Here is a 57,671-nt window from a genome sequence, read left to right as displayed (position 1 = left end):
TATAGATGACGAAAGAAGCATCAGAAGCACTCTCAAAGAAATTCTGGAGTTTGAAAAATACCAAGTAGACGAAGCAAAAGACGGAGAAGAAGGGATGGCTTTAATTGAGAAAAACAATTATGACTTGGTACTTTGTGATATCAAAATGCCTAAAATGGATGGTATGGAAGTGCTTGAAAAAGCTCTTGAACTTGGAAAAGATACCCAATTCATTATGGTGTCTGCACATGGGAGTATTGAAACAGCTGTAGAGGCTACCAAAAAAGGCGCGTTTGATTTTATTCAGAAACCACCGGATCTAAACCGACTGCTTGTATCGGTAAGAAATGCTCTTGACAAATCAAGTCTGGTTTCTGAAACAAAAGTTCTTAAAAAGAAAATCAATAAAACCTTTGACATACTTGGAAAATCACCTGCTATTGAAGATGTGAGAAAAACCATAGAAAAAGTTGCACCAACAGATGCTAGGGTTTTTGTAACCGGCCCCAATGGTTCGGGAAAAGAGCTGGTAGCCAAGTGGCTTCATGCCAAAAGCAACCGAGCTGCGGGACCAATGGTTGAAGTCAATTGTGCTGCAATACCTGGAGAGTTGATAGAAAGTGAGCTTTTCGGACACGAAAAAGGATCTTTTACTTCTGCCATCAAGCAAAGAATCGGAAAATTTGAACAGGCTAGCGGAGGCACCCTCTTTCTGGATGAGATAGGAGATATGAGTCTTTCTGCTCAAGCTAAAGTATTGAGAGCTTTGCAGGAAAATAAGATTACCAGAGTTGGTGGAGAAAAGGAAATTAAAGTAGATGTCCGGATCGTTGCAGCAACAAACAAGAATATTCTGAAAGAAATAGAAGAAAACCGATTCAGAGAAGATTTATACCATCGCCTTGGGGTTATTCTTATCCAAGTCCCTCCTTTGAATGAGCGTAGAGAAGATATCCCACTTCTAATTGAAAAGTTTATAGGGGAAACGGCTGACGAATATAAAACCACTCCTAAAAAAATCGACCCAAAGGCTGTAGCTTATCTTCAAACTTTGGAATGGCCAGGAAATATACGAGAATTGAAAAATGTGGTGGAAAGATTGATAATAATGAGTGATTCCTTGATTTCCCTTGAAGATGCTCAAAAATACGCTAATAAATAATGAATATTCGGATAAAAAAGAAAGCTTCCTTAAAATTAAGGAAGCTTTCTTTTTTATCAACAAAACCGAATATTTCTAAATCTAAACTCGATGATTCCCTTTAAATAAAGTCAGAATCGTTTTAAAAAAATCCAGATTAAATTTTCGCTACAGAAGCTGATTTTTTAACTTCTTTAGTGTAGGTCGGGCAAGTTCTGTGTGTTGCGCAAGCAGAAGCTAGCAAAAGCACGAAAGAAAATACAACTAGTGAATACTTTTTCATAAAGTGTTTAATTTTAAATTAGTACCTGATTCTTAACAAAATTAATTATTCATTTTCAATAATTAAAATAAACAGCAAATAAAATTAAATCATTTCGATTTAATTTTGAACTTTTCAAAGACTAGGTCAAGTAGAGCAAATTGCATCCTCTAATATCGGAATTATCAAACCTGCCAAGAACCTCAAAGTTTTTATCATCTGAAATTTTCCCAAGATCCTGAGTTTCAATAAATGCACAAGAATCTACATTGGCTAAATCAATAATATTAATTCCACCAGACGATCTTCCCGATCCTATAGTCAATGGATCATTGATATCCCGCAATAGGATTTTGAACCAATCAGGACCTAAAAAAAAACCATTTCCTGCCGAGTAAGCTTGAGATAAAAGTTCTGTCATCCCATACTCTGAATGAACATTTTTTATATTCAAACCACTTTTCAGAATCTGATGTAATTCATCCCGGACCAGCTCCTCCCTTCTGCCCTTCATGCCGCCTGTCTCCATAACGATAAAATCTGACAAATCGGGATGTTCATTTTCAGCCAAATCCCAGAGAGCATAAGAAACCCCTATCAATAATTTTCTTGCAGGGCTTTCTTTATATTTCTGAAGGTTATCCAAAAGCGTATTTTCGGTAACGAAGCCTGAAAGTAAATTACCAGACTGTTTGATAAAATGATTTACCATATAAATCAGGGAAGATCCCGGATTCTGCTGATAAGAAGGTAATAAAGCCAATACGATAAAATCAGAAAGATTGCCGTAAAATTTTCTAAAAATCTCCTCGCAATTTTTCAAATAAAATTCAGGATCAGCTACATAATGACGACTGGTTTGCAAACCGGTAGTGCCACTGCTATAGAAAATCTGCTTTTCAGAAAAAATATCTGTTTTTATTTCCTGAGTCTTAAAAAACAAAATCGGCAAAAACGGGATTTCTTCAATTAAAGAGACTTTGTCGGGGTCTTTTCCAAGAAGATCAAGATATTGTTTATAAATCGGGTTATGTTTTGCCTGATATTTGAATAAAAGGATGGCCTTATCGTTAAAGTTTTGATTGGATATATTGAATAAATCTTTTTTAAAACTTTCTTTGAAGTCCATTATTATTAATAAATTGAATCTAAAATAGTAAAAAAGTGAAATTGCTTTTCAAATATACCACACTTGTTCTGTTCATTACGGGCCTGTTATTTGCCTGCGACAGAGCTCCAAATTACTCAGAGGTACCTGCCATTAGCTTCAATAAGATCCAGAAAATTAATATTTATAACCCTGTCAGTAGTTCCTATATTGATTCTCTCTCAATTTCTATAAATTTTCAGGATGGCGATGGAAATCTGGGGAATATTGAGCAAAATGCAACCCATAATTTTATTGCTGAAATCTACATATTGAATACAACAACTAATAGCTTCGAGCTGAATCCAGAATATAGTTTTCTCAATTCCAGTTTCCCTCCATTAAATAATACTGGAAAAAAAGGGCCCATAGATGGTGTATTGAACCAGGGAACTAACATCACCAATGTCTTTAACCTAATTCCGGATTTGCCTTCAGGAACATACAAGTTTAGGATTAAAATCCGGGATGAAGATGGAAATTACAGCAACTGGACCGAAACCTCCCCTATTCAACTAAGTCGCAAATGATTCATTAATATAATGAAGGATATTTAACCGGATCTGCTTCATTCATCATCTCATATACAAGATCCACCAGTTCTTCCGCATTAGGTTTGGAGAAATAGTCTCCATCACTTGAATAAGCCGGACGATGTTCTTTGGCAGGCAGGGTTCTTGGAGCTGAATCAAGCCATTGATAAGCCTTTTGCGTTTCAAGTACCTCCTTCATCATAAAAGCAGTTCCTCCTCCCGGTACATCTTCATCTGTAAATATCACCCGATTTGTTTTTTTAACAGACTTAGCAATAAAGTGATGAATATCAAATGGCATCAGGCTTTGTACGTCTATCACCTCTGCGGATATACCCATTTCTTCCAGTTGTGCCGCTGCATCCAGAGAAATCTTACACATTGCTCCATAGGTTACAATAGTAACATCACTTCCTTCTTTCAACACTTCCGGAACACCCAATGGAACTGTGAATTCAGCAAGATTTGAAGGCATTTTTTCCTTCAATCGGTAACCATTCAACGTTTCTATAATTAAAGCCGGATCATCTGACTTTAACATTGTATTGTAAAAACCTGCTGCTTGCGTCATATTTCTGGGGACAAGCAGATAAACACCTCTTAAACTTCCCAGAATCATGCTAATGGGAGACCCGGAATGCCATACACCTTCAAGCCTGTGTCCTCTGGTTCTGATAATCATTGGGGCTTTTTGTCCTCCTACTGTTCTATAATGGAGAGTAGCCAGATCATCAGAAAGTGTTTGTATAGCAAATAGCAAATAATCCAGGTACTGAATTTCAGCAATTGGCCTCAATCCTCTCATGGCCGCGCCTAATCCCTGACCAATAATTGAGGTTTCTCGGATACCTGTATCCATAATTCTCAAAGTTCCAAACTTCTCCTGTAAACCTGCAAAACCCTGATTTACGTCACCAATCATACCTACATCTTCACCAAAGGCAAAAATGCGGGGATCTTTTAGAAGTAGGGCTTCAAAATTCGCCTGAAGAACTTCTCTTCCATCCACAAACGGGCTGTCTTCTTTATATTCAGGTTTAATTTCTTTTACTTTAAGCGCTGCCTGGTCCGAATGACTAAAAATGTGAGAACTATATCTTTGAAAATTTTCCTCTGATGTCCTTTCAACCCATGCAATCAATTTGGTTCTAGCAGGAATTTCTTCAAACCTAAGTACTTTTAAAGCTTTTTTTACTGCTTTAACCGCATCACTTCTGATTGGATTCAGTGTTTTTTCAAGCGAATTTTTTATTGAAAGAAGGGCATCTTTTTGAGTGCTTTGAGAAGATGCCTCATAAATTAAAGCAAGGGCTTCATCCAAATCCCCTTTCATGGAATCAACAAAACTGTTCCAGGCACTTTGGCGAGCTCTTTTTACCTTTTCAAAAGCGATATCTTCTATATCTTTTAATTCCTGAAGGGTAGCAACTGAATTTTCAAGAATCCACTCCTTAAATTTCTTATTGCAATCAAATTCCTCTTCCCAGGCCAGTCTTTCTTTTGATTTATATCTTTCGTGAGAACCAGATGTAGAATGGCCTAGAGGCTGAGCCAATTCTTCCACGTGAACCAATGAAGGCACATGATGCTCCCTCGCAAGCTGAGCAGCATCTCTATAAGTACGGCATAACTCTTCATAATTCCAGCCTTTTACCTTAAATATCTCAATACCTCTTTCTGATTCAGTCCTTTTGAAACCTTCAAACATTTTAGAGATATCGACTTTAGTGGTCTGATATTCCTGAGGTACAGAAATACCATAGCCATCATCCCAGATGGAAACTACCATTGGTATTTGCAGCACTCCGGCGGCATTGATAGCTTCGAAGAAAATACCTTCAGCTGTGGCTGCATTTCCTATGGTTCCGAATGCTACTTCGTTCCCATTGTTTGAAAATCCTTTTATATCTTTAAGTTCCGGATTTAGCCTGTACAATTTTGAAGCATAGGCAAGCCCCACAAGCCTCGGCATTTGGGCTCCTGTAGGTGAAATATCCGGACTTGAATTTTTTATTTTGGTGAGATCATTCCAGTGGCCATTGTTATCAAGACTTCTGGTGGCATAATGCCCAATCATAAGTCGACCTCCCGATGCAGGATCTGCAACAATGTCTGTATGAGCATAAAGTTGAGCGTAATATTGCTCAAGACTCAGTTCATCTATAGCCATCATAAAAGTCTGATCTCTATAATATCCTGAGCGGAAATCTCCAAACCTGAAATATTTAGCCATGGCAATTTGTGCCAATTCTTTTCCGGTTCCGAAAATTCCAAATTTAGCCTTACCAGCAAAAACTTCTTTTCTACCCAGAATACTTGCCTGACGACTTTCACAGAGTATTCTGTAATCATTAAGAATTTCCTCCTTGGTTAAAGTAAGGTCATTTATGGTTTCCTGGGTGCTCACTATAAAAACAGTATATTTCTAATTAAATTAATATAATAACTTACGTTAAAGTTCAAAAATAGATAAAAAGGACTAACCTATCAAATTAAGAAATCGACGGACACCTTTTTTAATTTATACCATACTGTTATTCTTATAGTTAAACTGCGATTAAATATATTATTTTCTAATAAAATACAAATTCAGAAAAAACTCCGTGTCAAATAAAATATTCCTACATAAAAAATCGGTATTAAAATTGTCACATAATACTTATATTTGGACGGTCTAAATATATTTTTTCAGATTAATCTAAAATTGAATAAACCAATGATAAAAAGAATTGCCTCTGTAGCTTTCCTTTCTTTCCTGACACTAGGAGCTTTTGCACAAGGTGCTTTTAAATTTACCAGTGAAGACAAACACGATTTTGGTATCGTGGAAGAAGGCGTTCAGGCTGAATATGAATTTCAGTTTGATAACTCAGGAGATGCACCGATTGTATTAACAGACGTGAGAGCATCTTGCGGATGTACTACTCCTTCCTGGACAAAAGACCCAATTCCTCCTGGGGGTAAAGGTTCAATTAAAGCTTCCTACAATAGCACCGGTAGGATAGGTGTTTTCAACAAAAGCATTACTATTACCTCTAATGCTTCGGAAGGTTCCAAAGTCGTTTACATCAAAGGTATAGTTGTAAAAAAAGAGGAGCCAAAACCAGCATTAACTCCAAAAGAACTAAAAGCTGCTCCAAAATTTTCCATAGACAAAAACACTCACAGCTTTGGAAAAATCGAGCGTGGACAAAAAGTAGCTCAAAAATTCACTGTTAAAAATACAGGAAAATCTCCACTGGCATTATCATCTTTTCAGTCAGCATGCAGCTGCATAAGCCATACGCTTGCTTCTGATACCATTGCACCTGGAAAGTCTGCCGTTCTTGAACTAACTTACAACCCAACTTTTGACGGAAAAAACTCTGATATTGTATCAATTTTCACAAACGATCCAAGTAATCCTTATGTTTCTGTAACCCTTTCAGGTGAAGTGGTTGAAAGTCTTTCAGCTCCTACTCCATTGAAAGAAGAGAAAAATACTGTTCCTTTTGGAAAATAAAAACCTGTAAGGGTCTATACCGTAAGGAAAAAACAAAAGCCAGCGATATTTCGTTGGCTTTTGTTTTATATACTCTTAATTATATTTGCAAAAACGAATTTACCATGGTCATAGGAGTTCCAAAAGAAATAAAAACACTTGAAAATCGTGTAGGCCTAACTCCTGCACATTGTGCGGACCTCGTAAAAACAGGTCATAAACTGATTGTAGAGACAAAAGCCGGTGAGGGTTCAGGATTTTCGGATGATGAATACAAAAATGCAGGAGTACATATTTGTGAGGCTTCCGATGTCTATCGCGAAGCTGACCTGGTGGTTAAAGTAAAAGAACCCCTTGAAAAAGAATATGCACTGATCAGAAAAGGCCAAACTATATTTACCTATTTTCATTTTGCATCATCGCGACAGCTTACAGAAGCAATGGTCAAATCAGGAGCTGTTTGTATTTCCTATGAAACAGTAGAAAAATCAGATCGATCACTGCCACTTTTAGTTCCCATGTCAGAAGTTGCCGGGAGAATGGCTGTTCAGAAGGGGGCAAATTATCTTGAAAAACATAACAAAGGAAGAGGAATACTACTGGGAGGTGTACCTGGTGTTCCTCCTGCAAACGTTGTAATACTTGGAGCTGGTATCGTTGGAGCAAATGCAGCCAAGATGGCTGCCGGTCTCGGTGCCCGTGTAACGATAATGGATATCAATCTCACCAGACTAAGGCAGTTGGATGATATTATGCCAGCCAATGTAACTACTTTATTCAGCAGCCAAAGCAATGTTAATGAAGCAGTAAAGACAGCAGATCTGATAATCGGAGCTATCTTGGTACCAGGCGCCAAAGCGCCCATACTTATTTCCAGAGAAATGCTAAAAACTATGAAGCCAGGAACAGTCCTGGTAGATGTAGCTGTAGATCAAGGAGGATGTATTGAAACCTGTAAACCTACAACACATGAAAATCCAACGTATGTCGTAGATGGTATTGTTCACTATTGTGTTGCAAATATGCCAGGAGCGGTTCCATTCACCTCTACCCTTGCTTTGACTAATGTAACCTTTCCATATGTATGTCAAATTGCATCAAAAGGATGGCAAAAAGCTTGCAGAGAAAATCAAGAATTGAAACTGGGCCTAAATGTGGTTAACGGACAAATAGTTTATAAAAAAATTTCAGAAGCATTTGATTTGCCCTATTCTGAAGTCGAGCAATATTTAGATTAAAAGAATCAGGGCCATCAGACAAATCATAAAATATCAAAAAGCATTTTTCCAGGAAGAATTCAATCTGAAATTTTTCCTGGTGCTTGTTCTATTTTTGGGAGCCAGTCTGACTTTTAACTACACCCTTGATTTTGAAAACTCAATTCTGGAAAAATATGCGGGGCAGAAAATATATAATGTATATCTGTTTCTTTTTTATTCAGTACCATTATTATTTCTTTCTCTGGCCTATGCTTATTTTTATGATAGAAAACTACATTTATATTCTCAATCCTATTGGTTTACAATACTATTTGTCATACTAATTTTAATATTTAGTGAAACATCTTTTTATTTATACCGTGACTGGCTCAGAACTGAAATTCCAATTGAAATCAGTCAGTTCATCTCTTCCTTTATTTCGGAACTTATAAGTTCTTCCATTATCATCATCCCTATCCTTTGTTATTGGTATTGGGTAGATCGGAAAAATATTCCTCTATACGGATTTCAGAAAAACTCCCTGAACTTGAAGCCTTATTTATGGCTTCTCCTATTCATGTCTCCTTTTATTCTCTGGGCATCATTTCAGCAGGATTTTCTGAATTATTATCCAGAATACAAGCCCGGCTTAGCGGAAAATTATCTTGGATGGCCTTATTGGGCAACCTTTGGGATCCATGAAATATTCTATGGGATGGGATTTTTATCTATAGAATTTTTGTTCAGAGGATTCCTGGTGTTGGCAATGATCAAATACCTGGACAAAGGGGCCGTATTCATTATGGTTGCTTTGTATTGCTACCTTCATTTCGGAAAGCCCTTGGGAGAAGCTGTTGGATCTATTTTCGGAGGTACAATTTTAGGAATTATTACTTACTATAGCAGATCTATCTGGGGAGGATTACTGATTCACCTGGGCATTGCTTATCTGATGGATCTGTTCGCAATAATACAACACCTGTTAAAAAATCATTTCTAGAAAAATGAATTTAACTCAATATAAAATACTTCTAAAAAGACTGGGACTCTTAACCCTCATTTATACACTTTGCAGAGTTTGTTTCTTTGTTTATAACTACTCATATTTCAGAGAAGCATCTGTTACTTCAGTATTTGAGGCCTTCCTTTCAGGTATCAGGTTTGACCTTTCTGTCATATTTATGGTTAACCTGCCATTCACCTTGCTGTCACTGATTCCTGTAACATTCATTACAAAGGCGGAATATCAGAAATTTCTTAAGATTCTATTTCTGGTTGTTAATACACCTCTCCTTTTCGTTAACCTTGTAGACATTGAGTTCTTCAGGTTTACGGGAAAAAGGTCTACATTCGAGCACCTTGCGGGTTTACAAAAAGACATCTTAGATCAGGGGCCACAACTGGCGTTGAATTACTGGCCAGTACTGCTTGTAGGAATAATTCTCATTGCAGTTATTGCCTGGTTGTATCCAAAACCAAAGAGTTCAATGAACATCCGGCTGAAACTATATTTTGCAGCCCCTTTATTGATCGGTTTTCTGGCATCCAATATATTAATCATTCGTGGAGGTTTGCAGCTAAAACCTTTGAGACCAAATCATGCCTTTACATTAAATCCTAATATTTTAGGAAACCTTGTATTAAATACTCCTTTTTCCCTGATAGCAACATCAAATATTCAGCCTGTTCAGAGAGTTAACTTCTTTTCAAGTCAATCTGAATTAATAAATCTTATTAAAAAGTTCAATGTAAAGAAAGCCGTTTCAACCAAAGAAAAAGAAAACGTAGTAATTCTGATTTGTGAAAGCTTCGGATCTGAATATACAGGACTTGGAAATAATTATAAAGGCTTTACTCCATTTCTTGACTCCCTTGCTCACCAGGGTGTATGGATGAAAAATGCTTATGCCAATGGTCGAACTTCCATTGAAGCACTACCAAGTATAATGGCGTCTATACCTTCTTTAATGAGTGAGCCATACATAACTTCGGCATATCAGACAAATGAAGTTGTGGGGCTCGGAAATATCCTTCAAAAAGAAGGGTATCATACCAGTTTTTTCCACGGAGGTAAAAACGGGACCATGGGATTTGATGTATTTGCTCACAATGCAGGATTTGAGGAATACTATGGCAAAAACGAATATCCCGATCCGGATAAAGATTTTGACGGAAACTGGGGAATATTTGATGAACCATTCCTTCAGTTTTTTGCGAATAAACTCAGTACCTTTAAGCAACCTTTTGCCACAGGCCTCTTTACGCTAAGCTCACATCCGCCTTATACTATTCCGGAGCAGTATAAAGGTAAGTTTCCCAAAGGAGATCTTCCGATTCATGAATGTGTTGCTTATTCAGACAATTCATTAAGAAAGTTTTTTGAAACTGCTAAAAAACAACCTTGGTATTCCAATACCTTGTTTATTATTACAGCCGATCATACTCAGATGTCATCAAAGCCTGAATATTCGAACGACCTTGGGGCATTTGATGTACCTATGATTTTATTCCATCCTTCGAAAAAAATTACAGTGCCAGATGATGAGAGAATCTGTCAGCATGCAGACATCCTCCCTACAGTGCTTGACTTTCTGAATATTGATAATCCTAAAAGCAATTATTTTGGGACTTCTATATTCTCAAAAAAAGAAGAAGGCTATGCCCTGACCTTTTCGAACGGCTCCTATAATCTGATAAAAAAAGATATGTATCTATCTTTAAATCAGGAAAACAAATGTCAGTGTTTTAAAATAGATCCTCCTCGTACCATCACTCATATCCCGGAAGTACCTGAACAGAAAAAACTGGAGTCGGTGTTAAAAGCCTATGTGCAGTACTTTAATAACGGACTGATAGATAATAATTGGTATAGTAGTCAAAACCAATAAGGTATATTTCAGTTTTCAGGAAATGCAGGTAAGCCATTAACATAGCCTACCTCTTTTGTTTCATGGTTAACGCTGCAGCAAAAAGTATTGATTCCATTTGTAACGACAAAGTAAGGAGCTTTCAGAACGAAGTTATAGGTTGCTGCCTGCTTAAAAACAGCATCAGTGATTTTGACGTCCGGGGCTTTGCATTCAATCAGAAGAAAAGGTATAGCATCTCTGTTATAAACAACAATGTCTGACCTTTTCCGTAGCTTGTTATAACTAAGTCCCGACTCACATTTAATTAGAGATTTAGGATAATTGAATTGAGTAATCAGAAGATTTATAAAATGTTGCCTTACCCATTCTTCAGGAGTTAAAACAACATACTTTTTTCTTAGTATATCAAATATCCATGTTTTATTTTCGTAGTCTTTAATTTTAATATCGAATGCGGGGAGTTTGAGGGGAATCATAAAAACAAATTTATCAAATTTTTTAATGCCATGAAAACAAAGGATGAAATCGTAAAGGACTGGTTACCAAGATATACAGGTACACCCATTTCCGAATTTGGAGAATATATTCTTCTTACAAACTTTATCAACTATGTTGAACTGTTCGCGGAAAAATTTAAGGTAGAGGTTCAGGGAAGAAACAGGGCTATGCAAACAGCTACTGCCAATAATATTACGATTATTAATTTTGGAATGGGAAGTGCCATGGCTGCAACTGTAATGGACTTGCTTTCGGCAATTCCTCCCAAGGCTGTTTTATTTCTCGGAAAATGTGGCGGTCTGAAAAAAACAAAATTAGGAGATCTGATACTTCCAATTGCGGCAATCCGTGGAGAAGGTACTTCTGACGATTACGCACCTCCTGAAGTTCCTGCCCTTCCTTCCTTTCGCTTACAAAGAGCTGTATCCAGTATGATAAAAAAACATGAACTGGATTATTGGACAGGGACAGTTTACACAACTAACAGAAGGGTGTGGGAACATGATGAGAAATTCAAACAATACCTCAGAGACATTCGCACAATGGGTATTGACATGGAAACTGCAACTATATTTGTTGTGGGTTTTATGAATGGAATTCCACACGGAGCATTGTTATTAGTTTCTGATAATCCTATGGATCCTGAAGGGGTAAAAACAGAAAAAAGTGACAAAACAGTAACTGAAAAATATGTAAAAAGACATCTCGAAATAGGTCTGGACTCTCTCACAGAGCTTGCCGGATCAGGAGAATCTGTCAAACATCTAATTTTTGAATAAAAAAGAGGGACTTAAAATTTGAGTCCCTCTTTTTATTTCTTCTGCAGGTAAGCTGAAAACATCCAGACCTGTTTTTCTTTCTGCTTGATATAATCACTCATCAAAGAATTTGTACCCTCGTCTTCCGCATCAGAAGCCAGTTTTAAGATTTTTCTTTCCTCTACTAAAAGTATCTTAAATGCCTGAAGAATGAGAGAGACAGCTTCGGTACCTTCAAATATATTCTTAGCTTCTTTTATCTCTGATTTCTTTTGGTAATCAGAAAAGGTATGCTCAGGCACAAAACCCAAAGTAAGAATCCTTTCAGCAATCTCATCAATTTTTATTTGCACATCATTGTAGAGTTCTTCAAACTTAGCGTGCAATTCGAAAAACTTTTCACCTTTTATATTCCAGTGAAATCCTCTAAGATTCATATACAATAGCTGATAGTTGGCTAACAGAATATTAAGTTCATCTGACAGGATCTGAGACTTTTTTAAATCCAGACCGATTAAGCTTGCATTTTCCATTTCGTTCAGTGTTTATTATAATTCAAAAATAGAAAGCCGGATTGAATAGAAAAAATCAATAATATCAATAAAGATATAGATAAAACTTATTTCTTAGACGAATTTATGTTGTACTCTTCCCAGAAAAAAAGAGGGTTAATTTGAAACAAAGTCTCCAATACTTAATTTTACCTATAGGCTTAATAGACTTATTCTAGGGGGCAAGTGCAATTACTTAGAGAATTAATCCTTCTACTATGGACTTTAAAAAACCTAATATCAATCCAGAAAATAAGATGGCAGCATTTATTTTTATGTATGTCCTCTTTATATTTTTTGCACAGGCCCTACTGAAATTAAAGCCTGAAAATACTACTTCAATACAATACATCAACGAACAAAAGTCCTGTATCATAAGGACTATCAGCGAATAAACATTCTCTTCTGCTTAATAAAACCTAATACTTATTATGAATGAATTATTACTGAGCATATCTATACCAGTATTTTTATTGGCTATTACCGTAGAGTATTTTTTTTCAAAAAAAAAGAATGTTGAAGCATTTACATTTAACAGTACCATCTCAAATTTGAGTATAGGTGTAGCTGAGCGACTTTCAAATCTTGCCTTGACAGGCATCTTCTATTCGATATTCACATATATTTATAATCACTTTGCCATCTTTACCATTAAAGAAACACTCCCCTCATGGATATTGATTTTATTTTTAACTGATTTTATTTGGTATTGGTATCACCGGTTTAGTCATGAGGTAAATATTCTTTGGGCAGCTCACATAGTTCATCATCAAAGTGAAGAATTTAATCTAACAGTATCTGCAAGGATTACGGTATTCCAGGCTCTGATCAGAAATGTCTTCTGGTGTATACTGCCCTTAATAGGATTTCCTGTACATATGGTAATTATGATTCTTATTATACATGCAGCTTATAGTTTCTTCACCCATACAAGAATGGTGGGTAAACTTGGTTTTCTAGAATACATTTTTGTGACGCCATCCCACCATCGAGTACATCATGCCTCCAATGCTCATTATCTTGATAAAAACTATGCGGATATATTTATAATCTGGGACAAACTCTTTGGAACCTTTGCAGAAGAAAAAGAAGAGCCTCAATATGGACTCACACACCCATTAAACAGCAGAAGTTTTCTTTGGCAACATTTCCATCAATTGCTTGAGCTGATTGGTTCTATAAAGAATGCTCCGGGATTAAAACAAAAAATAAAAATTATACTTGGTAAACCTGAAACTTTATCTCCAGAGATTCGACCACAATTAGAAAAGAAATTTCTTTCAGAAAAAAATGTCGCTAATAATCTAAAGAGAGAGATTCAAAAAAAATATATATTGGCACAAATAAGTGCTGTCATTATACTGCTTGCATTGCTCGCCCCTCAATACCAAAACATATCACTCGGAATGATATTGCTATTAAATGCCTTAATTCTAATTACACTCATCAATTGTGGCGCTATATTGGAACAAAAAGCCTGGATCTTCCATCTTGAATGCCTGAGATTTATTATCATTTCGGCCATCCTGTCCTTCTATTTCCCCGACCCCGCTCTTATTTCAGTGCTGCTAAATGCAATCATCCTGCTTTGCTTTTTCTACTCTGACTTTAAGAGAATGTTCCTGGTATTTATCTATGGTAAATTTTTTTATGGCAGAGCAGTTAATTTAAGTAGTAAGCTTTTTAAGTAGTAAGTGATAAGTTTTAATTAATAAGCGGAAAGGGACAAGGCTGCAAGCTGAAAGTGACATTTTAGAAAGCTATACAATTTTTCTCTGTGTACCTCAATGTAATAATCGAAAGCAAGATCCAGCTCTGATTTGGAAAGCTAAAAACGGAAAATAGAAAGTAAAAAACGGCTCTTGCATTTTTTCTCTGTGTAATAATCTACATTAAAGTTATAAGTGAAAGCTTAGGTTATTACAATAAGCTTTATGATTTCCCTAAGGTCAATAATAAGTAGTTAAGCATCTAGTTCTAAATATTAATTAAGTAAGAAGAATCCAGTTATTTTTTCTATATGAAACCTCTTGCTCCTATTAGGATTTCTTTTTTGAATAATGAATAGGAAGCTTGAAGTTCTCTTTACAAAAATGATTAAGCTTATAAAAAAGCAAAAGCCTGCTTCGTTTGAAGGCAGGCTCTCACAAAAGAGAAAAACAAATTTATTATTGATTGTTTAAGGTCAGAATTTCTTTCTGCTTGCTTAACGTTTCAGTATCAAAATTCAGGAAGCCATAATCATGGTTGTATTTTTGTCCCTGATCTAATACCCATGACAAGAAGAGACGGATATTTTTATTATCGTTTGCTGTGTCATAAACTACATTGACATTTTCAACAGGAATTGAAGATATTTCTTCTTTTTCAAGTTTTTCAATCACCTTATCAAGATTGTCAAATATTTTTTCATCAGCATCCAGCTTTCCATTGTCATTGATATCGAGTGGAAGTACAGCAATCCCATCAACAGTTCTTCTTGTTGAAAGATCATAAATGAATCCAAGATTATTATAAGTTACTCCCGCTGTATCTTTCTTTACAGCTTGAATAAGATATTTATCATCACCACTTATTCCTTTTCCTTTTATAGCAGACTGCTCAAATCCGAAATGATCTGCAAAGGCAATAGGTGCGCAGGATCTGCTTTCACGGGTATATAAATTCACCTCATACTTCTGCTTTTTCTTTTTCTCTTCAAACTGCTCATTCTCATCTTCAAAAAACAATTCCTTATACTCCTTTTCCTTTAACCCCTTTTCTGAAATATTTTTTAAAGCCGGATTATTAATATTGGCAACTGGAAGTATAGCATATTTTCCCAGGACAACAGATTTCTCACTTTGAGGAATTTCCTCCTTTTTTCTTTCGTAAGAGACAATTTTCAAATCAGCAGTTTCATTCGCCTGTAACTTAGAAACCACTTTTACATCTACCTCCGGATGAAGTGCTTCATACTCTTTAGCCCATTTCTCAAGAAGTGGATAAGTAAACTTAGTTCCTGTAATGACTAATTTTTCCTGGCTGATATTCTGAGCATTCAAAGATGCTGATGCCAGTAACAGAAGAGCGGCATTTAGTAGTCTTTTATTCATTTCTTTCTATGTTTTAAGATGAATTATTAAGGGAAAAAACAAATTCTAAATAAACTCTATAGAATTAATAGACAAATATAAAAATTGTTTCACAAGACGAATAAAAAATAAAACTGAAGTTGAGAAGAATACCTAAAAACCTTTAACCAGCTCTGAAGAAAATTGGAAGAACTTGACTTTTGGAGTTTACTAATAGCAACAAAAAATGTACTACCAAAGCAAAGTATACTGAAAAAAACAATATTGTACTTTTCTAATAAACTTTAGTATCTGATTTTGATTTTCATAAATTACAGATTGGTTAAGTATAAAAATTGGTTACGAAAATGGATAGAAGCGTATGAATTGTCAGATACTACGAACAACAATACTTCTGAGTTTCAAAAAATTTAACAACACAGTTTCCCGAATATGAGAATACCCTTACTCATTTTATTAATCATCTTTTTTGATTTGACTTTATCGAAAGGACAGGCAGTTGTTGTCAATCCAAATCCGGTAACTGTACATATCAATTCAAACAATCCCAGAATTCCATTTCCCCAATTTCTGGATTATAAAGGTGGAAAAACTCTTGGCCGCGATAATGCTGATGGGATCACCGACATTGAAATGGAAAAAAATACAAGGGAGGCTTACCAGATTATGATGAATCGTGCGACTTACGAAGGTACCACGGTGCAAGGGACAAAATACATTATTTTCAACCCTCCTGGAATGGGATCAACAGGACCAGAACCTGATTGTTCTGAAGGAGATGGATATGCTTTGCTTGCTGCTGCCTATATGGCTGATAAACCCACATTTGATGGTTTATACATGTACATCCATGACCATAAAGGTAGTGTGGTAGAATTGTTTTCTAAATGCGGTACTATCAGGAATCCTACATATCCTTATGGTAAAGGAACTCAGGCATGGAGGGTTGGTAATGCAGATACTGATAAGAACTCTGCATCCGATGGTGACTTTGACATCGCAATGGCACTCCTAGTTGCATATAGACAATGGCCAGCGCTCGGCATAAAAGATGATTGCGGCTCTGTAAGAACTTATAAAAAGTTGCTGATTAATTATCTGAAAACAATCAGTGATACAGTTTTCTTTTCCAATAATGATGGAAATCCTAACCCAAGACAAGATCCAAATGGCGGCAATGGGTATTACTGTGGAGATATCGGATTTGACGGATATGTTAAAAGTGGAAATACCTGGGGCGAAATGACAGACTGGGTTCAGACTAAAACACCCAAAGGCTATTTTTTCAATGGAAGAACTATTTATCAAAGGATGACATATCCCACATCAAAGTGGCTTGATTATATCGCCCCTTCCTATTTCAGAGCATTTGCCGAATTCCTTGAAGAGGAAGATCCCGTTGCACACAACTGGAATATTAATCAGTTCCGCAGAGCTGAAGCCTCTTCAGATTGGATAATGGGGCAAATTTATAAACAAGGAAAGCTCCCTACTGGTGGATTAATTAACCCAATACCACCAGGATCTAATCCGACTTTAAGTTTCAGTGATGCCAATTTTGCTGAAGATGCCAGAAATCCATGGAGAACTATAGTTAATTATGTATGGAATGGCCATCCAACCACAACATGGGATCCTGGATTACATGAACCACAGCCCGGTGGAAATACATTTGAATATGATAATGCAATACGTCTTGGGAATTTTAGTAAACTAAGAAACAAAGGTTGTCATAAACTAGGGAATGACCCAACGGATTTGAAATTCGTAGGTCCGGCTATTATGACCAGTGATATAAGCATGGATCCTACTGCTGCAATAACGGCATATCCGGGAAATCACATTAATTACAACCTAGGATCATTTTCACCAGCCATTGTTGCCTATCACAAAGATCAAAACACTGCTGAAAGCAAAGATCTTATCGCTGACTGGTATAGGCAGCTGACTTTAATGTGGGATGCAGACATGGTAACCTCTCCGGTTCCTGATAACAGGTACATTAAAAGTGTGCCTAAGTATTTCCACGAATGGTTCAGAGTATTGGGTTTGCTTACCGTAACAGGCAATTACTATGCTCCTGCATTAATGGCTAAGCCAGATGCTGAAGCTAATCTTAAAGTTTATCTGTCGAACAACAAAACTGTGGCATCAGGGCCTAGAGTTGTGAACGGGGTAACAGTCACTCCTGGTGATGAAATTACATATACAATCAGCTATAGAAACTTTTCTATCCTGCAGGCTGAGAATGTAGTCATCACCTACCCTCTTCCTCCTGAAGTAGAATTCGTTTCAGCCGTTGGAGGAACAAATAGTGCAGGAGTAATAACCTGGAATATTGGCACCATTCCCGGATATACTTCAACCGGAGAATCTGGGGACGATTGGAAAACCTTTAATCCAAAGACTTATCCAACATATGGTGAAGTAAAGTTTAAGGTAAGAGTTAAAGCCGGTTACGAGAACAAAATCATCTGCAATCAAGCAACTATTGCAGCAAGCAACAGTGACTCTCATACAAGTAATGAATTCCCTAACAATGAAACTGCTACCTTTGAAAAAAACTGCGTAAATATCATCTCAAGGTCATTGTCAATTGCCAAAGTAGCAGACAGAAATATAGCTGCAAACGGTGATATTATTAACTATACACTTCGTTTTAGCAACTCATCCCAGAACGGGTGGTTAAATGGTGGACGTCCGGATGTAAGAGTAACATACTCATATGGACTCTCAGGACCAAACGCAGGCAACCATTACTTCAGAGTACTTCATGGAGCTCAGGAACCATATATCAACCCTGGTAATTACAGAATATCCTATTTCTTAAATGATGCAGCAAGAATAGGTATTTATGATCCTGTAAAAAACATCAATGGCTGGGACTTAAAGGTTACAATCCTTGAAGGTGGAGATCCTGACAAGGTTAAGTTTACATCTGAGCAATATACATTCGGGGAAGATGCTAACGGTAAATGGAATCAACGTCTAATAATGCGTTTTCCGGACACCTTAATGGCTACTACTCAGCATACAAATATGTTCTTCGCTAAAACCGGAGAACCTAATGCAGTATTATTTGTCCATAAAGGAATTGCAGCCCCATTCAGAATGGCTATTCAGTTTCAGGCAAAAGGAGGAAGCTCTGCATGCGGTACAGTTCCTGTTGGTCCTTTAATGGCTGATGACTGGTCATTTGATAATACTTTGGATGTTGGTACAAATGATAAACACCTGTACTTCCCGATATCACCTTCATGGTTCAATTATCAGAGTTCTTATAATCCTGCTTTATCTATCCCAGTTAATGATGTTCACGTAGATGCCTGTGAACCCAATTACAACAAAAACTTTGATCGTTTATTGGTTGAAGAGTGGGATGGTTATGTATGGAGAAGAATATTAGGAAGAGGACCTGTTCCAGGCATGGAAATGCAAAATGTATGTGTAACCGACACATTGCCTGCAGATCTTGAGTGGCAAGGCTTCACAGAATCTGAAGCTCTTGGCATTAAAGCTACCTACAACCCTTCGACCAGAGTTGTCACCTGGTGTACTCCTTCAATGTTACCGGGAGCTTCAGGAATGATCAAATATGCTGCTAAAGCAAAAAGTGATTGCAGTGCGGACATCCTGGTTGATAATAAAGCATGGATACAGTCTACTTCACAGGCACCAATTGACTCTTCATTTAAAGTATTGGTGACATGTAAGCCAATTCCTCCATTAAACCCAATTGCAAGTACAATAAAGAAAACTTCACCGGCTACTGGTTATGATATAAATGATATCATTCCTTATACTGTTTCTTTTAAGCAAACACAAGGAACTATCGCAAACCCAACATTACCTTCATCTACAGACTGGACAACACATTGCGGGGAAGGAAAAATGGATTTTACAAATACCAAAAATCCTGGAGGAACACCAAAGCTTGCAACCTATGACTACTCCCATGGTAAAAACGGAACACTTATTACAAAAATAAAGCCTGAACTAGCTCAACCATTTTCGCTTGTCTTCAGACATAATGGAGGAACACCAGTTTGTTCTGGAAATCCATTGAAAGGATTGTTGCTTACTTTTGTTAACAACTCCTGTTCTCAACTTGCCATCAAGTTATTTCAAAATGGTACACTTATTGGTTCCAAAGTAGATATTTCCTATCCTTCGCCTAATGATACACTAACAATCAAGGCTGAACTTATTGATAATAAACTATCAATATGGATCAATAATTTTAATGCATTGCCATATGAATTTGACAACATTACTTATATGACTGCCGGATATGTTGGTTTCTACAATTCAAATGAAGCTACCACTGGAGCAGGAAATCCATCTCACAAGCTCTTGTATTGGTACACACATTTCGACTCTGCATTTGAAGTGTCTTTAACAGATCCACTGGCTTCTAATGTAACATACTCAGCTTCTTCTATAACTAAGCTTTTCACTTCTGCAGGATTGACACCAGATCAGGCCATTCCTGTTTATAACAGTGTTAAAAACACTGTAGAATGGATTCTAAAAACAGGCAAATCACCAATGTTATTCGGAGATTCGGTAGCATTCAGTTTTTCTGTCAAATTAAACACATGTCCTAATGGCTTTGTGAATAACATAGTATTCGCTAACCTGATGGGAGTGCCGACTAATTATTTTGGAGCGCAGGAAGTTGATAAATGCGGATCTACATTACCTGTAGATTTCCTTTCCTTCACTGCTTCTAAAGTTGATGGGGGAGCATTGCTAAAATGGGCTGTTATTAATCAGATTGACAATAAAGGTTTTTATATTGAAAAATCTGTTGATGGCATTAATTTCGGTTCGATTAGCTTTGTTCCGGCAGCTAATGGATCTGCCTCAACTTATACATTCATAGATAAGGAGTTTTCAAATATTGCTTATTACAGATTACAACAAGTTGACTATAACGGACAATATGAATACAGCCAGATCAGATGGTTAAGTGAAGAATCGCCGCTGATAAAAATTTACCCTAACCCCTCTCTGGATGCATTTAATCTGCAGATTAACGGATTAGAAAACTTCCGTTTAGCAGTTTATTCCTCAACCGGACAAGAATTGGGTCAAATGGATAATCTACCTAAAGGAACTACATTAATAGGCAGTAACTGGGCTAAAGGAGTATATACTTTAAAACTGATTTCGGAAAATGCAGTGTACGTTTACAAACTGGTAAAAGAATAATTATTTTACTATTCAATATTCAAGGGCCTTTAAACAACCGTTTAAGGGCCTTTTTATTTATAAATATTTTAACTAAGGTTTAATACTATTTCTTTATATTTATAACGCATTAATAATCAACCTTACACTATCATTCTAAGGTAATCTGATATGGTAAAATACTTTTTACAACTTATTATTCTCCTTGTATTCATTAGCTCATGCAGCACTGAAAAGAAGCAACCTGAACATACTAATCAATTTGTGAAAGTAAGCAACACAGGCTTTTACGTGAATGGCAAACCCTACTATTTTTTGGGAGCCAACTTCTGGTACGGGATAAATCTTGGTTCGGAAAAGGGAGGCCAGAGAGCTCGTCTTATCAGGGAATTAGATCGACTTCAAGATTTAGGAATTACCAATCTTCGGATTGTAGGTTTGAGTGAAGGTCCAAATGACAAACCCTACAGAATGCTTCCGGCAGTTCAAACTGCACCGGGGGAGTTTGACGAGGATCTGTTAAATGGTCTTGACTTTTTGCTTTCAGAAATGGCTAAGAGAAAAATGTATGCTGTAGTATGTTTAGGAAATTTCTGGCCATGGTCAGGCGGATGGGGCCAATATATGTTGTGGAGTAAGTCTGTAGACAGCATCCCCTACCCTCCCCCACATCCAGGTGGAGACTGGGATAGATACCAGAAATTCTCTGCAAAATTTTATTCAGACTCTGCAGCTGTTCAAATGTATTACAATGCCGTCAAAAAAATTGTGACGAGAAAAAATTCAATCACAAAGGTTAACTACAAAGATGATCCAACCATTATGTCCTGGCAATTGTGCAATGAGCCAAGAGGGATGAACAATCAAAAAAAATATAATAAATGGATAGACTCCTCTGCTGCCCTCATAAAACAATGGGATCCGAATCATTTAGTCAGTGCGGGAACAGAAGGATATACGTCAGGACCAGAATATGCAGGGGTAGATGTCAAAGAGAATAATAACGGACCAGACATTGATTATGTAACCTGTCACGTCTGGGTTGAAAACTGGGGATGGTATGATCCGAAAAGAAATGATAAAACTTATGATTCGGCGGTCCATAAAATGGAGCACTATTTAAAGCTTCATGTTGATGCGGCGAGGAAATTAGCTAAGCCATTGGTAATAGAAGAGTTTGGACTCGCAAGAAATGATGGAAATTTTTCTCCATCAGCACTTACTACAGTAAAAGATAATTACTATGCAAAAGTATTCCAGGAAGCATACAACTATGCATCTTTAAGTTCACCGATAGCTGGTGTAAATTTCTGGGCATGGTCAGGAGAAGGCAGGCCAAAAGTTCCTGGTACTATCTGGAAAAAAGGTGATCCATTCACAGGAGATCCTCCGCACGAGCTTCAAGGTTGGTATTCAGTTTATGATACAGATACTTCAACCCAATTGGTGATTAAAAGATATGCTAATATGATGAATTCACTGGATTAAAAATTTACTTTTATTATAAAAAAGCAAAGGATGAAAAATCAAATCAATCCTTTGCTTTTTTTATTTTTGCCCAAATACATTTTCACTCAATAGATGAATACAAGACAGGAAATTGATCTGAGCACCTATAAACGAAGAGGGATGTTTGAAATCTTTTCTAAAAAACTTATTCCTTTCGTAAGCACTTCAAGTAATGTAGATATCACTAAGTTCAGAAAGAAGGTTAAAGAAAACAATTTCCGCTTTTTTGCTAGCATCTGCTTTGCGTTAAGCAAGGTGGTCAATGAAATACCTCAGTTCAGACACAGAATCATAGATAACAAGCTTTATGAGTATTCCAGCATAGATCCTGGTTACACGGTTCTTCTGCCTGATAATGAATTTTCATTTTGTTCTACAAGACATTCAGAAGATTTTATTATCTTCTATGAGAATATACTAAAGGATATTGAGAATGTATTATCAAATAAGGATGAATCCAATGGTGATAACAATCATCAGTTTTACATCACGAGTGTTCCGTGGTTTTCTTTTACGTCATTGACACATCCTTATGATCCTGTTAATGGAACAATACCAATCATTGCTCTTGGTAAATACTTTGAGGAAAACGGAGTTTATAAAATGCCTGTCGGACTTCAAATACACCATGGAATCATGGATGGGTATCATATGGGATTGTTTTATGAAAAATTGCAGACAATGCTTGATGCTCCAGAATGGTTATCCCACTGCTCGCTAGCATGAGATTTTGATGATTTGAAGCAGGAATATTATAGGGTGTATTAAAACTTTTATACGATTTTCTCATAAATTTCATTATAAAAATAATGTCAGGAAAAGTCCTGACATTATTGAAATATTCATGGAATAGAGTTACTCTTATATTCAGTTTAGTGTTTTACATTTATTTACCTCTTTCTACTTTATTTTTATATTAAAATTTTTCCTTCTCTTTTACTCCATCCTCTTACATAAAATATCAGCATCATTTATACCGTTAATTTCTTCTACTTAATCTGTGCTTCGGTTTGATTTATGAAGCGTTGTGATTGCCTATATTATATGGGAGTCAACAAGTCAGATTTCGATCCAATTCATTGACAAAGGTAAAACCAATAAAGTCCATTCATCAGTATAACTCTTTCATATAAATGGAAGAATCAGCGTTTCACAATTTTATGCAACGTGATTCCATTCTTGGTTTCGATGGTTAATATATATATACCTGTTCCCAAAGCTGCACCTATATTTCCGTAATCTGTTGCACCACCTGATTCTACCTGAATTCCAAGAATATTATCCACTTTATATCTGAAAATCCCTTTAAGTTTAATATTAATTCCATCATTATTGAATGGATTTGGATAAATACGAGCAGTCTCTTTCTCTTCAGTCTCTATACCTGTCACTATTGCTGGCGTAAACTCAATATAATTTAGATTCATATAATCGGCGTTGAATAAAATTCTCATCTTATGTACCCCCTGGGTCAGATCAAGATCCCTTACAGAAACTGTTTCCCAGTTTTGCCACCCACCTGTATTGGTAATAGTGACAGGCCCTGCGATATTTTCTCCATCCATTTCAACCTGAAGAGTTTTACCATCATCTGGTGCAGCCACTCTAAGGTCAAGATTATACTTACCTGTTTTTGATACATCCACGGTATATAACAACCATTCCCCATTCAGAATGTATCCGATATTAAATTTCCCCTCATCATCCATCGTGCTTTCTATATCCACCTCATCATTTCTGAAAGTAGCACCACCTTCGTTACCGTTTCCATTGGCTTCTCTGTAAGCAAATCCATCTCCGCCATTATCATATTCTTCTGCTTCAATGCGTCCTGGGATAACATGAGGTATTCCATTATAAGGAGTTGTTTTGTCCCTCGCACCCATTAAATTCAATGATCCATCGAAAGCATAAGTTTCACCTTTCCTGGTAATGTATGTTCTTGCAATATTGCCATACCTCAGCCGCAATGTGTCTCCCTGCAGTGATGTTACTGTTGCTTGTGAAAGCTTTCCGCTTTTCCAGCTGATCGAATCAATAAGGAATCCATTTCTTGCCCTCAAACCTTTTATATATCCATTTGACCAGATATTTGGAAGTGCTGGCAGAAACTGCACCTCATCATTCTGGCTCTGCATCAGCATTTCATTAACTCCCGAAACCGCACCAAAATTACCGTCAATCTGGAAAGGAGGATGAGCATCGAATAAGTTGTTGTAGGTCCTGTCTGGCGTCAACAAAAGTTTAATAAGGTTATAAGCGTGATTGCCATCCTCCATTCTCGCCCAGAAATTGATCTTCCATACTAATGACCATCCTGTAGCATTATCACCTCTCTGATTAAGAGTAACTTTTGCAGCATTGGCCAGAGTGGGCGTACCTCTTACTGAAATCTGATTACTCGGAAACAATCCATACAAATGAGAGATATGCCGATTCTTGTCGTTGGGATTATCCCAATCGTTGAACCATTCCTGCAATTGGCCAAATTTACCAACTTTATGTGGGGGAATCTTGGCAACGGCGGCCTTCACTTGCTGCCTAAAGGTGGCATCGGTATTTAAAATTTCAGATGCTTTGATGCTTGCATTAAATAAATCTCGGATAATCTGATTATCCATAGTGGGAGCAAAGCATGTCCAATACCCCTGGTGTTGAATTTCAGGGGAGGTACTTGGACAGGTCACCAGATAATTGTTTCAGCTCACTGTTTCTGTCACCAGGCTGTTCAGAAAAAACTGTGCACTACCTTTAAGTATAGGATAAATATCACTCAGATATATTTTATCTTTAGAAAACTGATAGTGCTCCCAGAGATTGTAGCACATCCACGCTCCTCCTGTTGGCCAATGCCCCCACGCCCCATCTATCGGACCAGTACGATTCCACAAATCGGTGTTGTGGTGGAGCACCCAACCACTGTTAACACCCCAATGGACCTGGGCAGATTGCTGACCAGGGGCTACCAGAGCTTTTGTTTTTTCAATCATAGGAATAGCACATTCCGGCAGATTTCCGGATTCTGTCATCCAGTAATTCATCTGGAAATTAATGTTGGTTGTATACTTGCTTCCCCAAGAGGGATACATGTCTTTGTTCCACACACCTTGTAAGTTTGCCGGCTGACTTCCTGGCCGCGAACAAGCAATCATAAGGTAACGGCCAAATTGATAATGCAACCGTACGAGCTGAGGATCATCAGAAGTGCTGAAGTTTGCCACTCTTTGATCAGTAGACAACTGTGATGAAGAATGACCAGGTCCAAGGTTGATATCTACCCTGTTGAACAGAGCCTGGTAGTCCGCAAGATGAGCGTTCAGAAGCTGTGTATAAGTTTTAGCATTGACATCATCAATATACTTGGTAGCCCTGGCAGCCTGGTCTCCACTGACATTATTATAGGCATTAAAATTAGATCCGATTGCCAGAATCACTGTCGCACTGTTTGCTCCAGTAACCGAAATACTATTGCTATTAGCTGTTACCGAACCTCCCTCAGTCTTCACCTTTACCCTGTTCTGAAATTTTACGGCATCTGCCTGCCCATTGAGAAGGAGCAAATCATTTCCGACATTAGAAGTGGTAACCGGAGTTTGTGGAGAATCCATACTGGTAGAAAAAGTAATTTTACCGGGCTGACTGGCAGTCAGACGTATGACTATTACCTGATCAGGATAACTCGCAAAGTATTCACGTATGTAATTTACACCTGCATATGAATAGGTCGTTCTGACAATGGCTGTACGAAGGTTTAGCTCACGATAATAGTTGGTGGCAATATGCCCTGAAAAGTTCAAGTAAAGATTTCCTACTGGTAAAAATCGTTCCTGTCCGGAACCTATCATATTACTTACAGTGGCATCTGCTGCAGTATAATTGCCTGCGAATATCTGACTCCTCGCTGTTGCCAGCGAACTGGCTGCTCCTGCTTTGTTATTGTTCCCCGGATTTCCACTCCAAACAGTACACTCATTCAATCCAATCACATCTCTGGACACTATTCCATATACCATCCCTCCTAAACGACCGTTGCCAATAGGCAAGCGTCAGTAAAAACAGTTCCTGCATCTTTGGTATACCATAAGGTAAGATCTCCCGGATTCTGACCTTTTATATGTCCTATTACCAGAAAAACCAGACACAATATGGCCGTCAGTTTATTTTTATTAATATTCATGAAAGTTTATTTTTAAAAATCCCTAAATACAACGAACTTCTTATCACCTTTCACTCACTTTCCTGTGCCTACCTTATCAATTAGCTCTCCTTCCACAGCCTTATACATTTCTATGAAGGATAGCGATTGACCTCAGCACTGACTGATGCAATTATTAAAATCATATTCAAATAGTGCCTATAAAGTCATACACAATTTCATTATTTATACCTGATTTTGATTTTTATAAACATAGCCCTACAATCATTCAAAAGATTTAGTAAACAAAAAATCACAAAATCGGAAGCCTTCCTGGGCCTAAATAAAAGGCTACTCCTACTGTTGTGAATCATGACCATTCTTTGGTTCTCCACAATATGTGTTGTAAGAAAGAAAAGATCCCTGCATCCGTCGGTTAATCTTATAACTCGAAGTACTTTAGTTTAATTTAAAGAAAATACAAACCTGTAATAAGGAACCGGCAGCATTCTTTTCCCTAACAATGAATAGAGCTTCAGGTTGTCTTCAAGGGCTCAGACGACCTGAAGCAATTACTTTCTGCAAGATTTAAAGTCCCTAATTATTTTTTCTGAATCTTAATAACTTTTGATTTTCCATTGTTTGTCAATCGCAAAAGATACATTCCAGAATGAAGGTTTTCACCAATACTCTTTTCACCTTGTCCAATTCCTGCAAGCAATATTCTTCCAGTCAGGTCACAAATTTCGTAATTGAACTCCTGTGGGCATTTTAATGTAATATCATCTTCAAATGGATTCGGATATATTGCGTGAGCTAGGTCCATTTCTTCATTCACTCCAGTAACTACCTCCTGAACCAACACTGTAATCGGATCAGATGATGTAACTGATCCTTTATCATCCGTTGCTTTGGCTGTGATCAAATAAGTTCCTGCCGGCATACCTGACCAGTTATAACTAAAAGGTGAGGTGTTGTCTGTACCAAGAAACGTTGTTCCACTGTAGAAATCAACTTTGGCTATGCTTCCATCTTTATCCGAAGCTGCAGCAGTTAGTATCACTGTCGAAAACGTGTTGAACGTACTATTATCTGATGGCTCTGTTATAGTTACTTCAGGAGGAATGTTGGCAAGGTCAAACGTTACAAAATTGATGTTGATATAGTCGACATCCCCTATTGTTAAACGCATGATCTTCTGTCCTGCGCTGAGCTGAATGTTGCTCACTCTGACAGTCTGCCAGGTTTGCCAGCCTGCAGTATTGGGAATAGGTATGTTACTGGTTATATTTGTACCATCCATGCTTAAAGACAGAGTCCGCCCATCTCCATTAGCAGCTATGCGGAGATCCATATTATAAACGCCTGAATTCTTAACATTGACTGTATATTCAAGCCATTCTCCGGAAGTTGCCCACCCGACATTATAGCCAGCCCCGATATCTGTGCAATTTTCAATATCTACATCTTCATTGTTTCTAAAGTAAACACCTGTTTCACTTCCGGGGGTCTGATCAAAATATGCAAAGCCATTCCCCCCCACGTCGAAGGCTTCAGCCTGGATCGTACCTGGAATTATATGAATCGCATTATTATATGATGCCTGAGCAACATTTACTTTCAAAGTGACCGCTGCCGATGTTGCTTTTGTACCAACATTATCGGTAGCTACGGCTGTAATAGTATAAGTTCCAGCAGGAACGTCAGTCCATGAACAGGTATAAGGAGCGATCGCATCATCTCCTAACTTTGTTTCTCCATTAAAAAACTCAACTTTGGAGATGCTTCCGTTCGGATCAGAAGCTGCAGCTGTTATGTTAATTGTAGCTGGCGCGGTGAACGAAGTATTGGTAGCAGGAGCAGTAATGGTCACAGCCGGAGTTCCATACTTAAAGAGAAAAGGCAGAAAATCCTGTAGGTCTTGTCTCCAGCATATAAAGCTATGAGCTCCCGTATGTTCCCAATAATTTACCGTGATTCCATTAGAGCGTAATAGTTTCATGGTTTCTGCCCCGTTACTGTAAGCAATATCACCAGTTCCACCTTGCCCGTAATAGAAATAGCGCATACTCTGTTCAATTTTTGCACCATTGGAAGCAAGGTAAGTTCTCATTACATTATAAATATTGTCGCCAATAAACCATCCAGAACTGAACACACCCAGGTAGCCAAAAAGGTCATAGCGATACAAACCGGCATCCAGCACCTGTAAGCCTCCCCATGAAAGGCCGGCCAGAGCACGGCTGTCTTTCTCAGGTTTTACTCTGTAAGTCTTTTCTATAAAAGGTATTATATCATCGCATAGTTCACGGGTAAAGAGGTTTGGAGCGAAATCCGGGACATCAGGCATTACAACAATCATAGGAACCGCCTTGCCTGAGGAAATGGCCTGGTCCAATATGGCTTTAGCATTCCCGTCAACTGGATTGGCCCATGTATAGTAACGTTGACCTCCGCCATGCATGAGATAAAATGTGGGATAATAGGTATTCTGATTATACCCATCCGGAAGGTACACATTCATTTTCCGGTTACTATTCATTGTTTTAGAGAAGTAAGTTACCTCAGTGATGCTGCTTGCAGCATTGCTATGAATGACTAACATTAAAGTAAAGATCAGACATAGAAATATTTTCAATCGGTTGTTCATCAAAGATCAGAATTAAAATAGTACAGATGACACATAGTTTTTAATCAATAATTTATTGACATAACCTCCTGCAAGTGCTAAGTTTCCTATCATCATAAATGAGTGACAGTCTTGAATGGCATAACTCACTTCTAATTTATTAGATTTCAACTGTGATTATTCTTTAAAAACTTTAAGCACTTTAACTAAGTTGTTCTGCTTTATTTTCAGGATGTACATTCCTTTGGGATAGTTTTTCTGAATATTGATTTCTCCTGCAGTAGATCCATCTTCCAATACCACCCCTTCCATGTTTAATAGTTCATAGACATATTCTCCAGGAATGTTGCAGTAAATTTTATCATTGAAGGGGTTTGGATAAATTGCAGTTATTTCCTTTTGAGTATCCTCCAGACCTGTTATGACAGTATTTTTAAACTCCACCCAATTCAGATTCATATAATCCGATTCAAAAACGATCCTCATTATCTTTTGTCCAGAGGTGAGATCGATCCCCGGGACAGTGATAGTCTCCCACTTTTGCCAGCCTCCGGTATTCGGAACTATAATGTCACCTGTGATGTCAACATTGTCCATTTCCAGATGGAAGGTTCTTCCGGATCCATCTGCAGCCACACGGAGATTTAAATCATATTTATCTGTTGCAGTAACATTTACCGTATATTCCAGCCATTCTCCTGAAAGGATATAGCCCACGTTGTAGGAGCCGGAAACATCCATCGTTGTTTCCACGTCGACTTCATCATTTCTTAAAGCAGCCAACCCCTCGTTTCCATTGGTATTGGCTTCATGAAATGCAAATCCCTCACCTCCCACGTCATAGTGTTCCGCTTCTATCATCCCTGGAATGGACCAAGGTGTACCTTTATATGGCCCCTGAGGAACATTTACAGAAAGAGAGATTTCTGAAGAACTTTTATACCCTTGACTGTCTGTAACAGTGGCAGTAATACCATGTGATCCGCTTGCAGCAGGTGTGTATTTTATTGAATAAGGAGCAGCAATGTCAACCCCTATTGATTTCCCATCATAAAAGAACTCTACAGAGGCAATGGTGCCACTTTGTGCCAGGGCTGTAGCAGAAATTGTAATTTCGGTGCCTGTAAAAAGCACATCTGTACTCTTTGGTGAGGTGATGATTACCGAAGGCACGGATGATGAAAAACTCCAGTGATCAACATTAAAAAGGCTTGTTCCACTTCCTTTAAATACCAGATAAACATTATGAACACCAGTTGTCTGATTTACTGTAGAGTTAACAGTCTGCCATGATTTAAACCCTCCTGTATTGGGCACCTGTAAAGTTCCTATTAAAGTTCCTGTTGCACTCCCAAGTCTTATTTCAATGGTCCCCCCTGCTTTATTGCTTGCCACACTTGCCGAAAATCTTCCTGCCCCTGATGAGCCAAAGTCAACTCCTTCTATCATCACCCAATCACTGTTATCGATATATGCCAGATTCATGCCTCCTGCACTGCAGACTTCTGTTTCTATGCCTTTATAGTCGCTCATTGTTTCTGCTTCCACCCGTACATAAGGATCAAGATATTTGACCTGTTTTACTCCATTCACCGTATTTACCATTTGTATAATGGTTCCATCTTGTCTGTGAGAAAAAGCATCAATAGCCAGGTTTCGGTGGTAAGCCATTCCGACTCCTGTTTGCGAAGCTACTATGCGGTTATGATAAATCTGATACCACTGACCGTTGAAAAAGATATTAGCATGATGGTTATTATTGTTATTGGTAGGAGGTTGTGGTGAAAGAACTCCCCCGTAAGTAAATCCGGACATAGGGTTGTTACTCACCATGTAATCAATCCTCATCCCGGCAGAAGGATTTGTGGAATAGGAAAAATAATACTTTCCATTATGCTTATGCATCCAGGACGCCTCAAAAAAATTGGGCACTGTAAACTTACCGGCAGAACCACTAGTGCTGATCATATCATTGTTCAGTTTAATCACACGCATGTTGCCATCACCATTACCTCCAAAATACATATACGCCTGACCATCATCATCAATAAACGTCATTGGATCGAAAAGCCAGCCGTTAAAAGGCTGAACTCCTGGAGTGCTGCCAGTTACAAAGCCACGTCCTACAGGATCTTTAAAAGGACCGGTTGGACTATCGGATACTGCCACACCGATAGCACTTCCACCATTTCCAAAGTAGAGATAAAACTTTCCGTTACGGTAAGAAGGAGAAGGTGCCCAGCTCAGGCCCGACCAAGATGCATCTCTGGGCACATCGAAGACTACTCCATGGTCTGTCCAGTTTTTCAGATCACTGCTCGACACACAAACGATGGAACTCATATCATAACTGTCATCATCGTTTTCATCATCATTGGAACAATACACGTACACCCTTCCATTATAAACAATGGCTCCAGGATCCGCCAGGAACCTGTATCCAACCAAGGGATAATCAGCAAAGGCATTATTCCAGATTCCCAGAAAAATTAAAATGAGTATTGAATGTATTATTTTCATAAAACATAGTTTTGATTAAATAACATTGAATGAAATTGACTTCAGGTGGTTATTGCAGTTTAATTACTTTAGCTGTCTTGGTGCCCTTTTCGCTGGAAACTCTCAGAAGATACTGACCTTTGGGAAGATATTTTCCAACTGTAGCATTACCGTATAAAATTCCTGACTCTATCACATGTCCTATAAAATCCTGAATCTGGTATTCCGTTTTTTCTTCACAGATAACCTGAAGGCCTTCTTGAAAAGGATTGGGAAAAAATTGAACATGTGAGTTGTTTCCCTGTTCCAAGCCTGTAATAACTGTAGTTTTAAATTCAACCCAGTTCAGATTCATATAATCTGAATCGAAAACAATCCTCATCACATGCAGCCCCTGCGTAAGGGGGATACCTTGCAAAGAAATGGTTTCCCAGGTTTGCCATCCTCCCGTATTCGGCACAGAGACGGTTTCTGTAATATCAACTTCATCCATTTCCACATGAAATGTTTTGCCTGTTCCATCTGCTGCAACTCTGAAACTTAAATCGTACATTCCGGTTGCGGCCACATTTACTGTATATTCCAGCCATTCTCCTTTAAGAATATAGCCGATATTAAAAGAACCAGACACATCCTTTGTCGTTTCAATGTCAACTTCATCATTTCTGAAAGTTGCTCCCCCTTCGTTACCATTGGTATTGACTTCATGATAAGAAACACCTTCACCTCCTTCATCATAAGCTTCTACCTGAATGATTCCGGGAATGGTATGAGCAGTACCGTTGAAAGGTCCTTTTGGAATGTTTACTGTTACACTTACTTTGCTTTCTGAGGCTCTGCCTGAATTGTCTGTGGCGACTGCCCGCAAGGAATGAGTACCTGCCGGAACATTGGTCCAGCTGTAAGTGTAAGGAGAAGTATTGTCAGAACCAAGCAAGATATTTCCATTGTAAAACTGAACATTGCTAATGCTTCCTGCAGTGGTGCTTGCAGTAGCAGCTATATCTATAACTGATCCTGCAGTAAAGGTTGCCCCATTTGCCGGACTTGCAATTGAAACGACAGGACCTGCATTCTGAGCTTCTGTAATATTGGCTCCTATCCGGAAAAAATCAAAATCAGCAAAACCGCCCGTTGATTTAGTAGCATAAGAAAATAATCCAAACCGGTAACCTACAAAATGCTCCAGGTCATAATTCATCTGAAGCATTGAACCAACTGCGCTCCATGTAGATCCGTTTAAACTGTAAAAGAAATAAGCTTTATCAGTCCTGTTGGTAAAATCGAAATCAATCCGCAGGTAAACAGTATTTTGATTTACTGGCACACTGGCAACCTCAACAGGTGTCCCGCCAAACCCCGTTCCATTTACCATCACAATACTTTTGCTAGTACCGGTCATCTTCACCCCTACAAAGCCGTATTTGTTTTGCAAAGCTACCAGACCGGTATAATCTCCATCTTTCATTCCTGAGACATCTACAGAAACATAACCTGAACACTTAGGACCGAAGGTTCTTTGAGTCAGAGTATTGGTAGTGCGAAGGACATTGGCATCCGTACGTTCGTTTGTCAACCTGAAATAGCCGCTACGCTGTGTCAGTGACCAGTAATTGTTCTGGGGATTATGATTCCATTGCCATTGAAGTTTTAAAGGAGGTACAGTACTGAATTCATCTGAAGTAATAATTCCGTTAAGAGTACCTGCACCTTTAGGAATATCCAGTGTTGCTGGTACCTGTCCGTTTACCCCCACTGTTGGCCATCCATTGCTCCAGGTTACAGGCATCAGATCAGGGATACGGCCTACTGCGCCATGATCATGGAAAAACATAGCATACCATTTTCCATCCGGTGTGTCAATATATTCTCCCTGTGCAGAACCATTAGAAGATTGAAATGCTACCCTGCCGGTATAGGCACCAGCCACACTTCCGGATCGGTGAATGATTTGTGTACGGCCTTTTCCAGAGGGCCAGCAGATATTGGACACATAATATTGCCCGTTGATTTTCTGAATCCTGGTACCTTCAGCTGTTAAAATCATACTGCTGCCTGCCACAGATGAAGCTTTGGGTATGATGACTTTGTTTACTCCTCCCGGCTGCTCTCCAGTCAGGTCTGGTTTCATTTCCGTCAACTGGATATCATCATGCCCATATGCAAAGTATACCTTACCATCATCATCAAAGAAAAGAGAATGATCATGATATACTTTATTTAAAGTGATCGTGGTCCAAGGGCCAGTTTCAATGTTGGTGGTTTTATAGATATAAGTTTTTCCTGTGGAATAGGAAAAAGAACTAACATAGAAAGTTCCTTTGTAATAGTTGATACTGCTGGCCCACGTACCTCCGCTGTAAGCTTCCATACCTGCATTAAGATTAAGAGCATCCGTATTGGCCATAATGGGATAGCAATAGCTTACCACCTCCCAGTTCACCAGGTCCTTTGATTTCATAATGGGCACGCCAGGATTGAAGTGCATAGTTGTACTGCTCATGTAGTAAGTATCCCCTACCCTGACAAAATCAGGATCAGGCACATCAGCAAAGATGATGGGGTTAGTAGCCATCTGCCCGGAAACAGTATTGAAGATGAAAGAGAGAACCGCAACTAAAAATGGAAGGTATAGCTTTGTTTTCATAGACGTATTTGAAAATAATGCCCCCTACAAAACAGCTTAAGATTTAGTAAACAAAAAGAAGAAAAAATATAATTCTGATGAGGAGTAAAAAAGATTCGCTTTCAAAAAAACTGAGAAATGATACAATTTTTAGTGGTCTAAGGACGTTTAAATTCTCTTAAAATTGCCACAAGAAATTCCTCGTGTTAAAATCCTAATGCCATTTATAGGACACCTTCCTAACCAATGAGGCAAATTCGATTCTTGACAATCTCACGATTATCAATGGGTTTAGATAAAAATAAAAATAAAAAGGACAAATCAGTACTTTATCTGATTTGTCCTTTAAGTGGGACGTACTGGACTCGAACCAGTGGCCCCCACGTTGTCGACGTGATGCTCTAAACCAACTGAGCTAACATCCCTTTTATTGGATGCGAATTACATATTATTTCTTTATAAATGCAAATTGAAATGTAACTCTATGCATTTTTTCCTGAATGATCCAACATCAACTCGCTTTGTCCTGAATAAGATTTCAATGAAGGAATAAAAGACAACAATGTTATTCCGATGATGAATATTATCCCTAATGTTAAAGTACTTGGCCTCATGCTCCCTGTCAGTTCTTCTATTGCACCAAAAAGGAATAGACCGAAAAAACAGGATAACTTTTCCGCAACATCATAGAAACTGAAGTATGAAGCATGGTCTGTAGTATTTTCAGGAATCAATTTGGCATAGGTAGATCTGGATATCGACTGAACGCCTCCCATTATAAATCCCACTACAACTGCCAGTCCATAAAACTGAACATCTGTTTGAACAAAGTATGCTGCTATACAAACAAGCACCCATATCATATTGATGTAACGCAATGTACTGATATTACCAATTTTACCTGATAGTTTTGCACTCATATTTGCTCCAACAATAGCAAGCAGCTGGATTATCAGGATAACGATAATCAATTCACTCATCTTAAGTTTAAGCTCTCCTTCCGCGAATATCACCGCCATGTACATTACTGTCTGCACTCCTAAATTATAGAAAAAGAAACCTGGTAGGAAAATTTTAAGGTATTTTTCTTTTCTGACTTCTGAAAATACTTTCTTAAGTTCTCTGAATCCGCTCCACAGCCAGTTGCCATGGCTTTCTTTCTTATAAACATTAGATGGCAAATAATAAAAAGAATATTGAGCAAACAAAAACCACCATATCCCTACTGAAAGGAAAGAAATTCTTGCCGCCACCCCTGAATAAAATGACTTTGCCTGATCCACAGCTTCAACATTACTGATGCCTGAAGCCATTAATTCATCAACCTTTCCATTAACATTAAAATAAAGGTCAGGCATGGTCAACATAGTGATATTGAAAATTAGAAGCAGCACACTTCCTATATATCCCATTGCAAAGCCTCTTGCACTCAATTTATCATACTGATCTTCAGTTGCGATTTCCGGGAGAAAAGAGTTATAAAATACGATACTTCCACTATAGCCCAATCCAGCCACTATAAAGGCAAGTATGGATGTCGTCAAAGTAAATTGGGAAAGGACGCCAGCATCTTTATGGAAAAAGAAAAGGTATGCACAACCCAAACTTCCCAGATAGCAGAACATTTGCATAAAAAACTTTTTCTTTCCTGTATTATCCGCTATGGGTGTTAATATGGGACTCAAGATGGCGGCAATCAAAAACACTGCTGCCAATGCAAAAGAGTATAATGCCGAACTATAAAACTCAAATCCCAGAAAATTCACCTTATCCGGTCTTTCGGGCATGATAGCAGCATAATAGCTTGGAAATATTGCAGTGGTTATTGTCAGGGAATAAACAGAATTAGCCCAATCATACATGCACCAGGCATTCTGTACTTTTTTATTATTTTTCATTGATATCTAGAGGATTATTTACTCTACTGTGGGTTTATTACCGGGATTTGCTCAATTAATTTTACCTGCAAAATAAGAAAAAAGGGATAAATGGTTTACCTTGGTTTCTTATTAATTTAATATCATCGTTTTACGTAATGTCCTTTCTTAAGGTATCAAATCTTTCTAAAAAATATACCAATCAGCCTGATTCTGCAGTTTCAAACATATCTTTTGAATGTAATGAGGGAGAATTCATTGCAATAGTTGGTGAAAACGGTTCCGGAAAATCATCTCTGCTAAAACTGATCAATGGATTAATTGAACCCGATGAAGGAAGTGTTTTTCTTGAAGGAAAAAAAGTAAAGGGTCCTTCGGAAAACCTTGTCCCCGGGCATCCTGACATAAAGCTGCTTTTTCAGGAATTCAATCTTTTTCCAAAACATACTGTAAAAGAAAATATCATCTATCAACTGAGATATTTTTCCAAAGATGCGCAGGAGGAGCGTTTGAATGAGCTCATTAAAGTCTGTAAACTTGAAGGCCTGGAAAATAAACTCCCATCTGAGCTTTCCGGGGGGCAACAGCAAAGAGTAGCGCTGGCAAGGGCAATGTCTGACCGCCCAAAGCTTCTGTTAATGGATGAGCCGTTCAGCAATCTGGATGTGATGTTGAAGGACCAGATCAAAATACAAGTGCTTGACCATCTTCGGAGAGAAGGCCAAACCCTGATCTTTATAACACATGACCTTCAGGACGCACTGAGTCTTGCGGACAGGATCATGATCATGAGGGCAGGACAAATAATACAACTTGACATACCTGAAAAAATTTATGAGAAGCCTGTTGATGAATATTCGGCTTATCTGTTCGGAAAAGTAAATATTTTTAATGCCGAAGAATTTCTTCAAACTACAGGTATACTGGGCTGTAAACCAACAAAATCAAAGATCAGTATAAGACCCGAGCATTTCAGCATAACAAAAGAAGATAAGGGTGATTTCAAAGCCATCGTTGAAAGAATATATTACAGAGGCGACAGTTATGAAATTGTAGCAACTGTAAAAAATAAAATTACAATACGCATCAATACAAGAAAAAAGGATATTCTGCAAGGGAGTGAAATAACGGTAAAACTGAGTAAATCCAAAATGCATTTTGTAGATTGAAATTGTAGAGACGCCATGCTGGCGTCTCCCTATCCACCGCGTGCTGCATTTAATGTTATCTCCACAAATTGAATTATATTTGCTAGATTCCAATGGTCGTTCATTATCACAGCTTTGAGACGCCAAGCATGGCGTCTCTACATTGCTCTTTTTCTATTTACAATAAATAAAACAACAGCTCCAACCACCAATAACAAAGGCCAGACATAAGCCATACCTACAGCAAGACTCACAACTCCATCCCATCCTGCGCTGAAGGCTTCTTTAAATCTTACAAGCATACTGACCTCGGTCATTTGAGGTTCCGGGACATATTCAACCTTTTGGTAAAATTTTACAACTATTGTACTATAGCTTACCTGATCTTTCAAAAAATTAAGGCGGTCTACCTTTGCTTCAATTTCTTCATGAAGTGATGCAATCTGTTGTTCTGCAAGCAGAACTTCCTCCAGTGTTTTGGCATTATGCCGAAGCAGTTCAATATACCTTTGCTCTACTTCACGCTTGGCTTTTAGTCTGGAAGTTACATCTACAAATTCTCCTGATACATCTTCAGAGGTAATCGTTTTTTCATTCATAAATAAAGCCTCTTTGGATAGTACTCTGATCATTGTATCAAAGGCAGAAGCCGGAACACGAAGGATCATTTTATTTGAATGTTCATAATTACCAGTTAACAGTTCTGAACTTTCCACGAAACCATTCAACAGATTCACCTGAGCTTCCAGATGATCTGTTGTCTTTTGAAGATCCTTTGTTTCAAACCTAATATTGGCTTTCCGTATAATTTTTCCTGGATCCTTAATATGGGTGTCTTTTTTTACATCAATAGAAGCAATCTCCTGTGATTGGGCTGCAACGTCTGCTGCTTCAGCCTTTTCTTCTTTTTGAGCACAGGAAGAAAATACATTAACAAGGAATAATGAAATAGCTATGATTCGTTTCATAAATAGGATGTTTAAAGAAACCAAAGGAAAAAAAGTCTTCCGGAAAAAGATCCGGAAGACTAACAGTAAAAAATATGCTATTTAGTAGCCGGCGCATCACTGTTTATTTCTTCAGGAGTTTTTTCTGGCTCAGCCTTAACAAGAGAGTCTTTAGGTGACAACTGAATTTCTGAAGAGTCAATTTCCTCAACACTCGCCTTTTGTGTTTTATCTCCCGGATTTTCTATTTTACTATGATTGTTATCAAATAAAAAATCACAAGATGTAAGTGAACAAGAAGCAGCTATAGCCGCAAGGATCATTAAATTTCTCATAGGTGTATTTGTTAAATTTTACACTTCATCCAAAATTTATTTCAGGGTAACCCGTATAAAAAAAATATTTTAAAATTGGGTTACCTGATTTTCGTTTGTGTATTAAAAGGGCAAAATTATAAGGAATGGGGTTTATTTCTGATGAGAAGCTAATCGAAGGAATGTATAATCCTTCTTCCGGAGCACTGGAAATTCTTTACAAAAGACATTTTCCTATGGTTAACCGGATGGTAATAAAAAACAGTGGTTCCGAAAATGAAGCCAGGGACATTTACCAGGAAGCGTTTATTATTTTCTATGAAAAACTGAAGACGGAGAATTTTAAACTTCAATGTCAGGCAAGAACTTTCCTGTATTCCATTTGCAGAAATCTTTGGCTGAAAAAGCTAACAGAAAAGAAACGTTTTCCTGCAATCACAAATGAATCAGAAACCTTTATTTCTGTAGAAGATTCAATTCTGGAAGCTGAGGACAGAGAAAATGATTTCATAAAACTGCAATCTGCATTAAACCTTATAGGAGAACCTTGCAAAGGCTTACTTGAGGACTTCTATATGCACCAGAAATCTATGGAAGAAATTAGTATTAAGTTCCGCTATACCAATGCAGACAATGCTAAAAACCAGAAGTATAAATGTCTTCAGCGGTTAAAAAAATTATTCTTCAACCAATCTAAAGAAACAGAAAGTTATGAAGCCTGAATTATGGGATGAAATTGAAAGATTTCTTAAGGGAGAATTAAATCCTCAGGAAATATCGGCGTTTCAGGCTAAACTGAAGTCTGATTCTGCTTTCAGAGAAAAGTTTGAGCAACATAAGGAACTGCTGAATACATTTCAGAAATACTCAGAGAGACAGGCGCTGCAACAAAGGTTGAATGCTATTCCCTTAAAAAAGGAACGCAGCAAATTCAGACTAAATGTAAAAACATATGCAGTGGCTGCGTCCATTACCTCGTTATTTACATTATTCGGAGGTTATTTTTATCTGAAATCAAATAACAATAATGCTGAATACAAGGCCTTGAAAAAAGATGTTGATCACATCAGAACATGGCAGCAGGTTATTTCTCAAAAGCTTAATACTCCTAGCTATAATGCATCTGTTACAGGTCTGCTTTTAAACAGAAAAGGTTATATACTTACAACTGCGCATGGTTTGAAGGGAGCTGACAAAATAGAAGTTGAAAACAATTCAGGGTCTTTCAGTGCCAAACTCATTAAGCTTGATGAGCTTAACGATCTTGCTTTGTTAAAAATTTCAGATACCCTGACAGACTTACCAGTACCGAACTATAGCCTATTTACAAAAGCACCTGAAATCGTTGAAAAGTCATTTATACTTGGCTATCCAGACAAAGATATGGTTTATGGAGAAGGAGTGATCGTTTGTACTAATGGCTTTAATGGAGATACATCATCTTTTCAATTGAATATATTTGCAAACCCTGGGAACAGCGGAAGTCCTGTATTCAATGATAAGGGTGAATTGATCGGAATAATTAAGGGGAAACCAAAAGATTCTCCGGGAGCCTCTTATGCAGTTAAAGGCGAATTCATTCAGGAATTTATTAAAAGCTCAAAAGAAAATTTAAAACTTAACAGGAAAAATAAGCTCAAATCCCTGAATAGAAAGGACAAAGCTAAGCAACTTGAAAAGTGTATTTATAGGGTGAAGATATATTAGGAAATATTCAGATTGTGATATGCATAAAATTTAATTTATTTGAACTTCAAACAATAAATCAATTGTTTGATAAAGATTAGAGCATTTCATGAATGACATTTCCAACAAAGAAGACATCAAGACATTAGTAGATCGCTTTTATGATAAAGTAAATAGTGATGAATTGCTGTCTCCTATATTTAACGATCATGCTGAAGTGGACTGGCCAAAACACCTTCCTACTATGTATGATTTCTGGAACAGCCTTCTTTTGGGTTCCATGGAATACAAAGGACAGCCCTTTCCCAAACATATGAATCTGCCTGTAACGAAAGAGCATTTTGAAAGGTGGATACAGTTGTTTACAGCTACACTGGAAGAAAACTTTACTGGTCCAAAAGCAGATGAAGCATTGGCAAGAGCTATGAACATTGCCAGAGTATTTATGAGCAAAATGGGCTTATTGTAATTTCACATTATGTTCAGTTGATTCCATTAATGCTTTTATAACCTCCCCCTTCCAACAGTCAGGAATAGTGCAGTTTAAAATACTGGCCAGTGTTACTGGCAGATCATAGTTATGTAACCCATCCGGGAGACGTAATCCAACTGAAATTCCTGCACCGACAATAATCAAAGGGACCTCTCTTAACTTCTTTGATCTGCCACCATGGCCTTTTCCATTAAACCCGTGATCCGATGTAATGATAATTATAGTACTATCCAAAGCATTTCCAGCCTTTATCTTTTGAAGTATAACACCCGTTAGTGAATCGGCCTTCTCAACGGATGTTTTATATTGGATGCTTCTATAACCATAAGTATGACCTGCTTTATCAACAAGGTCCAGATGGATAAAGGTCAATAAAGGTTTTTCTTTAATAATATAATCAGATGCTTTTATTACCAGTCCGCTCCCCTTTTCATGATAACTATAGGTTAAAGTGTTATACTCTATCAGCTCTGTAAACTCTTTCCATTCGTGAAACACAGCTATAGTTTCATCAGGATACCTTTCTCTCATAACCTTAAATATGGTAGGTACTGTATTTCCCTTTTCCTGATTACAAAAGGTATGATCTTTAAAGTCTGACTTTCTCCATTTATTATCCCATATCTGATGATCGGAAGCTGATACCCCCATAAGTAAAGATGCCCAATTAGGATTACTCAAAGTAGGCAGCACAGCATTAACATTATAGGAATAGGATCCTTGAGAAGCCAGGCTGTCCCATACTGGTGTATCAGCTTTGTTTAATATCCTTGATCCCAGCCCGTCAACGCCTATAAAAACTATTCTCTTCTGACTAAAAACAGATGCAAAGCTGAGACAGCAAAAAAACAAAACAGTATAAAATTTCCTCATCGCATGACCTTTCTAAATATTTAAGTCATTACAATAAAAAAAAGTTATAAAAAAAGGCAGGAGATCGCTCTCCTGCCCAACTTTAAATTAACCAAAACATAGAAACTATTACTCGATAACTACTTTATATATCTTTTGAATATTTCCTGAGTCTATCATCACAAAATACAAACCACCTGGAAAACCTGAAACATCCACAGAAAGTCCATCTCCTGATTTCAGATCAGCACCACTATTCTGATAAACTATATTACCGAAAGAGTTCTGAATGCTTACCACCAGTTCCTGATTTTCTTCTACCTGTGACTCAATATGAAGGACGTCTTTTGCAGGATTAGGATAGACAGCGAAAAACAGGTTTTCAAAATTCACAGCCACAATTTTACTCACTGTCTGACTTCCATCGTTGTCTACTTCTATTATTCTATAATAAGCTACAGAACTTCCGGGCTTTTTATCAATAAAGGAATAGTTTGTTACAGAAGTTGTATTCCCCCCTGCTCCTTCAGTTCCGATATCTTTAAAGGATAAACCGTCATCTGATCTTTGAATAATAAAGACATTGCTATTTACCTCCCAAGCAGTGCTCCAGTTTATTTGCACTGCATCTTTTACTCCTTTTGCCGAAACGCTTAGAAACTCAACAGGTAAAATACAAAGTTCCGTTGCTCTTACGGGAACTCTGTCGCAATTGAGTCCCTTCGTAATTTTCCAGTCAAAATATCCAGGAAAAGCATCCGGTTTATTATATACGTTAAATGATTTGGGGTTATTACTTACCATCTCCACAACTCCACCATAACTTGTAGGATAGTTATATAACCTTGGCGAAGGCGGAGCACCTGATGCACCGGTACCATTACCAAAGAATACAATTGAACTTCCTGATCCAGTCGCTAACTTCATTTGATATCCGGTACCTTTAGGTACAGCTATATTTAAAGGAACCTTCATCTGCGGAGCTGGTAAACCTCCATTGTTTGCAAATGTGCAAGGTTTTGTCACACTTACTGGAGAACCTGGTAAATGAACACCTGATGAATTTCTTATCTCTATAATAACATTATCATTAGATGCTCCAGGAGTTGGACAATAATAATTATTTACGAGAACAGTAATTGTATCTATTACGATATCCTCCAATGAATTAAAGATTAACAACCCTTCATCACCTCCGGCATTCACAGATCCGTTTTCAATAAATCCATTTCCTACTGCAGGAGGACCAGCTGTTGTTTTAAATGTAGTTGTATCCTGCACATAATAAGTATGTGTAGTTGGAGGTGATGTAAGACCTGTTGCAGTATAAGTTGCTCCTTTACCTAGAACAGTTCCGGCTGTTGCTGCAGACCACCATTTATATTTTCCTGGGCCGCTAACAGATAAATTTGCGGTACCGGTACCTCCTTTAGATGCCGGACAATAATACCCATCATTTGGTGTCGCAGCATTGGTTGTAAGATTTATTTCATCAAACTTCATCCCGCAGATAGGGTCTGTTACTTCTACCCTGTATAACCCTGCAGCATTGGCAAAATAGGTTTTAGATTTTGCACCAGGGATAGTATCTGCCTGCTGCCATCCTGCCGTACCATTCTGTTCCTTATACCATTGGTAAGTAACACCTGGACCTGTATAAACAGCATCCAGTGTAGCAGAAGCCGGACTACATAAAACAATATCCGGACCAAGGTCTATAGTATAGGTGTTTGAAATAACTATAACATCTGACTTAACACAAGATCCTGCAGAGTCAACACAAACAGCATATGTTCCTGGAGCAGTTGCTGTTAAGCTATAAAAGGTAGATCCAAATCCTGTTTTACCAGGAACTGCAGCACCATTAAAACTCCATGAATATTGAACGTCAGGTCTAGCTTGGGTGGCTGCGTTAAAATTTGGAGTTAAAGTAATAGATCCTCCCGTACCACAAATAGTTCTGTCAGGACCTAAATTAGGAATAGGTCCTGCTGTACCGAAATCACAACCAGGGGTAAATGAAATATCATCAATTGCAAAGTCAACCGCGCTGTTACAGCCAGTTGTTGTCGTATTTTCTATACTGATTGATATAGTTGGAGGAGGTGTAAGTCCTGAATACCAAGTAGTGGTATATTTTGTCCAGTTACCAACAGCTCCAACAGAGGTCACTGTGGTTGGCTGGTTCGCTCCATTTATATCAAAAGCCAAAGTTCCCCGTGGTGTAGTTGCTGTAAGCGTCGTAATCCAGACTGTAAAATAATAATTTGTATTAGGTACAATAGGAATATTATTTTGCTGCCAAAGCTTTACACCAGGATTACAAATTCCATCCACCATCAGCATCATATTATCTGCAGTTCCTGTATGATCGGGAATAGGAACTCCAGCAGACATATTAAAAGCACTGTTAAAATCCGTAGATTTATCACCAGCATAAATACGACCGGGAACAGAATAACAAGAAGACCCACAAGGCGTGAACTCAACATAATTAGCATCATGTGTCCAGTCTTTGAATCCTCCTGAGAAATCGTAGTTTTTAACAAGGTTTGTCCCATTTGAAACATTAGAGGCACATTGGGCAAAGACATGACTATCATGTAATATTACTATGAGAAAAATCAAAAAGATCTTTCTCAAACAACTATCGAGGGGCTTCATCTTAAGAATGTTTTGGTTAATAATCAAAAGATTATACACTTTAATACGTAAAAAATATTTAAGTAACCAGCACATATTAATATTTCAATAAAAAAATAGACGAATTCAACAAAAATACTCACATATCAATACAAAACACCACACTAATGCAAAATATATACCTATTCAAATAAAAAATTTAAATAATAAAATTAAAATATATTAAGTATCAAATCCACAATAGATTGTAATAAAATACCTAAATAAGAATTAAATTGGCATTAAAATCCTGTTTTAAGAATTCAATTGCTAACACTTTGCTAAATGAAATGAAGGCTAACCCGAAGTGAATTATTGGACAAAATAAAGAATACAGTGTGGAGGGTACAAAAACAAAAAAGCCCTGAACATCAGAGCTTTTCTAAAATTATGCAGAGAGGAAGGGATTCGAACCCTCGATACCCTTTTGAGGTATACACACTTTCCAGGCGTGCTCCTTCAACCACTCGGACACCTCTCTGTAGGAAGATTTTCTCAATTTTGGAAAATGAGAGTGCAAAGAAACCAACATTTTATCAAAACACAAAAGGGATTGGTAAAATAAATCAATCTCACATCTTTTTAATCCATCTCACCTCGGATTGATTCTTCCAAAGATGCTTTGACATTTTCGCTAAAAGGCTTATTAGCAAGCACAAACATCAGTTTAGTTATGGCAGCTTCAGTTGTAATATTTTTACCGCTTATCACTCCTGACTTTTCAAGATGCCTGCTAGTGTCATACCTTCCCTGAAAAACTGTTCCGCCAATGCATTGACTAACATTTAAAATAACAATACCTCTATCAGATGCCTTTTTTAAAATCGCCTCAAGCCATCCATCAGTAGGGGCATTCCCAGACCCAAAAGTTTCCAGAACAATACCTTTCAAACCTTCAGTATTAAAAATACATTCAACAACTTCTTTGGTAATCCCCGGAAATAACTTAACTATAAGAACGTTGGAATCAAGTTTTGTAAAAATCTTAAAAGGCTTGTCAGCAGGACTATACAAAACTTTTTCGTTAAATTCTATTGAAACCCCCGCCTCTGCAAGATTAGGATAATTTTCGGATAGAAAAGCATCAAAATGGCTGCTCTGAAGCTTCTTTGACCGGTTGCCACGCATTAATGCATGGTTGAAATAAATACATACCTCTTTGACAACTGGTTTACCATTTTTTCTTGCTGCTGCTATCTCAATGGCTGTCACAAGATTTTCTCGTGCATCCGACCTGACCTCAGATAAAGGGAGTTGCGCACCAGTAAAGATAACCGGCTTACTTAGGTTTTCCATCATGAAACTTAAGGCTGAAGCGGTATAAGCCATAGTATCAGTTCCATGCAAAATTACAAAGCCATCATATTCCAGGTATTGCTCATTAATTAGCTCTGCAAGCGAAATCCAATGCAATGGCTTCATATTACTTGAATCAATCGGCTTAAGAAAAGATATAAATTCAAGTGTCAGATCGAACCTGCCTAGCTCTGGTAATGTGGAAATGATGTCAGAAAAATTAAAAGGTACTAAGGATTTGACCATAGGATCATAATGCATTCCCATGGTACCTCCTGTGTATATTATAAGCAATCGCCCCTTAGCTTCCGGGCTGATATGCAGATTAATCTTATCACTAAACATTGTCGAAAAGTTTTTCTGCATTCTCCAAAGTAATTTTGGCTACTTCTTCCTCTGAGCACCTCTTCACTTCCGCCAGCTTCTTTATCACTAAAGGAATGTATCCCGGTTCATTTCTTTTTCCTCTGTATGGGACAGGTGCCAGATATGGGGCATCCGTTTCAAGAACCACATTCGAAAGATCTGCTGTTTCTAAAACCTTGTCAAGACCACTATTTTTAAAGGTAATGACCCCACCTATTCCGATGTAAAATCCGATTTCCTTTATCTCATCTATATCTTTTTGATCACCGGTAAAACAATGAAACACCCCTGTCTGGTTATCCGATTTAACCTTCAATAAAAGATCCATCGTTTCTCTGTAAGAATTTCGGCAATGAATCGCAATAGGTAAATTATGCTTAGCAGCCAGCTGAACCTGAATAGCAAAGGCTTCCTCCTGCCAGTCCTTATGAGTAGTGTCCCAATATAGATCTATACCTATCTCGCCTATTGCAGCAAATTTTCTTCTGTTCAGCCAGGCTTCTATTTCATACAGATCTTTTTCAAAATCTTTCTTTACATAGCATGGATGCAAACCCATCATGGGAACACAAAGATCCGGATACCGGTGTTCCATTTCAAGCATTCTGTCTATGCTTTGCAAATCCACGTTAGGCATAAAGAGTTTTTTCAGACCAGATGATCTTGCATTTTCAAGCACATCTGTTGTATCTTTTTCAAACTCTTCAGCATATATATGCGCATGCGTATCGATATATTTAAAATCCATAAATTAAAATCTTCTGCCCTTCCACTCGATTTTACCGGGCTTCAGGTAATATAGTAAAGTTAATAAAGAAACAAATCCTGTATAAAATTCATAAATGAAAATATACTTCCACAAAGGAAATTTATAATCAATCTTTTTATACACTCTGTTTATAAATGAATATTGCAATAATAACTTGACTGACCAAACCAGAATTGCAAGGTTTGGCATAACAAACAATGTGAATAGAATAACAGGAAAAAATAATGATTGCATTAAAAGCAGCGTGGAAAGCACAACAGGTATTTTTACAGCACCCTGCATCCACCTACGCCTTTGATTTAACAACCTTTTTAAACTATCAAGAGGTTTTGAAAAGGCCAGTACTCCCGGGCCCATGAGTTGCTGATAATCATAACCAAGGTCCAGAGTAGCCTTGAAAAGCTCAAAATCTTCCGTAACTGAAAATGGAATATTTTCATATCCACCTGTTTCTTCATAGACTTTGCGGGGAATCATCATATTATTACCAACAGCAGAAACCGGGATGTTTTGATCTGATACTGCTTTAACCATTCCAAATGCATGCATCCATTCCATACTTTGAAGTTTTGTAAATAAAGAATCTCCTTTAATCATCGTAACTCCAGAGACTGTACCTGATGTTTTTTTATAATTTCCGAGCATTTCAGAAATCCAGTTTTCCGGCACTGAAATATCAGCATCTGTTATAAAAAGAAATTCCCCATTCGCTTTTCTGGCAAGCTGGGCAAGCACATTGGCCTTACCTCTAGCCAGACCAACATTTTCTGTAATATCTAATAACTTAAAATTTTGGTGAGCCTTTATAAATTCAAGAACAATAAGCCTGGTGTTGTCTTCAGATCTATCATTGCCGATCAGCACTTCCAACTTATCTTCAGGATAATTCACCGAGGCCAATGAATTCAGGCATTCACCGATATTATCTTCCTCATTACGTGCCGCAATTAACACGGACACCAGAGGTTTGTATGTTAATGATGGATTTGAAATGTATGGTTTTAACCTTTCAAAAAAAATAAAAAGAAAAAGGATATATATGAAGTAAACAAGGAAGTAAACCAGCAGAATAGCTAAGAGGATTTTCATAAAGTTTTAAATTCGAAACCTTTTGATAAAAAATATTCCAGGTATCGAGGAAGTACATATTTCATATTCTTACTTGCTTTTATACTATCATGAAATATCACAATTGATCCTGGAACTGAGTACTTGATCGATTTTGCAAGACATTCTTCTTCTTTCAGATTTTGATCATAATCACCAGTAAGTACGTTCCACATGATTATTTCGTAAGACTTTTGAAGTTCTTTAGCCTGAGAACTTTTTATCTTTCCATAAGGAGGTCTGAATAACTTTTTAGCGGAGTCCTGATATATTCCCACTTCACTTTTAATCTCATCAATTACAGCCTGGCAGCTTGATATATTGTTAAAATATTTTTCATTCTCATTTTTCCATCCATTAAGATGATTAAAAGTATGATTGCCGGCTATGTGTCCCCTATTAATAATTTCCCTCAACAAATGAGGATATTTTCTAACATTATCACCTACACAAAAAAAAGTAGCCTTAACTTTCCATTTGTCTAATTCATCAAGTACAAATTCTGTAGCATCTGGCACAGGGCCGTCATCGAAGGTCAGGAAGAGCTCGTTCCCGTTTACTTTTTTCTTCCAGACCAAGGATGGATACAATAGCTGAAATACCCAAGTGTAGTTATTGAAATACATAAGTTTAAGCTAAGCATTTTTCTACAGACTTCCAGAACAATTCTGCTGAAGTATCCCAACTATATCTTTCACAATTCGCTCTTCCTTTCTCTATGAGCTTTTGTCGCTTTTCCTGATCGAAAGTCATTTGAGATAATCCTTCAGCAATTGAACTAACAGAATATGGGTCCACAAGTATTGCTGAATCACCAGCTACCTCAGGCATGCTTGTTACATTTGAAGTAATAACAGGGCAATCACATTTTTGAGCTTCTAAAATTGGAATACCAAAACCTTCAATAAAAGGAACATAAGTGAGTGCCAATGCAGCTCCCAAGAGATGGCGGTATTCTTCATTACTTACTCTACCTGTGAATATAATATCATCTTTAAAAGGATTACTCTCTAATGTTTCAAATATTTCCTTGGTACTCCAACCTCTCCGGCCAACAATCATAAGCTTGGTATCATTTGGAGTTTTAGATTTGAATTCAGCAAAAGCTTTAAGTAGATTTATAATATTTTTTCTTGGGTGCAGAGCTCCAACAAAAATAAAATAAGGCTTTCCTTTACTATATGTTTTTCTACACTCCTCCTGTTTTGAAAGGGCAATAGGCTGAAAACCTTTACCATCAGCAGCATTCCCAACAACATCTATTTTATCAGGATCAATCTTATATAATTTAGAAATATCCTGTTTAGAAAATTCCGAAACAGAAATAATTCTGGAAGCTTTTCGTGCATACCTTGGACCAAACCACTTAAGGTATTTATAGATCAGATAGCCCAGACCTCCTCTTGTATGCTCATAAGCAAGATCATGAATTACAATCAGGGAGGGAGTTTGAGAACTCAAAGAATTAAAGCCATCTGTAGAAATAAACAGATCACATTTTTCTTCTTTTAAAGCTTTAGGCACTGCCAGTTCAAACCACCAAAACCAGAGGAATGGGTGTCTGGCGGGAGGAAAAAGCTGAATAGGTTTTATATTATCTGCAAATATAAATTGCTTATGAAATGGTCGGTCAAACAAGAATATAAATTCATGTTCAGGATGATTCTTTACCATCCTTTGTAAAACTTCAAATGTGAATGTACCGATTCCCTCAAGTTTATCTTTTAAGAGAAATCTTGTATTTACGGCTATTTTCAAGTTTATAATTCCTTTCTACTTATACTCCAGCATGGTATGTTTGAACCCACAGACTAAAGAATATAAAACTGTTAATATAACGGACAAAATACCTGCTAAAACCCAATTCAGATCATAGTACCTGCATACGGCAAACAAAACCATCAAAAGAATCAAAAGTATAGACAGTTTAAACAGGAGTTTCCATGGAACACTAATAGCAGTATTTGTACCTGTAAAGATAAACGCAAATACACATAATATGAATGTTGATATTACCGTAATCCAGGCTGAAGCAATGACCCCATAAGTGGGTACTATCATAAAATTAAGCAGAATATTCAAAACTACACTGGTGATAATAGAGATATTGACAATTTTCACATATCCCATAGCATTCAAATATGTTGAATAAATATTAAAAAAGCCATTTAGCAATAAGGATAGAAACAGAATTCTTAACAACTCTTTAATCACCTTCAATTCAGACTCAGAACTGTTATTCAGGAAATACACCAAAACTTCAGGGTAAAAGAAAACAAATGAAGCTGCTAAAATAACCGGAATCGCTGCAATCAACTGGGCAGCATTAAATAATTTTTGCACCTGCTGATTATCTTCTTTATAAAATGGGAATCTTGCAAAAAATATTGGCATAATAATCCAGATATACATCATAGTTGCATCCAGCCATCTATATGCAGCTGCGTATAATCCTGTAGAAGTCTTCCCCAGCAGGCGTTCCAAAAGAACCTGATCAATTTTATCATTGACGGAATACAATACTGCCATTGAGGCAAACGGCAGGCTACTGACAATTATATCCTTAATTTTTATCCAACTAAAAGTCAGATGCATGAGGCCAATAACTTTTTTCAGAAAATAATATCCCATTCCCACAGTTAATACAGCAGATAGTAATCTGGCAGCAATAAAACTTTCCAATGAGATTTTCGAAAAAATAATCAGCAAAAAAGTAAATAAGGCTAACAATAACTTATCCAAAATTCCCAGATAACTATCGAGATAAAACTCCTGCTTCCCCTGTAGAATTGCTTTTCCATAAAGGATCAATTGCAACAAAGAATTTGTGAGTGACAGAAAAAAAAGAAAGATCAGTTGTTCACTTTTATACCCCCATAAATACCCAAGAAATGTACATGCAATCGGGAATAACATAGTGAGAATAATTTTAAACAAAGTGACCTGAGAAAATAGCGACATCGTCTCAGAAGAATTTCGAGCAATTGACTTGGTCACATAATAATTAATCCCAAAATCTGTTAAAATCAAAAATATAAATCCGAAAGAAAAGAGTGCAGAATACAAACCATATTCCTCGTGGCCTATTTTATTTTGAACCAGATTTTCCAAAATTATCCAAATCGGTTTGATCATGATATTCAGAAAAACCGAAAGGCCGATGTTTTTAAATACTTTACTGATAATCGTTAAATTTTTCCCACTTAAAACTAAATAAATCGTAACAATTTTATCAAAATTATATAATTTTAAACTTTAATATTTTTAAAATTGAGTTAATGAAAGAGAATAATTTTAATTTATTGAGCTTTTGGGATGTTATAAGAAAGTGGAAAAAACTGATTATAGGCTCCTTTCTTTTTAGTTTGATACTTAGCACTATAGTAGCTTTTTTGCTACCTGTCTATTATAAATCTGTCGTAATTTTTTATCCATTTGATCCACGCTCTTATGACCCAAGATTTGCCCTGGTCAAAAATCCTGGATTTGGAATATATGCAGGAGAACAAGAAGTTGAAAGAATACTTGCTGTTGGAGAATCCAGAGAATTAGCTTTTTACATGATTGAAAAGTTTAATTTATATCAGAGATACAATATCAAGAAATCTGAAGCTAAAGCTGAAAAAAGAGTATTTGACGAATTTATGAGTCAGGTTACAATCAAAAAAACTCCTTTAGCAGGAGGATTGGAAGTGATTGTATTTGATAAAGATGCGAAAATAGCAGCTGACATGGCAAATGAAATAATCAAGTTCATAGATAAAAAGAACAGGGAGCCTATTTCTATCATAAATAACCAAATTCTGAGAGGTTATTTAAAAAGTCAGGAGGAAAAAGTAAAAGATATTCAAAAATTAATTGAGAATCTTAAACCAAACCAAAATTATACAGCATTCAATACTGACTTTCTTGCAAATGAATATATATACAACTACACCAAACTTTCGGATGTACAACAAGAATTAAAGGTTTTGGATGAAAAAATTGAAACTCTTTATATTCTTGAACCCGCTAAACCGGCTCTAGATAAGGCAAAACCATTAAAATCTATTGTTATTCTAGTAGGAGTCATGAGCTCTATGATAATAATATTCATTATTATATCAATCGCTGAATCATTTTCAAAAAGAGAAGGTTAATTCAATTGAAGTCATTACCTACATTAGCAAAGCCTCTTCTGATTTCATTCTCAATCTTAGTAATACTGAGTGGAATAGCAGCAATTTATTTTGAAACTACCGTAGTCTTGTTAATTCCAGTACTATGTGCTTTGGGGCTTTACTGCTTTTTTGATTATAAGTTAATATACTATTTATTAATATTCTGCCTCCCTTTATCTAAGGAATTCCCCATTATTGGAAATAGTAATTTAAGCCTTCCATCGGAAGGCTTAATACTTGTACTTGCATTCATCTACATTATTACTCTTCTGTTTCAAAAAAATTACGATTTGGGATTACTTAAAGATCCAATGATAATGATTCTTTTGCTCCTTTATTTCTGGGCAGTATTTGAATATCTCTTTACCATTGACAAATTAAAAACAATAAAATACATCATAGCCAAAACAGTTTATTATCTGGTCTTTTTGTTTCTAACTTTTTCAATCATCAGATCGAAAAATGATCTAAAAAAATTCATATTTGCATATACTGGAGGTTTATTTATTGGTGTTTTATTCACTATTATTTTACATGCAGCAGATGGTTTCTCGTTTGAAAATATTAACCACCTATCCTCCATCATTTTTGTAAATCACGTTTATTATGCAACTGTAATAGGTATTGGAATACCTCTCACCTGGTTTTTGCTTAAAACAACCAAAAAGACTTCTGGAAAACAATCCTTTTATCTCAAATTCATTTTATTACTGTTCTTATTCGCTCTTATCACTTCATATACAAGAGGTTCCTGGCTGGCATTGATTATTTGCATTATTTTTTATCAGTTATTGAATTACAAGAAAGTAACATTGGTGATTAGCATGGCAGTAATTTTAGTCATCAGCTCAGTAACTTATTTATTTACCAATGATCATTACTTAGATTTTGCCTCCGATTACACAACGACGATATTTCATGAAGGAGACATTGAAGGACATCTTGCGGCAACTTATTCAATGAAAGATGTTTCAGGTATGGAAAGAGTATACAGGTGGGTTGCAGGTGCAAATATGGTAAAAGAAAAACCTGTGATGGGCTCCGGTCCTGGTACATTTTATCCTGAATATAAAAAATTTGCCATTGATAGATTCAGAACTTATGTAAGTGACAACCCGGAACAATCAACTACACATAATAATTTCCTTTTATTTCTCACAGAACAAGGATTAGTTGGATTTCTACTTTTTGCTACTCTTGTAATCATGGTATTTATCAGAGGGAGTAAAATTTACCACGAAACTTCTGATCCTGAAATAAAATACCTGACTGCCGGATTTTATCTGGCATTTACTTCCATTGTAATTTGCATGATGTTTTCAGATTTTACAGAAAGCGATAAGGTAGGTACATTCTTCCTCGTTTCCATTACCATTCTTGCAAAAATCAATCAATGGAATAAAGAAGAGGAGGTTAAAAGCCTTTGATTTTACAAGAAACAAAAGTTATATCATCAGGGAATGTCATTTTTCCTTTGAAGGCATTCAGGTCTTCCATAAGTTTTTTATGTATTACCTGATTTTCCTGAGCTGTATTTTCTCTTAACAATTGAACAAATCGTTCCATACCAAACTCTTCTTCTTCTATATTTGATGTTTCCGTAACACCATCTGTATACAAGAATAACAGGGAGTTTTCTTTTATTTCCAGAATTTCCTCACTAAGAAATGGTAGATCTTCAAATATCCCTAAAATAGTTGTGCCACTGTCCAGGGTTTCAGCATTCCCGTCCTGAATAATAATGGCAGGATTGTGACCGGCATTAATATATCTAGCCTTCCTGGATTTCAGGTCAACAATCATAGCAAAGAAAGTAATAAACCTTTCACCCCTGGCATTCAGACGTGTAATGTAGTTAAGCTCTGTGATAATTTTTTTTAGATCTGATGTCTGCCTTAACATCGTTCTCAAACAGGCCTGAAAATTAGACATTAAAAGAGCTGCAGGTATTCCCTTTCCAGATACATCAGCTACACAAATAAAAAATTCATCATCATTTAATGGTACATAATCATAATAATCTCCTCCTATTGACTGATGTGGTAGGTAATCAGCTTCTATTACTACTCTTTTATTATCAGGAAGAGAGGTAGGGAACAAGTGTGATTGCACATCTCTTGCAATTTCAAGCTCCTTTCGGAATGCTTCCTGTTGAAGTTCTTTTCTTGCAAGCTTTTTATTCTCAATTGCCACAGTAATGATATTGGCAAAAGTCTGAACGAAAGACACGTCTGTATTTTCTTCACCAAGCTCCAGGCCTCCAATAAATACTAAAGCAAGCAATTGTGATTTATGTGCAACAGGAATCAGCAAATCAAATTCAGAAAAGTGATTAGCTGTCTTTTCCAGTTTCGATATTTTGCTAACGTTAAAAAATGATTGATCTAATTCAATAGATTTAAAATTCGTTTTTGTGCCATAGTTGACTTTACAGCTCCAACCAGAATCAAAAACATAAAGGGCAAATTTCTTGATTTTAAGATTGGCTATTAAAGTGAAGTAAAATATCTTATATAAAGATTCTTCGGGCAAGTTAAAATTAATTGCCTGCGTTACTTCAAGTAGAGAGTTTAACTCCAGCTGCTTTAGTTGCAACGAGTTTTCCAACCCACCTTCTTTTTCACCATTTGACGGCGCTTTGGGGATCATATGCGTCTCTTAAGCCGTTTCCGAATAAGTTAAATGCCAATACAAGAATACAAATACACAAACTTGGAAGTACTACCAGATAGCCAGAATCTTTTGCCAGCATTGATCCATAACCTTCATTAACCATCATGCCCCAGGAAGGCATTGGTGGTTGTACTCCAAGACCAAGAAAACTTAACCCTGCCTCAATCAAGATTGCAGATGCGAAGTTTGCTGTAGCAATTACAATCAAAGGCCCAACAATGTTAGGAAGGATATGCACAAAGATAATTCTGAGATCACCTACTCCTAGAGCCTTTGCAGCTTCAACATAAAGCTTTTCCTTTAAGCTTAAGATCTGCCCCCTCACAACTCTTGCCACTTCTACCCACATCGTTAATCCTACAGCTACAAATGCCACCCAAACCCCTCTGCTTTGCAAAGCAAGGCTGATAGCGATAACAAGCATAATGCTTGGAATAGACCAAACTACGGTCATAAGCCACATTATAAACTTATCAGTTGTTCCGCCGAAAAATCCGCTCAAAGCACCTAGAGTGACGCCCACTAGAATAGAAATTAATACTGAAATAAATCCTATTGAAAGTGAAATACGTGTACCAAATAATAACCTGCTCAGGATATCGCGACCCGCCTTATCTGTTCCCAACAGATACTCTCTTTTTTCTATATTATGATCCAGAAAATCTCTTAATAATTCCTCTCTTGTGATTTGAACTGTCTTTTCATTTAAATCAAGGTAGGTAATGACATCGTCTTTCACAGAATAGTTGTAGATAGAGTCCGGCTTAAGTTTTGGGGAAGAGCCTACAAAAAGGTTCTTAGTAACAGCTACGATATCAGCAGATTCTGTTTCATCCTCTTTTCCAAAAAGGGAATAATATACCTTAAGGTTTTTAATCTGATAGGAACTGACAGGTTGAATAATAAAATCACTTTCTTGTCCCATATACATCTTCTCCAGAAAATTGCCTCTCTCAATTTCTCTGTTTTTTCTGAATTTCAACAAAGTACATTCAAACCCTATTGGTTTCTTTTTAATAAGTGCGGAGCCATCATTCGCATTAGGAGTATGATCTGGCATTATTAAATAACCTAGAATTGCAATAATGTGAGCAAGAACAATAACTATAAATCCGGCAATTGCTGGCTTATTTTTCCATAGCCGCTTGCGAACATAATAAGAAGGTGTTTTGACGGTATTCTCTTTCGACTTAACCACTTTATAAGGTGTTATGAGCTTTTAATCCTGCTTTGGTTGCAAGAAAATGGTAATTTTCGAATTGTCCCTTTGAAACTTCTCCGGATTCGACTTCATCTTCTGTGCCTTTATAAAAAACTTTTATCCACCCTTTACGGAAAAGTTGCTCCAAATGATTCCTTAATTCCGAATCATCCATTGTTAAATTTTTCAACAAATGGTCCAAGGTGCAAATAAAATAAAGTTCATCCAGAATGTCGTATTCTTGTGGTGTCAATTTCTCAGTTTTTAATATCTCTTCCTTTCCAGACAAAACTACCAGAATTACTTAATAATCCAATAGTTATAACATAAAACGGGTAAAAGGCCCATGTAATTGCAAATTCAATAAGATTAAATTGATGATCTAAAAGCCGAGAAACCTGTTTCAGAAATATAAACTCTGTAACAAATTTTACTATGGCAAAAGCTGCAAAAACAAGCAATCCCATTTTATCCACCAATGAATATGCGCCCGAAACTAAAAATAAAAAATTCACTAAAAAAATAAATAGCGCCAAATACTGATTTCTTTTGTTCTTATGCATTTTCCATTTACCAGCCCACCTCTTTCTTTGTTCCAAAAATTCTTTAACTGAATCTTTAGGATAAGTCATCACCAACGCTTCTTTCTTACATGCAAATAATACTTTACCGGGATACTTTTCGTAAATTTTATGCATAAGAAATTCATCATCTCCTGAGGCAATCTTTTCAAATCCGGTAAATCCCCCGACCTCATAAAATGCCTCTTTTTCATAACACAAGTTTGCACCATTGGCCATCGTAGGAAATCCTGACCCCAGGCAAACACCTCCGGTTCCCATAACTGCACTGAATTCAATTTGCTGCATCTTCTCAAACAATGTACCCTTAGAATAGAACCCTACCGGTCCACAAACCATTTTAGAATCTGATACTTCAAGCATTCCTGCCATTGTTGCAATCCAGTCTTCACCACACCTGCAATCCCCGTCTATCGTCAATATTAAATCACCTTTAGCTTTTGAGATTCCATATTCGATCGCCTTTTTCTTTGGAGCTGCATCTGATTGATAATCTCCAGAATAGAGGACAGATAACTGAATATCCGTCATTTCCAGATACTCCTGCACAAAAGTTACTGTAAAATCCACAGAGCCATCATCGATGACAATCACTTCAAATTTACTCTTAGGATATCGTTGATTAGATAAATCTGTAAGCAAACTTAAAATATTCAGTTCTTCATTTCTTACAGGAATAATAACTGACACAAACTTACCTGGCGATACATCTAAGTTTCTGGACCACAATTCCATTTTTCTCCATTTGAAAACGGCCCAAATAAGGGCAACTGCATAAATCAAAAAAAATGGAGCAATAACTATTAGCATCAAAATGGTCCTTTAATTTTTAACCTGAAAATAAGAAATAATCCCACCATTGAAGGTGTCAATACATTCAATAGCCAGACTGTAAGGCTAGAATACAATACCATTTGTAAATCAACACTTTTCCCCTCAAAAATAAATACTACAGCCGCTTCCCTTACTCCTAAATCGAATATTGTAGGTATTACAGATTTAACTAGAAGGACAAATGGAACTGCTAGAAATTGAAAAAACAAATCGGTTTTGACACGAAAGAAATTGAATACCAAAACAAATTGAAACAGAAAAATGAGATATCGGGAAGCTGATAGTGCAATCACCAATAAGATTTCTCTCAGATCATATTTTTTAATAATCAGAAAATAACTGGCAATGAGTTTCAATCCTTTGCTTTCCTCCAGATATCTTAAAATATTTTCTCGAAAAAAAAATAAAGCCGGTAGCAGTATATGAAATAAAAGCAAGGTAATTATAATGACCTTTTTTTGTGATTCAGAAAATGAAAACCACGAGAAGAGTAAAAAGAAAACCGAAATACTACCAAAATAAATAGTAGAATAAAATTGTGCTATCCTGCTCAGAAATATTGCACCTAAAGCTTTGGACCTCTCCTTACTTTTCATATTTA

The 57,671-nt window shown here is 37.0% G+C and carries 44 protein-coding genes, 2 tRNA genes and 1 pseudogene (2 of these 47 cut by a window edge); 17 read left to right on the top strand and 30 right to left on the bottom strand.

What is annotated here, in order from left to right; translation table 11 throughout:
* Positions 1-1,141 carry the 3' portion of a sigma-54-dependent transcriptional regulator gene (locus K350_RS0108440; RefSeq protein WP_028979536.1) on the top strand. The gene continues 17 nt to the left of window position 1, outside the view, so only the last 1,141 of its 1,158 coding nucleotides appear in the window; its start codon lies off the left edge, out of view; its stop codon occupies positions 1,139-1,141.
* Between the two features lie 136 nt (positions 1,142-1,277).
* Here K350_RS0108440 and K350_RS32980 read toward each other — a convergent pair whose 3' ends face one another.
* Together K350_RS32980 and K350_RS0108435 are read right to left on the bottom strand one after the other, a co-directional pair.
* A complete protein-coding gene (locus tag K350_RS32980; protein WP_262506754.1) occupies positions 1,278-1,403 on the bottom strand; it encodes a hypothetical protein in 126 nt (41 codons plus the stop codon).
* 121 nt (positions 1,404-1,524) lie between these two features.
* Positions 1,525-2,511, bottom strand: a complete 987-nt coding sequence (locus K350_RS0108435; protein ID WP_028979535.1) for an acyl-CoA synthetase family protein — start codon at positions 2,509-2,511, stop codon at positions 1,525-1,527.
* Positions 2,512-2,546: 35 nt separating this feature from the next.
* Between K350_RS0108435 and K350_RS0108430 the strand changes: the two genes are divergently transcribed.
* Positions 2,547-3,059: a hypothetical protein gene (locus tag K350_RS0108430; RefSeq protein WP_028979534.1), complete on the top strand. Its 513-nt coding sequence runs from the start codon at positions 2,547-2,549 to the stop codon at positions 3,057-3,059.
* Between the two features lie 4 nt (positions 3,060-3,063).
* Here the strand turns inward: K350_RS0108430 and K350_RS0108425 are convergent, their stop codons facing one another.
* On the bottom strand, positions 3,064-5,469 hold the full coding sequence (locus tag K350_RS0108425; protein WP_028979533.1) for an alpha-ketoacid dehydrogenase subunit alpha/beta: 2,406 nt from the start codon (positions 5,467-5,469) through the stop codon (positions 3,064-3,066).
* 309 nt (positions 5,470-5,778) lie between these two features.
* Here K350_RS0108425 and K350_RS31950 point away from each other — a divergent pair, with 309 nt between their 5' ends.
* From K350_RS31950 to K350_RS0108405, 4 genes are all read left to right on the top strand, one after another.
* Complete coding sequence (locus K350_RS31950; RefSeq protein WP_028979532.1) at positions 5,779-6,564, top strand: DUF1573 domain-containing protein; 786 nt, start codon at positions 5,779-5,781, stop codon at positions 6,562-6,564.
* Positions 6,565-6,668: 104 nt separating this feature from the next.
* The gene (ald, locus tag K350_RS0108415; RefSeq protein ID WP_028979531.1) at positions 6,669-7,781 is read left to right on the top strand and encodes an alanine dehydrogenase; all 1,113 of its coding nucleotides are present in this window, start codon (positions 6,669-6,671) and stop codon (positions 7,779-7,781) included.
* 79 nt (positions 7,782-7,860) lie between these two features.
* Positions 7,861-8,742, top strand: a complete 882-nt coding sequence (locus K350_RS30935; RefSeq protein ID WP_051312977.1) for a CPBP family intramembrane glutamic endopeptidase — start codon at positions 7,861-7,863, stop codon at positions 8,740-8,742.
* 4 nt (positions 8,743-8,746) lie between these two features.
* Positions 8,747-10,630: an LTA synthase family protein gene (locus K350_RS0108405; RefSeq protein WP_028979530.1), complete on the top strand. Its 1,884-nt coding sequence runs from the start codon at positions 8,747-8,749 to the stop codon at positions 10,628-10,630.
* Positions 10,631-10,638: 8 nt separating this feature from the next.
* Here K350_RS0108405 and K350_RS0108400 read toward each other — a convergent pair whose 3' ends face one another.
* Entirely contained in the window at positions 10,639-11,088 is a 450-nt protein-coding gene (locus K350_RS0108400) for a type I restriction enzyme HsdR N-terminal domain-containing protein (RefSeq protein ID WP_028979529.1), read from the bottom strand.
* A 30-nt stretch (positions 11,089-11,118) separates the two neighbouring features.
* Between K350_RS0108400 and K350_RS0108395 the strand changes: the two genes are divergently transcribed.
* Positions 11,119-11,889: an AMP nucleosidase gene (locus K350_RS0108395; RefSeq protein WP_028979528.1), complete on the top strand. Its 771-nt coding sequence runs from the start codon at positions 11,119-11,121 to the stop codon at positions 11,887-11,889.
* A 32-nt stretch (positions 11,890-11,921) separates the two neighbouring features.
* On the opposite strand, the gene K350_RS0108390 is transcribed toward K350_RS0108395, so the two are convergent.
* Positions 11,922-12,401: a Dps family protein gene (locus K350_RS0108390; RefSeq protein ID WP_028979527.1), complete on the bottom strand. Its 480-nt coding sequence runs from the start codon at positions 12,399-12,401 to the stop codon at positions 11,922-11,924.
* Between the two features lie 449 nt (positions 12,402-12,850).
* Between K350_RS0108390 and K350_RS0108380 the strand changes: the two genes are divergently transcribed.
* The gene (locus tag K350_RS0108380; protein WP_028979526.1) at positions 12,851-14,110 is read left to right on the top strand and encodes a sterol desaturase family protein; all 1,260 of its coding nucleotides are present in this window, start codon (positions 12,851-12,853) and stop codon (positions 14,108-14,110) included.
* Positions 14,111-14,587: 477 nt separating this feature from the next.
* Here the strand turns inward: K350_RS0108380 and K350_RS0108370 are convergent, their stop codons facing one another.
* Positions 14,588-15,514, bottom strand: coding sequence for a type 2 periplasmic-binding domain-containing protein (locus K350_RS0108370; protein ID WP_028979525.1), 927 nt, complete (start codon positions 15,512-15,514; stop codon positions 14,588-14,590).
* Between the two features lie 411 nt (positions 15,515-15,925).
* On the opposite strand from K350_RS0108370, the gene K350_RS0108365 reads away from it, so the two are divergent.
* The 3 genes from K350_RS0108365 to K350_RS0108355 all read left to right on the top strand — a co-directional run bounded on the left by K350_RS0108365 (position 15,926) and on the right by K350_RS0108355 (position 22,921).
* The gene (locus K350_RS0108365; RefSeq protein WP_028979524.1) at positions 15,926-20,707 is read left to right on the top strand and encodes a glycosyl hydrolase family 8; all 4,782 of its coding nucleotides are present in this window, start codon (positions 15,926-15,928) and stop codon (positions 20,705-20,707) included.
* 150 nt (positions 20,708-20,857) lie between these two features.
* Entirely contained in the window at positions 20,858-22,174 is a 1,317-nt protein-coding gene (locus tag K350_RS0108360; RefSeq protein ID WP_028979523.1) for a glycoside hydrolase 5 family protein, read from the top strand.
* A 93-nt stretch (positions 22,175-22,267) separates the two neighbouring features.
* The gene (locus K350_RS0108355; RefSeq protein WP_028979522.1) at positions 22,268-22,921 is read left to right on the top strand and encodes a chloramphenicol acetyltransferase; all 654 of its coding nucleotides are present in this window, start codon (positions 22,268-22,270) and stop codon (positions 22,919-22,921) included.
* Between the two features lie 416 nt (positions 22,922-23,337).
* On the opposite strand, the gene K350_RS33100 is transcribed toward K350_RS0108355, so the two are convergent.
* The 8 genes and pseudogenes from K350_RS33100 to K350_RS27960 form a co-directional block, all read right to left on the bottom strand.
* On the bottom strand, positions 23,338-23,622 hold the full coding sequence (locus tag K350_RS33100; protein WP_425423907.1) for a T9SS type A sorting domain-containing protein: 285 nt from the start codon (positions 23,620-23,622) through the stop codon (positions 23,338-23,340).
* Positions 23,608-26,208: pseudogene (locus K350_RS33095) on the bottom strand (glycosyl hydrolase family 95 catalytic domain-containing protein); the annotation flags it as partial. The pseudogene K350_RS33095 and the gene K350_RS33100, both read right to left, overlap by 15 nt.
* 5 nt (positions 26,209-26,213) lie before the next feature.
* Positions 26,214-26,372, bottom strand: coding sequence for a hypothetical protein (locus tag K350_RS32310; RefSeq protein WP_156026972.1), 159 nt, complete (start codon positions 26,370-26,372; stop codon positions 26,214-26,216).
* Positions 26,373-26,931: 559 nt separating this feature from the next.
* On the bottom strand, positions 26,932-28,935 hold the full coding sequence (locus K350_RS30920) for an Ig-like domain-containing protein (protein WP_051312974.1): 2,004 nt from the start codon (positions 28,933-28,935) through the stop codon (positions 26,932-26,934).
* Between the two features lie 201 nt (positions 28,936-29,136).
* Positions 29,137-31,479, bottom strand: a complete 2,343-nt coding sequence (locus K350_RS31945) for a carbohydrate-binding protein (protein ID WP_081670930.1) — start codon at positions 31,477-31,479, stop codon at positions 29,137-29,139.
* A gap of 49 nt (positions 31,480-31,528) precedes the next feature.
* Positions 31,529-34,105: a beta-xylosidase family glycoside hydrolase gene (locus K350_RS32305; protein ID WP_156026971.1), complete on the bottom strand. Its 2,577-nt coding sequence runs from the start codon at positions 34,103-34,105 to the stop codon at positions 31,529-31,531.
* 329 nt (positions 34,106-34,434) lie between these two features.
* Positions 34,435-34,509 (bottom strand) — tRNA-Val (locus K350_RS0108330).
* Positions 34,510-34,566: 57 nt separating this feature from the next.
* Positions 34,567-35,982 carry an MFS transporter gene (locus K350_RS27960; RefSeq protein ID WP_037574573.1) on the bottom strand — a complete coding sequence of 472 codons (1,416 nt, stop codon included), beginning with the start codon at positions 35,980-35,982 and terminating at the stop codon, positions 34,567-34,569.
* A 137-nt stretch (positions 35,983-36,119) separates the two neighbouring features.
* Between K350_RS27960 and K350_RS27955 the strand changes: the two genes are divergently transcribed.
* Positions 36,120-37,130 (top strand): ABC transporter ATP-binding protein, encoded by a 1,011-nt coding sequence (locus K350_RS27955; protein WP_051312973.1) that lies wholly within the window; start codon positions 36,120-36,122, stop codon positions 37,128-37,130.
* 137 nt (positions 37,131-37,267) lie between these two features.
* On the opposite strand, the gene K350_RS0108315 is transcribed toward K350_RS27955, so the two are convergent.
* Positions 37,268-38,077, bottom strand: a complete 810-nt coding sequence (locus K350_RS0108315; RefSeq protein ID WP_028979521.1) for a DUF4349 domain-containing protein — start codon at positions 38,075-38,077, stop codon at positions 37,268-37,270.
* A 77-nt stretch (positions 38,078-38,154) separates the two neighbouring features.
* A complete protein-coding gene (locus K350_RS0108310) occupies positions 38,155-38,391 on the bottom strand; it encodes a hypothetical protein (protein WP_156026970.1) in 237 nt (78 codons plus the stop codon).
* Between the two features lie 125 nt (positions 38,392-38,516).
* Between K350_RS0108310 and K350_RS0108305 the strand changes: the two genes are divergently transcribed.
* The 3 genes from K350_RS0108305 (at position 38,517) to K350_RS0108295 (ending at position 40,525) form a co-directional block, all read left to right on the top strand.
* The gene (locus K350_RS0108305) at positions 38,517-39,092 is read left to right on the top strand and encodes an RNA polymerase sigma factor (protein ID WP_028979519.1); all 576 of its coding nucleotides are present in this window, start codon (positions 38,517-38,519) and stop codon (positions 39,090-39,092) included.
* Positions 39,082-40,077, top strand: coding sequence for a S1 family peptidase (locus tag K350_RS0108300; RefSeq protein WP_028979518.1), 996 nt, complete (start codon positions 39,082-39,084; stop codon positions 40,075-40,077). The genes K350_RS0108305 and K350_RS0108300 overlap by 11 nt, the downstream gene beginning before the upstream one ends.
* An 88-nt stretch (positions 40,078-40,165) precedes the next feature.
* Complete coding sequence (locus K350_RS0108295; protein ID WP_028979517.1) at positions 40,166-40,525, top strand: group III truncated hemoglobin; 360 nt, start codon at positions 40,166-40,168, stop codon at positions 40,523-40,525.
* Here K350_RS0108295 and K350_RS0108290 read toward each other — a convergent pair.
* From K350_RS0108290 to K350_RS0108250, 9 genes are all read right to left on the bottom strand, one after another.
* A complete protein-coding gene (locus K350_RS0108290) occupies positions 40,517-41,422 on the bottom strand; it encodes an alkaline phosphatase family protein (protein WP_028979516.1) in 906 nt (301 codons plus the stop codon). The genes K350_RS0108295 and K350_RS0108290 overlap by 9 nt on opposite strands.
* A gap of 108 nt (positions 41,423-41,530) precedes the next feature.
* Positions 41,531-44,065, bottom strand: coding sequence for a T9SS type A sorting domain-containing protein (locus K350_RS27950; protein ID WP_162144149.1), 2,535 nt, complete (start codon positions 44,063-44,065; stop codon positions 41,531-41,533).
* A 411-nt stretch (positions 44,066-44,476) separates the two neighbouring features.
* Positions 44,477-44,564 (bottom strand) — tRNA-Ser (locus K350_RS0108280).
* Positions 44,565-44,665: 101 nt separating this feature from the next.
* Complete coding sequence (locus K350_RS0108275; RefSeq protein ID WP_245598577.1) at positions 44,666-45,745, bottom strand: asparaginase; 1,080 nt, start codon at positions 45,743-45,745, stop codon at positions 44,666-44,668.
* Positions 45,717-46,493, bottom strand: a complete 777-nt coding sequence (locus K350_RS0108270; protein WP_028979513.1) for a TatD family hydrolase — start codon at positions 46,491-46,493, stop codon at positions 45,717-45,719. The genes K350_RS0108275 and K350_RS0108270 overlap by 29 nt, the downstream gene beginning before the upstream one ends.
* Positions 46,494-46,496: 3 nt before the next feature.
* Positions 46,497-47,603 carry a glycosyltransferase gene (locus tag K350_RS0108265; RefSeq protein ID WP_028979512.1) on the bottom strand — a complete coding sequence of 369 codons (1,107 nt, stop codon included), beginning with the start codon at positions 47,601-47,603 and terminating at the stop codon, positions 46,497-46,499.
* Positions 47,600-48,247, bottom strand: coding sequence for a polysaccharide deacetylase family protein (locus K350_RS0108260; RefSeq protein ID WP_028979511.1), 648 nt, complete (start codon positions 48,245-48,247; stop codon positions 47,600-47,602). Before K350_RS0108260 ends, K350_RS0108265 begins: the two co-directional genes overlap by 4 nt.
* A 4-nt stretch (positions 48,248-48,251) precedes the next feature.
* Positions 48,252-49,379 (bottom strand): glycosyltransferase family 4 protein, encoded by a 1,128-nt coding sequence (locus tag K350_RS0108255; protein ID WP_028979510.1) that lies wholly within the window; start codon positions 49,377-49,379, stop codon positions 48,252-48,254.
* Positions 49,380-49,394: 15 nt separating this feature from the next.
* Complete coding sequence (locus K350_RS0108250; RefSeq protein WP_281169215.1) at positions 49,395-50,783, bottom strand: oligosaccharide flippase family protein; 1,389 nt, start codon at positions 50,781-50,783, stop codon at positions 49,395-49,397.
* A gap of 230 nt (positions 50,784-51,013) precedes the next feature.
* Here K350_RS0108250 and K350_RS0108245 point away from each other — a divergent pair, with 230 nt between their 5' ends.
* A complete protein-coding gene (locus K350_RS0108245) occupies positions 51,014-51,760 on the top strand; it encodes a GumC domain-containing protein (protein ID WP_162144148.1) in 747 nt (248 codons plus the stop codon).
* Between the two features lie 338 nt (positions 51,761-52,098).
* Entirely contained in the window at positions 52,099-53,208 is a 1,110-nt protein-coding gene (locus K350_RS0108240) for an O-antigen ligase family protein (RefSeq protein WP_162144147.1), read from the top strand.
* On the opposite strand, the gene K350_RS0108235 is transcribed toward K350_RS0108240, so the two are convergent.
* The 5 genes in view from K350_RS0108235 to K350_RS0108215 are tightly spaced (at most 4 nt apart) and all read right to left on the bottom strand, a layout consistent with a single transcriptional unit that may run on beyond the window.
* A complete protein-coding gene (locus tag K350_RS0108235) occupies positions 53,195-54,430 on the bottom strand; it encodes a PP2C family protein-serine/threonine phosphatase (RefSeq protein WP_051312971.1) in 1,236 nt (411 codons plus the stop codon). The two genes, K350_RS0108240 and K350_RS0108235, sit on opposite strands and share 14 nt — an antisense overlap.
* A complete protein-coding gene (locus K350_RS0108230; protein WP_028979505.1) occupies positions 54,402-55,652 on the bottom strand; it encodes an ABC transporter permease in 1,251 nt (416 codons plus the stop codon). Before K350_RS0108230 ends, K350_RS0108235 begins: the two co-directional genes overlap by 29 nt.
* A 1-nt stretch (position 55,653) precedes the next feature.
* Positions 55,654-55,908, bottom strand: a complete 255-nt coding sequence (locus K350_RS0108225) for a hypothetical protein (protein ID WP_028979504.1) — start codon at positions 55,906-55,908, stop codon at positions 55,654-55,656.
* 4 nt (positions 55,909-55,912) lie between these two features.
* The gene (locus tag K350_RS0108220; RefSeq protein ID WP_028979503.1) at positions 55,913-57,046 is read right to left on the bottom strand and encodes a glycosyltransferase; all 1,134 of its coding nucleotides are present in this window, start codon (positions 57,044-57,046) and stop codon (positions 55,913-55,915) included.
* A protein-coding gene (locus K350_RS0108215; protein ID WP_028979502.1) for a lysylphosphatidylglycerol synthase domain-containing protein crosses the window boundary here: on the bottom strand, positions 57,046-57,671 show its 3' portion. The gene runs 364 nt beyond the window's last position; only the last 626 of its 990 coding nucleotides appear in the window; its start codon lies off the right edge, out of view; it ends in the stop codon at positions 57,046-57,048. The genes K350_RS0108220 and K350_RS0108215 overlap by 1 nt, the downstream gene beginning before the upstream one ends.

Origin of the sequence: Sporocytophaga myxococcoides DSM 11118 (assembly GCF_000426725.1) — a bacterium.
GTDB classification, from domain to species: domain Bacteria; phylum Bacteroidota; class Bacteroidia; order Cytophagales; family Cytophagaceae; genus Sporocytophaga; species Sporocytophaga myxococcoides.
This window is presented reverse-complemented; position numbering and strand designations above follow the sequence as displayed.

Excerpts from the sequence above, each read along its gene's own strand:
- K350_RS32980 (WP_262506754.1), bottom strand. The coding sequence starts at position 1,403 with ATGAAAAAGTATTCACTAGTTGTATTTTCTTTCGTGCTTTTGCTAGCT.
- K350_RS0108435 (WP_028979535.1), bottom strand. The coding sequence starts at position 2,511 with ATGGACTTCAAAGAAAGTTTTAAAAAAGATTTATTCAATATATCCAAT.
- K350_RS31950 (WP_028979532.1), top strand. The coding sequence starts at position 5,779 with ATGATAAAAAGAATTGCCTCTGTAGCTTTCCTTTCTTTCCTGACACTA.
- ald (WP_028979531.1), top strand. The coding sequence starts at position 6,669 with ATGGTCATAGGAGTTCCAAAAGAAATAAAAACACTTGAAAATCGTGTA.
- K350_RS0108405 (WP_028979530.1), top strand. The coding sequence starts at position 8,747 with ATGAATTTAACTCAATATAAAATACTTCTAAAAAGACTGGGACTCTTA.
- K350_RS0108400 (WP_028979529.1), bottom strand. The coding sequence starts at position 11,088 with ATGATTCCCCTCAAACTCCCCGCATTCGATATTAAAATTAAAGACTAC.
- K350_RS0108395 (WP_028979528.1), top strand. The coding sequence starts at position 11,119 with ATGAAAACAAAGGATGAAATCGTAAAGGACTGGTTACCAAGATATACA.
- K350_RS0108390 (WP_028979527.1), bottom strand. The coding sequence starts at position 12,401 with ATGGAAAATGCAAGCTTAATCGGTCTGGATTTAAAAAAGTCTCAGATC.
- K350_RS0108380 (WP_028979526.1), top strand. The coding sequence starts at position 12,851 with ATGAATGAATTATTACTGAGCATATCTATACCAGTATTTTTATTGGCT.
- K350_RS0108370 (WP_028979525.1), bottom strand. The coding sequence starts at position 15,514 with ATGAATAAAAGACTACTAAATGCCGCTCTTCTGTTACTGGCATCAGCA.
- K350_RS0108365 (WP_028979524.1), top strand. The coding sequence starts at position 15,926 with ATGAGAATACCCTTACTCATTTTATTAATCATCTTTTTTGATTTGACT.
- K350_RS0108360 (WP_028979523.1), top strand. The coding sequence starts at position 20,858 with ATGGTAAAATACTTTTTACAACTTATTATTCTCCTTGTATTCATTAGC.
- K350_RS0108355 (WP_028979522.1), top strand. The coding sequence starts at position 22,268 with ATGAATACAAGACAGGAAATTGATCTGAGCACCTATAAACGAAGAGGG.
- K350_RS33100 (WP_425423907.1), bottom strand. The coding sequence starts at position 23,622 with ATGAATCTAAATTATATTGAGTTTACGCCAGCAATAGTGACAGGTATA.
- K350_RS32310 (WP_156026972.1), bottom strand. The coding sequence starts at position 26,372 with ATGAATATTAATAAAAATAAACTGACGGCCATATTGTGTCTGGTTTTT.
- K350_RS30920 (WP_051312974.1), bottom strand. The coding sequence starts at position 28,935 with ATGTTAGTCATTCATAGCAATGCTGCAAGCAGCATCACTGAGGTAACT.
- K350_RS31945 (WP_081670930.1), bottom strand. The coding sequence starts at position 31,479 with ATGAAAATAATACATTCAATACTCATTTTAATTTTTCTGGGAATCTGG.
- K350_RS32305 (WP_156026971.1), bottom strand. The coding sequence starts at position 34,105 with ATGAAAACAAAGCTATACCTTCCATTTTTAGTTGCGGTTCTCTCTTTC.
- K350_RS27960 (WP_037574573.1), bottom strand. The coding sequence starts at position 35,982 with ATGAAAAATAATAAAAAAGTACAGAATGCCTGGTGCATGTATGATTGG.
- K350_RS27955 (WP_051312973.1), top strand. The coding sequence starts at position 36,120 with ATGTCCTTTCTTAAGGTATCAAATCTTTCTAAAAAATATACCAATCAG.
- K350_RS0108315 (WP_028979521.1), bottom strand. The coding sequence starts at position 38,077 with ATGAAACGAATCATAGCTATTTCATTATTCCTTGTTAATGTATTTTCT.
- K350_RS0108310 (WP_156026970.1), bottom strand. The coding sequence starts at position 38,391 with ATGAGAAATTTAATGATCCTTGCGGCTATAGCTGCTTCTTGTTCACTT.
- K350_RS0108305 (WP_028979519.1), top strand. The coding sequence starts at position 38,517 with ATGGGGTTTATTTCTGATGAGAAGCTAATCGAAGGAATGTATAATCCT.
- K350_RS0108300 (WP_028979518.1), top strand. The coding sequence starts at position 39,082 with ATGAAGCCTGAATTATGGGATGAAATTGAAAGATTTCTTAAGGGAGAA.
- K350_RS0108295 (WP_028979517.1), top strand. The coding sequence starts at position 40,166 with ATGAATGACATTTCCAACAAAGAAGACATCAAGACATTAGTAGATCGC.
- K350_RS0108290 (WP_028979516.1), bottom strand. The coding sequence starts at position 41,422 with ATGAGGAAATTTTATACTGTTTTGTTTTTTTGCTGTCTCAGCTTTGCA.
- K350_RS27950 (WP_162144149.1), bottom strand. The coding sequence starts at position 44,065 with ATGAAGCCCCTCGATAGTTGTTTGAGAAAGATCTTTTTGATTTTTCTC.
- K350_RS0108275 (WP_245598577.1), bottom strand. The coding sequence starts at position 45,745 with ATGCAGAAAAACTTTTCGACAATGTTTAGTGATAAGATTAATCTGCAT.
- K350_RS0108270 (WP_028979513.1), bottom strand. The coding sequence starts at position 46,493 with ATGGATTTTAAATATATCGATACGCATGCGCATATATATGCTGAAGAG.
- K350_RS0108265 (WP_028979512.1), bottom strand. The coding sequence starts at position 47,603 with ATGAAAATCCTCTTAGCTATTCTGCTGGTTTACTTCCTTGTTTACTTC.
- K350_RS0108260 (WP_028979511.1), bottom strand. The coding sequence starts at position 48,247 with ATGTATTTCAATAACTACACTTGGGTATTTCAGCTATTGTATCCATCC.
- K350_RS0108240 (WP_162144147.1), top strand. The coding sequence starts at position 52,099 with ATGATTCTTTTGCTCCTTTATTTCTGGGCAGTATTTGAATATCTCTTT.
- K350_RS0108235 (WP_051312971.1), bottom strand. The coding sequence starts at position 54,430 with ATGATCCCCAAAGCGCCGTCAAATGGTGAAAAAGAAGGTGGGTTGGAA.
- K350_RS0108220 (WP_028979503.1), bottom strand. The coding sequence starts at position 57,046 with ATGCTAATAGTTATTGCTCCATTTTTTTTGATTTATGCAGTTGCCCTT.